50 protein-coding genes and 4 tRNA genes (2 of these 54 cut by a window edge) are annotated in these 56417 nt (G+C 67.4%); 36 read left to right on the forward strand and 18 right to left on the reverse strand.

All coding sequences use genetic code 11. From position 1 onward, the window contains the following. The 6 genes from B5F85_RS01650 to B5F85_RS01675 form a co-directional block, all read left to right on the forward strand. Window positions 1-155 carry the end of an L-ribulose-5-phosphate 4-epimerase gene (locus B5F85_RS01650; protein ID WP_087313768.1) on the forward strand. Its footprint begins 556 nt before the window's first position, so the window shows 155 of its 711 coding nt (coding positions 557-711); its start codon lies off the left edge, out of view; it ends in the stop codon at window positions 153-155. Between the two features lie 69 nt (window positions 156-224). Further along, a complete protein-coding gene (locus B5F85_RS01655; protein ID WP_087313770.1) occupies window positions 225-908 on the forward strand; it encodes a transaldolase family protein in 684 nt (227 codons plus the stop codon). 71 nt (window positions 909-979) lie between these two features. Continuing rightward, entirely contained in the window at window positions 980-1810 is an 831-nt protein-coding gene (locus B5F85_RS01660) for a transketolase (protein WP_087313773.1), read from the forward strand. After that, the gene (locus B5F85_RS01665) at window positions 1810-2751 is read left to right on the forward strand and encodes a transketolase C-terminal domain-containing protein (protein WP_087313775.1); all 942 of its coding nucleotides are present in this window, start codon (window positions 1810-1812) and stop codon (window positions 2749-2751) included. Before B5F85_RS01660 ends, B5F85_RS01665 begins: the two co-directional genes overlap by 1 nt. Before the next feature lie 64 nt (window positions 2752-2815). Beyond that, window positions 2816-3277 (forward strand): ribose 5-phosphate isomerase B, encoded by a 462-nt coding sequence (gene rpiB / locus B5F85_RS01670; RefSeq protein WP_087313777.1) that lies wholly within the window; start codon window positions 2816-2818, stop codon window positions 3275-3277. A 359-nt stretch (window positions 3278-3636) separates the two neighbouring features. Continuing rightward, window positions 3637-4866, forward strand: coding sequence for an argininosuccinate synthase (locus B5F85_RS01675; protein ID WP_143786110.1), 1230 nt, complete (start codon window positions 3637-3639; stop codon window positions 4864-4866). 235 nt (window positions 4867-5101) lie between these two features. On the opposite strand, the gene B5F85_RS01680 is transcribed toward B5F85_RS01675, so the two are convergent. Then, window positions 5102-5965: a hypothetical protein gene (locus B5F85_RS01680; RefSeq protein ID WP_087313779.1), complete on the reverse strand. Its 864-nt coding sequence runs from the start codon at window positions 5963-5965 to the stop codon at window positions 5102-5104. 402 nt (window positions 5966-6367) lie between these two features. Between B5F85_RS01680 and argH the strand changes: the two genes are divergently transcribed. From argH to B5F85_RS01725, 9 genes are all read left to right on the forward strand, one after another. After that, window positions 6368-7759: an argininosuccinate lyase gene (argH, locus tag B5F85_RS01685; RefSeq protein WP_087313781.1), complete on the forward strand. Its 1392-nt coding sequence runs from the start codon at window positions 6368-6370 to the stop codon at window positions 7757-7759. Window positions 7760-7808: 49 nt separating this feature from the next. Next, window positions 7809-9155, forward strand: coding sequence for an adenylosuccinate lyase (gene purB, locus B5F85_RS01690; RefSeq protein WP_087313783.1), 1347 nt, complete (start codon window positions 7809-7811; stop codon window positions 9153-9155). 59 nt (window positions 9156-9214) lie between these two features. Beyond that, window positions 9215-9481 carry a TIGR03905 family TSCPD domain-containing protein gene (locus B5F85_RS01695; protein WP_087313785.1) on the forward strand — a complete coding sequence of 89 codons (267 nt, stop codon included), beginning with the start codon at window positions 9215-9217 and terminating at the stop codon, window positions 9479-9481. A gap of 2 nt (window positions 9482-9483) precedes the next feature. Beyond that, entirely contained in the window at window positions 9484-10686 is a 1203-nt protein-coding gene (locus tag B5F85_RS01700) for a Tat pathway signal protein (RefSeq protein ID WP_239386575.1), read from the forward strand. Between the two features lie 85 nt (window positions 10687-10771). Next, entirely contained in the window at window positions 10772-11494 is a 723-nt protein-coding gene (locus tag B5F85_RS01705; RefSeq protein ID WP_087313787.1) for a response regulator transcription factor, read from the forward strand. A gap of 9 nt (window positions 11495-11503) precedes the next feature. Then, the gene (locus B5F85_RS01710; RefSeq protein ID WP_087313789.1) at window positions 11504-13021 is read left to right on the forward strand and encodes a HAMP domain-containing sensor histidine kinase; all 1518 of its coding nucleotides are present in this window, start codon (window positions 11504-11506) and stop codon (window positions 13019-13021) included. 271 nt (window positions 13022-13292) lie between these two features. After that, the gene (locus B5F85_RS01715; protein WP_204204594.1) at window positions 13293-14174 is read left to right on the forward strand and encodes a phosphoribosylaminoimidazolesuccinocarboxamide synthase; all 882 of its coding nucleotides are present in this window, start codon (window positions 13293-13295) and stop codon (window positions 14172-14174) included. Window positions 14175-14182: 8 nt separating this feature from the next. After that, complete coding sequence (locus B5F85_RS01720) at window positions 14183-14797, forward strand: hypothetical protein (protein WP_087313791.1); 615 nt, start codon at window positions 14183-14185, stop codon at window positions 14795-14797. A gap of 37 nt (window positions 14798-14834) precedes the next feature. After that, window positions 14835-14910, forward strand: a tRNA-Arg gene (locus B5F85_RS01725). 272 nt (window positions 14911-15182) lie between these two features. Here the strand turns inward: B5F85_RS01725 and pknB are convergent. The 6 genes from pknB to B5F85_RS01755 all read right to left on the reverse strand — a co-directional run bounded on the left by pknB (window position 15183) and on the right by B5F85_RS01755 (window position 24810). Then, window positions 15183-17210: a Stk1 family PASTA domain-containing Ser/Thr kinase gene (pknB, locus tag B5F85_RS01730; RefSeq protein WP_087313793.1), complete on the reverse strand. Its 2028-nt coding sequence runs from the start codon at window positions 17208-17210 to the stop codon at window positions 15183-15185. 116 nt (window positions 17211-17326) lie between these two features. Then, window positions 17327-20224, reverse strand: coding sequence for an FtsW/RodA/SpoVE family cell cycle protein (locus tag B5F85_RS01735; RefSeq protein WP_087313953.1), 2898 nt, complete (start codon window positions 20222-20224; stop codon window positions 17327-17329). A 52-nt stretch (window positions 20225-20276) separates the two neighbouring features. Then, window positions 20277-21539, reverse strand: a complete 1263-nt coding sequence (locus B5F85_RS01740) for a Stp1/IreP family PP2C-type Ser/Thr phosphatase (RefSeq protein WP_239386577.1) — start codon at window positions 21537-21539, stop codon at window positions 20277-20279. Further along, window positions 21536-21949 carry an FHA domain-containing protein gene (locus B5F85_RS01745; protein ID WP_087313795.1) on the reverse strand — a complete coding sequence of 138 codons (414 nt, stop codon included), beginning with the start codon at window positions 21947-21949 and terminating at the stop codon, window positions 21536-21538. Before B5F85_RS01745 ends, B5F85_RS01740 begins: the two co-directional genes overlap by 4 nt. Next, window positions 21946-23061: a DUF3662 and FHA domain-containing protein gene (locus B5F85_RS01750; protein ID WP_087313797.1), complete on the reverse strand. Its 1116-nt coding sequence runs from the start codon at window positions 23059-23061 to the stop codon at window positions 21946-21948. The genes B5F85_RS01745 and B5F85_RS01750 overlap by 4 nt, the downstream gene beginning before the upstream one ends. Window positions 23062-23064: 3 nt before the next feature. Continuing rightward, window positions 23065-24810, reverse strand: a complete 1746-nt coding sequence (locus tag B5F85_RS01755) for a serine/threonine-protein kinase (RefSeq protein ID WP_087313799.1) — start codon at window positions 24808-24810, stop codon at window positions 23065-23067. 101 nt (window positions 24811-24911) lie between these two features. Here B5F85_RS01755 and B5F85_RS01760 point away from each other — a divergent pair. After that, window positions 24912-24998 (forward strand) — tRNA-Leu (locus B5F85_RS01760). 92 nt (window positions 24999-25090) lie between these two features. On the opposite strand, the gene B5F85_RS01765 is transcribed toward B5F85_RS01760, so the two are convergent. Next, the gene (locus B5F85_RS01765; protein ID WP_087313801.1) at window positions 25091-25279 is read right to left on the reverse strand and encodes a DUF6724 family protein; all 189 of its coding nucleotides are present in this window, start codon (window positions 25277-25279) and stop codon (window positions 25091-25093) included. 105 nt (window positions 25280-25384) lie between these two features. Here B5F85_RS01765 and serS point away from each other — a divergent pair, with 105 nt between their 5' ends. Next, entirely contained in the window at window positions 25385-26671 is a 1287-nt protein-coding gene (serS, locus tag B5F85_RS01770) for a serine--tRNA ligase (protein WP_087313803.1), read from the forward strand. Between the two features lie 132 nt (window positions 26672-26803). Next, window positions 26804-27157, forward strand: coding sequence for a hypothetical protein (locus B5F85_RS01775; RefSeq protein WP_143786111.1), 354 nt, complete (start codon window positions 26804-26806; stop codon window positions 27155-27157). Here the strand turns inward: B5F85_RS01775 and B5F85_RS01780 are convergent. Next, window positions 27154-27861, reverse strand: a complete 708-nt coding sequence (locus B5F85_RS01780; RefSeq protein ID WP_087313808.1) for a GntR family transcriptional regulator — start codon at window positions 27859-27861, stop codon at window positions 27154-27156. The two genes, B5F85_RS01775 and B5F85_RS01780, sit on opposite strands and share 4 nt — an antisense overlap. A 111-nt stretch (window positions 27862-27972) precedes the next feature. Between B5F85_RS01780 and deoC the strand changes: the two genes are divergently transcribed. Genes deoC through B5F85_RS01795 form a run of 3 tightly spaced genes read left to right on the forward strand, consistent with a single transcriptional unit; the run spans window position 27973 to window position 30519 of the window. Next, the gene (gene deoC, locus B5F85_RS01785; protein ID WP_087313810.1) at window positions 27973-28683 is read left to right on the forward strand and encodes a deoxyribose-phosphate aldolase; all 711 of its coding nucleotides are present in this window, start codon (window positions 27973-27975) and stop codon (window positions 28681-28683) included. Between the two features lie 8 nt (window positions 28684-28691). Continuing rightward, a complete protein-coding gene (locus B5F85_RS01790) occupies window positions 28692-29642 on the forward strand; it encodes a class I mannose-6-phosphate isomerase (RefSeq protein ID WP_087313812.1) in 951 nt (316 codons plus the stop codon). A gap of 10 nt (window positions 29643-29652) precedes the next feature. After that, on the forward strand, window positions 29653-30519 hold the full coding sequence (locus B5F85_RS01795; protein ID WP_087313814.1) for a sugar nucleotide-binding protein: 867 nt from the start codon (window positions 29653-29655) through the stop codon (window positions 30517-30519). A gap of 228 nt (window positions 30520-30747) precedes the next feature. Here the strand turns inward: B5F85_RS01795 and B5F85_RS01800 are convergent. The 5 genes from B5F85_RS01800 to B5F85_RS01820 all read right to left on the reverse strand — a co-directional run bounded on the left by B5F85_RS01800 (window position 30748) and on the right by B5F85_RS01820 (window position 34163). Then, window positions 30748-30824: transfer RNA gene (locus tag B5F85_RS01800), tRNA-Arg, on the reverse strand. A gap of 129 nt (window positions 30825-30953) precedes the next feature. Continuing rightward, a tRNA-Ser gene (locus tag B5F85_RS01805) sits at window positions 30954-31045 on the reverse strand. Between the two features lie 48 nt (window positions 31046-31093). Beyond that, window positions 31094-32083 carry a tRNA glutamyl-Q(34) synthetase GluQRS gene (gluQRS, locus tag B5F85_RS01810; RefSeq protein WP_255373637.1) on the reverse strand — a complete coding sequence of 330 codons (990 nt, stop codon included), beginning with the start codon at window positions 32081-32083 and terminating at the stop codon, window positions 31094-31096. A gap of 2 nt (window positions 32084-32085) precedes the next feature. After that, complete coding sequence (locus B5F85_RS01815) at window positions 32086-33384, reverse strand: DUF4143 domain-containing protein (RefSeq protein WP_087313817.1); 1299 nt, start codon at window positions 33382-33384, stop codon at window positions 32086-32088. A 128-nt stretch (window positions 33385-33512) separates the two neighbouring features. Continuing rightward, the gene (locus B5F85_RS01820) at window positions 33513-34163 is read right to left on the reverse strand and encodes a GNAT family N-acetyltransferase (protein WP_087313819.1); all 651 of its coding nucleotides are present in this window, start codon (window positions 34161-34163) and stop codon (window positions 33513-33515) included. A gap of 70 nt (window positions 34164-34233) precedes the next feature. On the opposite strand from B5F85_RS01820, the gene purH reads away from it, so the two are divergent. Together purH and B5F85_RS01830 are read left to right on the forward strand one after the other, a co-directional pair. Further along, the gene (gene purH / locus B5F85_RS01825; RefSeq protein ID WP_087313821.1) at window positions 34234-35865 is read left to right on the forward strand and encodes a bifunctional phosphoribosylaminoimidazolecarboxamide formyltransferase/IMP cyclohydrolase; all 1632 of its coding nucleotides are present in this window, start codon (window positions 34234-34236) and stop codon (window positions 35863-35865) included. 77 nt (window positions 35866-35942) lie between these two features. Continuing rightward, window positions 35943-36593: a hypothetical protein gene (locus B5F85_RS01830; RefSeq protein WP_239386579.1), complete on the forward strand. Its 651-nt coding sequence runs from the start codon at window positions 35943-35945 to the stop codon at window positions 36591-36593. Between the two features lie 9 nt (window positions 36594-36602). On the opposite strand, the gene B5F85_RS01835 is transcribed toward B5F85_RS01830, so the two are convergent. Continuing rightward, window positions 36603-37283, reverse strand: a complete 681-nt coding sequence (locus tag B5F85_RS01835) for a C39 family peptidase (protein ID WP_087313825.1) — start codon at window positions 37281-37283, stop codon at window positions 36603-36605. 316 nt (window positions 37284-37599) lie between these two features. Here B5F85_RS01835 and nifJ point away from each other — a divergent pair, with 316 nt between their 5' ends. Beyond that, a complete protein-coding gene (gene nifJ / locus B5F85_RS01840; RefSeq protein ID WP_087313827.1) occupies window positions 37600-41136 on the forward strand; it encodes a pyruvate:ferredoxin (flavodoxin) oxidoreductase in 3537 nt (1178 codons plus the stop codon). Between the two features lie 264 nt (window positions 41137-41400). Here nifJ and B5F85_RS01845 read toward each other — a convergent pair whose 3' ends face one another. After that, window positions 41401-43548 (reverse strand): MurT ligase domain-containing protein, encoded by a 2148-nt coding sequence (locus B5F85_RS01845; protein WP_158094540.1) that lies wholly within the window; start codon window positions 43546-43548, stop codon window positions 41401-41403. A 225-nt stretch (window positions 43549-43773) separates the two neighbouring features. Between B5F85_RS01845 and B5F85_RS01850 the strand changes: the two genes are divergently transcribed. From B5F85_RS01850 to B5F85_RS01870, 5 genes are all read left to right on the forward strand, one after another. Next, window positions 43774-44400: a QueT transporter family protein gene (locus B5F85_RS01850; protein ID WP_239386581.1), complete on the forward strand. Its 627-nt coding sequence runs from the start codon at window positions 43774-43776 to the stop codon at window positions 44398-44400. Next, window positions 44397-45887: a hypothetical protein gene (locus B5F85_RS01855; protein ID WP_204204596.1), complete on the forward strand. Its 1491-nt coding sequence runs from the start codon at window positions 44397-44399 to the stop codon at window positions 45885-45887. Before B5F85_RS01850 ends, B5F85_RS01855 begins: the two co-directional genes overlap by 4 nt. Further along, on the forward strand, window positions 45884-47248 hold the full coding sequence (locus B5F85_RS01860) for a histidine kinase (protein ID WP_087313830.1): 1365 nt from the start codon (window positions 45884-45886) through the stop codon (window positions 47246-47248). The genes B5F85_RS01855 and B5F85_RS01860 overlap by 4 nt, the downstream gene beginning before the upstream one ends. A gap of 70 nt (window positions 47249-47318) precedes the next feature. Continuing rightward, window positions 47319-48035 (forward strand): response regulator, encoded by a 717-nt coding sequence (locus B5F85_RS01865; RefSeq protein ID WP_087313832.1) that lies wholly within the window; start codon window positions 47319-47321, stop codon window positions 48033-48035. Window positions 48036-48047: 12 nt separating this feature from the next. After that, complete coding sequence (locus B5F85_RS01870) at window positions 48048-48506, forward strand: YfcE family phosphodiesterase (protein ID WP_087313833.1); 459 nt, start codon at window positions 48048-48050, stop codon at window positions 48504-48506. A gap of 57 nt (window positions 48507-48563) precedes the next feature. Here the strand turns inward: B5F85_RS01870 and B5F85_RS01875 are convergent, their stop codons facing one another. Then, window positions 48564-49274, reverse strand: coding sequence for a phosphatase PAP2 family protein (locus B5F85_RS01875; RefSeq protein WP_239386583.1), 711 nt, complete (start codon window positions 49272-49274; stop codon window positions 48564-48566). A 1-nt stretch (window position 49275) separates the two neighbouring features. After that, window positions 49276-49593 carry a thioredoxin gene (gene trxA, locus B5F85_RS01880; protein ID WP_087313835.1) on the reverse strand — a complete coding sequence of 106 codons (318 nt, stop codon included), beginning with the start codon at window positions 49591-49593 and terminating at the stop codon, window positions 49276-49278. A gap of 154 nt (window positions 49594-49747) precedes the next feature. Between trxA and B5F85_RS01885 the strand changes: the two genes are divergently transcribed. From B5F85_RS01885 to B5F85_RS01915, 7 genes are all read left to right on the forward strand, one after another. Next, on the forward strand, window positions 49748-50308 hold the full coding sequence (locus tag B5F85_RS01885) for a hypothetical protein (protein ID WP_087313837.1): 561 nt from the start codon (window positions 49748-49750) through the stop codon (window positions 50306-50308). An 82-nt stretch (window positions 50309-50390) separates the two neighbouring features. Next, on the forward strand, window positions 50391-52085 hold the full coding sequence (gene pgi / locus B5F85_RS01890) for a glucose-6-phosphate isomerase (protein ID WP_087313839.1): 1695 nt from the start codon (window positions 50391-50393) through the stop codon (window positions 52083-52085). Between the two features lie 186 nt (window positions 52086-52271). Beyond that, on the forward strand, window positions 52272-53237 hold the full coding sequence (metA, locus tag B5F85_RS01895) for a homoserine O-succinyltransferase (RefSeq protein ID WP_087313841.1): 966 nt from the start codon (window positions 52272-52274) through the stop codon (window positions 53235-53237). A gap of 11 nt (window positions 53238-53248) precedes the next feature. Then, window positions 53249-53692, forward strand: a complete 444-nt coding sequence (locus B5F85_RS01900) for a helix-turn-helix transcriptional regulator (protein ID WP_087313843.1) — start codon at window positions 53249-53251, stop codon at window positions 53690-53692. 113 nt (window positions 53693-53805) lie between these two features. Further along, window positions 53806-55449, forward strand: a complete 1644-nt coding sequence (locus B5F85_RS01905; RefSeq protein WP_143786112.1) for a serine/threonine-protein kinase — start codon at window positions 53806-53808, stop codon at window positions 55447-55449. Between the two features lie 137 nt (window positions 55450-55586). Further along, the gene (locus tag B5F85_RS01910) at window positions 55587-56132 is read left to right on the forward strand and encodes a hypothetical protein (RefSeq protein ID WP_087313847.1); all 546 of its coding nucleotides are present in this window, start codon (window positions 55587-55589) and stop codon (window positions 56130-56132) included. Window positions 56133-56148: 16 nt separating this feature from the next. Next, window positions 56149-56417 carry the 5' portion of a DUF6591 domain-containing protein gene (locus B5F85_RS01915; protein ID WP_087313849.1) on the forward strand. Its footprint extends 184 nt past the window's final position, so the window shows 269 of its 453 coding nt (coding positions 1-269); its start codon is at window positions 56149-56151; the stop codon falls past the right edge of the window.

Consider the following 56417-nt stretch of genomic DNA (forward strand, 5'->3'; position numbering starts at 1 on the left):
ATCACGCCGTCGTGGTGGAGGAGGTCGCGCGCATGGCGATCGACACCGAGGCGCTTGCACCACATTGTGGCCCCGTGCCCCAGTATCTTCTGGACAAGCATTACATGCGCAAGCACGGCCCGAACGCTTACTATGGACAGGGAGGGGCGCACTAGCGCGTTCTTCTCGGCTTTGTTTGGATTGAGGGCGCAGACGCGCCAAGACATGAAAGAGAGGGGTTTGCCATGAAGTTCTTCATCGACACCGCCGATCTCGACGAGATCAAGGAAGCTCTCTCCTGGGGCTGCCTCGCCGGCGTCACCACCAATCCGAGCCTGTACGCCCGCACCGGCGGCAAGCTCGCCGACTTCGAGGACCACATGGTCAAGATCGCTGAGCTCTGCGACGGCCTGCCCGTCTCCGCCGAGTCCCAGGCCAAGACCACCGAGGGCATGATCGAGGACGGCCGGCGCCTCTCCGCGCTCGCCCCCAACATCGTGGTCAAGCTGCCGATCTGCGCCGAGGCCCTGGCCGCCACGCACCAGCTCGCCTCCGAGGGCGTCCGCATCAACATGACGCTGGTCTTCTCGGCCACCCAGGCGCTTCTCGCCGCCAACGCCGGCGCGCGCTACATCTCGCCGTTCGTCGGTCGCTTCGACGACATCGCCGAGGACGGCATCTCCCAGCTCGCCGACGTCGTGGCCTGCATCGGCAACTACGACTGGACCGGCAAGAACGTCGACAACCAGGTCGAGATCATCACCGCCTCCGTCCGCACGCCCAACCACGTGACCCAGGCGGCCCTGCTCGGCGCCGACATCGCCACCGTGCCCTTCGGCGCGCTCAAGAAGTGCCTCAAGCACCCGCTGACCGACCAGGGCATGGCCGCATTCGACGCCGACTGGGCGAAAGTAGTGGCCGCCCAGTAGGCGACGGCTCGCCGACGCTTGTTCCACCTATGATTCGCTTGACAAACCGTGAGAAACGAGAAGGAGGCAGAATGACTGACACCGAGCTGAGGCGCGTTGCCAACGAGATCCGCAAGGGCATTCTCGTGGGCACGCACGCCGCCAAGTCGGGCCACCCCGGCGGGTCGCTGTCCGCCGCGGACCTCTTTGCGTACCTGTACTTCGAGGAGCTGAACGTCGACCCGGCCGACCCGAGGAAGGCCGATCGCGACCGCTTCGTCCTCTCCAAGGGCCACACGGCCCCCGGCCTCTACGCGGCGCTCGCCGAGCGCGGGTTCTTCCCCAAGGAGGACCTCGAGACCCTGCGCCACATCGGCAGCCACCTGCAGGGCCACCCCAACATGAACGACACCCCGGGCGTGGACATGTCCACAGGCTCGCTCGGCCAGGGCATCTCCGTCGCCGTGGGCATGGCGCTCGCGGCCAAGCACTGGGGCGACAGCTATCGCGTCTACACGCTGCTCGGCGACGGCGAGATCGAGGAGGGCCAGGTCTGGGAGGCGGCGATGTTCGCCGGCAACAACGGCCTAGACAACCTCGTCGTGATCGTGGACCACAACGGCCTGCAGATCGACGGCACCATCGAGGAGGTCAACTCCGCGATGCCCATCGCCGACAAGTTCCGCGCCTTCAAGTTCCACGTGATTGAACTCGCTGACGGCAACGACATGGCGCAGATCCGCGCCGCCTTCGCCGAGGCGCGCGAGGTCAAGGGACAGCCCGTGTGCATCGTCGCCGAGACGGTGAAGGGCAAGGGCGTCTCGTTCATGGAGAACCAGGTGGGCTGGCACGGCAAGGCCCCCGACGACGAGCAGTTCGAGCAGGGCATGGCCGAGCTCGAGGCCGCTGGGAAGGAGCTCTAATGGCTGACGTCAAGAAGGTCGCCACGCGCCAGAGCTACGGCGAGGCCCTCGTGGAGCTCGGCGCCGAGCACGACGACTTCGTCGTCTTTGACGCTGACCTCGCGGCCGCCACGCAGACCGGCAAGTTCAAGGCCGCCTACCCCGACCGCTTCTTCGACGCGGGCATCGCCGAGTCCAACATGATGGGCCTGGCAGCCGGCGTCGCCACCACCGGCCGCGTGGCCTTTGCGAGCACCTTTGCGATGTTCGCCGCGGGCCGCGCCTTCGAGCAGGTGCGCAACTCCATCGGCTACCCGCACCTCAACGTGAAGATCGGCGCCACGCACGCCGGCATCTCCGTGGGCGAGGACGGCGCCACGCACCAGTGCAACGAGGATATCGCCCTCATGCGCACCATCCCGGGCATGACGGTCGTCGTTCCGGCCGACGACGTCGAGGCCAAGGCCGCCGTGCGGGCCGCCTACGAGACCGACGGCCCCGTCTACATGCGCTTCGGCCGCCTGGCCGTGCCGGTGTTCAACGACCCGGAGACCTACGAGTTCCAGCTGGGCAAGGGCGTCGTCCTGCGCGAGGGCACCGACGTCACCGTCGTTGCCTGCGGCCTCATGGTCGCCGAGGCCCTGGCCGCCGCCGACGAGCTCGCCGCCAAGGGCGTCTCCGCCGAGGTGATCAACATCCACACCATCAAGCCGCTCGACGAGGAGCTCGTCCGCGCGAGCGCCGCCAAGACCGGGCATGTGGTCACCGCCGAGGAGCACTCCGTGATCGGCGGCCTGGGCGACGCGGTGCTCGCGGCTCTGGCCGAGAGCCCCGTGCCCGTGCGCAAGCTCGGCGTGAACGACGTCTTCGGCGAGTCCGGCCCCGCCGTCGACCTGCTCCACAAGTACCACCTCGACGCCGCTGGCATCGTCGCTGCCGTCGAGGGCCTTCTCGCCAAGTAGCGCCATCGACGGGCGCGCCGGGGACGGCTTCCCCGACGCGCCCTCTTTTGCCAGGGGGAACAACATGAAGCTTGCCATCGGAAACGACCACACCGCGCTCGCCATCAAGGCCGAGGTCGTCGAGCACCTGCGCGACCGCGGCGTCGAGCTCGTGGACGTGGGCACCAACAGTCCGGAGAGCTTCGACTACGCCATCAGCGGCTACCGCGTCGGCCGCCTCGTCGCCGACGGCGAGGTCGACGGCGGCGTGCTCATCTGCGGCACGGGCGTGGGCATCAGCCTCGCGGCCAACAAGGTCGACGGCGTGCGCGCCTGCGTGTGCTCCGAGCCGTACTCCGCCGAGCTCTCGAAGCGCCACAACAACAGCAACGTCATCTGCTTCGGCGCGCGCGTGATCGGTCCGGAGATGGCCAAGTGCATCGTGGACGCGTGGATGGACGCCGAGTTCGAGGGCGGCCGCCACGCCCGCCGCGTGGGCCAGATCATGGAGATCCAGGACACGCAGCGCCTTGCTGCCGCGGAGTAGTAGCGACCGAGGCCCTGGGGCTGCCCGGGGCCTCGAATTGTTTCGAGACGGAGTCTCTTCTCGCCGCCCCTGCGCGGCTGGCCTACACTCAGCCACGTCAGACAGCCGCGGGCCAATAGCCCGCGCCCGCTCAACTACTGAGGAGGCCAACGTTGATGAACGTTCACAGCGCGCACGCATGTGCCGCCCTCCTCACTGCCCGACGCCAGATGCGACGAATCTCGCCCGCGATGTCGCGCGCGACGCTCTAGCTTGACGGTTCTTCTCGACAGACCGAGCTCCTGCGCCCCGCGACGTCGGGGCATTTCTGTGTAGACGCATCCAACCTAGCACCCAACCCAAAGCGAAAGGGAAACAACATGGCAGAGAAGGAAAAGGTCGTCCTTGCGTACTCCGGCGGACTGGACACGTCCGTCATCGTCAAGTGGCTGCAGATCGAGAAGAACCTCGACGTCATCGCCATCTGCGGCAACGTGGGCCAGGACGAGAAGGACCTCTCCTGGATCAAGCAGAAGGCCCTCGACATGGGCGCCATCGCCTCCGAGGCCATCGACATGCGCGCCGAGTACGCCGAGAAGATCCTCTCCAAGGCGATCTGGGCCAACGGCAAGTACGAGGGCGTCTACCCGCTGCTCTCCGCGCTGTCCCGCCCGCTGATCTCCAAGCACCTCGTGGACATCGCGCACCAGTACGGCGCCAAGTACATCGCCCACGGCTGCACCGGCAAGGGCAACGACCAGGTGCGCTTTGAGACCTGCATCCGCGCGCTCGACCCCGAGCTCGAGATCATCGCGCCCGTGCGCGAGTGGGACCTCACCACGCGCGACTCCGAGATGGAGTGGGCCGAGGCCAACGGCGTGCCCGTGCCCACCACCAAGAAGAAGCCCTACTCCATCGACGACAACCTCTGGGGTCGCGCGATCGAGTGCGGCGTGCTCGAGGACACCTGGAACAAGCCGCCCGCGGACATCTGGACGATGACGGCCAACCTGGAGGACTGCCCGAACGAGCCCGAGGAGGTCGTGATCACCTTCGAGCAGGGCATCCCGACCGCCATCAACGGCGAGAAGATGGACCTGCTCAGCCTCATTATCAAGGCCAACGAGATCGCCGGCCGCAACGGCTACGGCCGCATCGACATGATCGAGGACCGTGTCGTGGGCATCAAGAGCCGCGAGTGCTACGAGTGCCCGGCCGCCCTGCTGCTCATCCAGGCTCACCAGACCCTCGAGCAGCTCTGCCTCGATGCCGAGACGCTCAAGCAGAAGGCCAAGATGGATGTCGAGTGGGCATCGACCGTCTACCGCGGCCTGTGGTTCTCCCAGAACCGCAACGCCATCGACGCGTACAACGCCTACACGCAGAAGTTCGTGAGCGGCGACGTCCGCATCATCCTGTGCAAGGGCGGCCTGTTCGTTGACGGCGTGCGCTCCGACTACAGTCTCTACGACTACAACCTCGCCACCTACGACGAGGGCGACACCTTCGACCACAGCGCCGCCGAGGGCTTCATCGTCCTGCATGGCCTGCAGTCCAAGACTTGGTCCAAGGTCCAGGGCCCCGGCTCCGGCCTCCAGCCGGTCCACTAGTCTGTTAATTGGGGACAGTCCCCAACGTGCAGAAAAGCCGAATCGGCCGGCGGAAGGTTCCCTTCCGCCGGCCGTTTTTGCCGTCGCGCATCGGTCTACTCGGCCGCCCCCAAAATTAACGGGCACAAAGACGGCAATTGTGAGCGAAGGACCAGCAAAACACCAGTTGGCGTTTACGAGATAAGTCGTTCGTGCCCGTTAATTTTGGGGGCGGCCGAGTAGACCCCCATTCCGCCTAGTAGTTTCCGAGCGATATGCCGCCCGCCCACGGATAGAGCGACCAGATGAGCCGCTGCCTGCGCGCAGCATGGGGTTGCTCGAGGGCTCGTCGTGTCGCCGCCCCCGTCTCGCCGCTCGCGCCGGCGAGCTGTTCGGCGGCAATGACCGCCTCAAGCACCACGGAGTCGAGACCTCCTAACTCCATGAGGTCTTCGGCGACGATGGGGAGCACAATTCTTCCGCTTGCAAGAAGCTCTCTGTTGCGGCGCAGGTCATCGACGTATTTTTCCCGGACGCGAGCAAGTGCGGCCTTGAGCTCGTCCTTTTCGAGCCTCTCCACGTCAATCGAGCTGAGGTCTAGGTGCCCGTAGCCGTCGTAGTTGAGCCCAACGGGAAGATCTCCCAGCGAGATATCAGGCACCCTGGCCTTGTTCGTCACCCAGGGCCTGAGCTCCCGACCAATCAGCTCCCGCGCATTAAGCTCGATGTTTCGAATGCCAAACCCGTCGTCCTCGAGCGGACGGACGAGCACTAGTGCCACGAGCGCCTCCATTGCGGACCACGCATTGTCGCGGACGTTCTCGAGTGCTGCCAACGCGCGCTCCCTGCCCTTGACTCGACGGCAGGAGCGTACGTAACCCTTGATCTTCGCAACGTTGGTGAGTGGCGCCACTTCATGGACGACCCCGCCCGTCCGTGGGTTGGTCGCGTCGCGCACGAAAGTGCCGCACAGCTCATATCCCAGCAGCTCCAGGGCCGCGCGATCCATCACGCTGGCGAGCTCGAGGAAGAGGAGCTCGGGGCACGGGACGGTAAAGGTCTCGGATACGCGCGCAAATGATCCGCGCGGAATGCCCTCGCCGTAAACCGTGGTCGACATGAAGCGGGCCTTTGGCCGCGAACGGGCGTCTGGCGAGACGACGTAGATTGGGCGACTTTCGCTCGGGGGATTCAAAAGCCCAACAAGCTGGTAAGGGATGAGGCGTGAGGTCCACCGCCGCTGTGGCCAGGGGTCGGGAGCGGGGATGCCGCACGATTCCTTTGGCATGCTAAGCCCCTCGGCCCGAAGACTCCGGACGAGCGCGAGAGCGGTCAGGCTGTTAACGCACAGATGCATGCTAATTCCAAACATTAATAGACTACTACTATTAAAATAATAGTAGTAAATCAGCTATGTATACCTAACAATTTGAATATGAAATTAACAGGATTTGACGGAGTTCGGCGCAAGGTGCCGCCTTTGATAAGCTAGACGCGGCAAAAACACGAGGAAGGAGCAACCATGGCGCTTTGGGGAGGCAGGTTCGAGAAGGGCGTGGACCAGTTCACGCAGGAGTTCGGAGCAAGCCTCGAGGTCGACAAGAACATGGCGGCCCACGACATCGCCGGCAGCCGCGCGCACGCCCGGATGCTCGCCGAGCAGGGCATCATCTCCGGCGAGGACCAGGCCGCTATCGACGCGGGCCTCGCCGAGATCGCCGCGCAGATCGCGGACGGCACCTTCCCCTGGGACGTCAACGACGAGGACGTCCACATGGCCGTGGAAAGCGCGCTCACCCGCGCGATCGGGGCCCCGGGCGGGCGTCTGCACACCGGCCGCTCCCGCAACGACCAGGTCGCCACCGACATCCGCCTGCTCGCCAAGGAGCTCTGCGACCAGCTGCTCTCCGGCAACGCGGCCCTGCGCCGCGCCCTTCTGGAAGCCGCCGAGAAGAACCTCGACGTCGTGATGCCCGGCTACACGCACCTCCAGCACGCCCAGCCCGTGCTGCTCTCCCACCACCTGCTCGCGTATTTCTGGATGTTCACGCGCGACTTCACGCGCCTCACCGCCGCGCGTACGGCCGCGGACGCCAACCCGCTCGGCGCCGCGGCGCTCGCCGGCACCACCTACCCGCTCGACCGCGCGCGTACCACGGAGCTGCTGGGCTTCTCGGCCACGATCCCCAACTCGCTCGACGCCGTCTCCGACCGTGACTACCTGCTCGACCTTGAGTACGCCTGCGCCGTGAGCATGATGCACCTCTCGCGCCTGTGCGAGGAGATCGTGCTGTGGAGCTCTACGGAGTTTGGCTTCATCACGCTCTCGGACAGCTACTCCACCGGCTCCTCGATCATGCCGCAGAAAAAGAACCCCGACTTCGCCGAGCTCACGCGCGGAAAGTGCGGCCGCGTCTACGGCGACCTGATGGCGCTGCTCACCACCATGAAGTCGCTGCCGCTGGCCTACAACAAGGACCTCCAGGAGTGCAAGGAGGGCCCGCTCGACGCCGCGCGCACGCTCTCGGACTGCATGGAGATCGCCGCGGGCATGATCGAGACCATGACGGTGAACGCCGACGTCATGCTCGCCCAGGCGGGCACGGGCTTCTCTGCCGCCACGGACGTGGCCGACTACCTCGCCAAGAAGGGCATGCCGTTCCGCGAGGCGCACCGCGTGGTGGGCGAGCTCGTCCTCTATTGCGAGAAGAACCACAAGGGCCTCGAGGACCTCACGCCCGAGGAGTTTGCCGCGGCGAGCCCGCTCTTCGAGGCGGACATCGCACAGGACCTGGATCCCGCCGGCATCGCAAACGCCCGCGTGACCTATGGCGGCACCGGTCACGATGCGGTTGTCGTGCAGCTTGGCGAGGCGCGCGCGTCGCTTGGGGAGGACGAGGCCGCCCTGCGGTAGAATCAGATCGGAACACGCGCACGCGAGCAAAGACGCCGAGGAGGCCTCCATGATCGACCGCTACACCCGTCCCGAGATGGGCCACATCTTCTCCCTCGAGAACAAGTACCGCATCTGGCAGGAGATCGAGGTCCTGGCCTGCGAGGCGCACGCCGAGATGGGCAAGATCGGCATCACCCGCGAGGAGGCCGCCTGGATCCGCGAGCACGCGGACTTCAACAAGGACGAGGTCGACGCCATCGAGGCCGTGACCAACCACGACGTCATCGCGTTTCTCACCAACATGGGCGAGTACATCGACCGCGACGTGCCGGAGGGCGAGCCCAAGCCGTCCCGCTGGGTCCACTTTGGCATGACCTCCTCCGACCTCGGCGACACCGCCCTCTGCTACCAGCTCGTCCAGGCTACCGACATCCTCATCGAGGACTGCAAGAAGCTCGGCGAGATCTGCCGCCGCCGCGCCTTCGAGGAGCGCGATACCCTCTGCGTGGGCCGCACGCACGGCATCCACGCCGAGCCCATGACCTTTGGCATGAAGTTCGGCAGCTGGGCCTGGGAGCTCAAGCGCGACTACGACCGCCTCAAGGACGCCCGCGCCAACGTGGCCTTTGGCGCGATCTCCGGCGCGGTGGGCACCTACTCCTCCATCGACCCCTTCGTCGAGGAGTACGTCTGCGAGCACCTGGGCCTCGTGCACGATCCGCTGTCCACGCAGGTCATCTCCCGCGACCACCACGCCTATCTCGCCGGCGTCCTGGCCACCACGGCGGCCACCTGCGAGCGCATCGCCACCGAGATCCGCAACCTCCAGAAGACCGACACCCTCGAGGCTGAGGAGCCGTTCCGCAAGGGCCAGAAGGGCAGCTCGGCCATGCCGCACAAGCGCAATCCCATCACTGTCGAGAAGGTCTGTGGCCTCTCCCGCGTGGTCAAGGCCAACGCGCAGGTCGCCTTTGACAACGTGGCGCTCTGGCACGAGCGCGACATCAGCCACTCCTCCGCGGAGCGCGTGGCCCAGGCGGACAGCTTCATCGCGCTCGACCACATGTTCCAGTGCCTCACGCGCATCGTGGACGGCCTCATCCTCTACCCGGCGCAGATGCTCGCCAACCTCAACAAGACGCGCGGGCTGATCTTCTCGTCCAAGGTGCTTCTCGCTCTGGTTGAGACCGGCATCACCCGCGAGGAGGCCTACGCCATCGTGCAGGAGAACGCCATGGCCACGTGGCGCGAGGTCCAGCAGTGCGCCGGCGGCACCACGTTCCGCGAGAAGCTCGAGGCCGACCCGCGCTGCACCGTGCCCGCCGCCGAGCTCGACGCGATCTTCGACCCGCGCGCCTTCCTCATCCGCGCCGGCGTGGTTTTTGACCGCCTTGAGCAGCTGAGCTTCGAGTAACCGACAAGAACCGGACGCGGGAGGGGCGTCCCCTTTCCGCATCTGAGAGGAGAAGAACCATGCACTTTGACTACACCCCGCGCGGCGTCTGCTCGCGCGCCATCCACATCGACCTCACCGACGACGGCAAGACCATCGAGGCAGTCTCCTTCGAGGGCGGCTGCAACGGCAACCTCAAGGCCGTGAGCAAGCTCGTCGCCGGCCACCAGGTCGACGAGATCGTGGGGATCCTCTCGGGCAACACCTGCGGCCCCCGCAACACCTCGTGCGCCGACCAGCTTTCCCGTGCGCTGACGGAGGCCTCGGCCGCGGCCCAGCAGGCCTGAGCGTGCGCGCGGCAAAGCTGACAAGACGCTCCTTCTTCAAGACCGCTGCCGCTGGCGGGGTCATTGCCGCCGCGGTGGGGGTCCTGCCCGGCTGCACGCACGGTCCCGACGAGATCGACGCGGACCCCACGGTCGTGGGCGAGGACTCCGCAGAGAGCGTGCTCGAGTCGTTCACCCAGGCGGACTCCCCGCTCGCCGAGGAGCACAGCTGGACGCTGCCGCTCGGCAACGTCCTGCGTCCCGCCGAGGGCGCCTGGGCGCCTGTGATCACGGCGGGCTCGTCCGCCACGCCCATGGTCAAGGCCTCGGCCCTCTCGCTCTCGTCGGGAACGCTCGTGGAGGTCGTTCCCGCGCCGCTCGGCACCGCCGCGACGACCGTCATCTATGACGTCCGCTGCTCGGACTCCGCCTACGCCTGGGTCGAGCTCGACCTCGTGACGCGCGCCTGGGCGCTCTACGCCTCCGCCTTCTCTGACGGCCAGCTCTCGGGCGACACCAAGATGCTCTGGGAGGGCGCGGCCGACTACGACCCGGCCCCCTTCGCCGTCTCGGGCTCGAGCGTGATCTGGCAGGTCCAGCCCTCGACCAGTGGCTCCAAGACCACCGAGCACTCGCTGTGCTACCTCTGGCACCTCGGCGACTCCGACGCCCAGTCGGTGGTCGAGTCCCCGGGGCGCTTCGCGACGGCGCCCACGGTCAGCGCCGGGACGGTGGTCCTGGCGCCGCGCGTCCACGATGACGAAGGCGTCTTCTATGGCGTCACGGCCTACGCGCTCTCGGATGACCTCAAGACCAAGGTCGACCAGCTCGTCATGCCCGCGAGCGTGCGGCCGTTTCGTGCCGCCCGCGTGGGCGAGCGGTTTCTCGTATCGGTTGAGGCCAGCTACAGCTCGGGTGGCCTGCTCAGCAAGATGGGCACCTACATGGGCACCTCCTCGGCGGGCTTCGTCAAGCTCGACCGCGAGCCATCGGAGTGCGGCTGCGGCAAGGACGACCTCTTCGTCATCAAGAGCAACTCGTCCTACCTCGTCATTAACCTGGCCGACAAGACCTACTCGTCGCTTGCCTCCGTCGACCGCGCGGTCGACTACGGCGAGTTCCCGGCGCGCGCGGGCGAGTGCGACCAGTTCGTGACCTTCTCGACCGTCAAAGACCCCGACACCGGCTACCCCGCTTCCGTCACGGTGCGCACCTTCCGCCTGTAAGAGGGAATCTTCGGCCGTCGGCTGGGGTACACTAAAGGTGCTTACGGCCGAACCCCGGCGACGACAAGGCAACAGGGAGGCCAACATGGCTTCAGACGAGAAGAAGATCCTGCTGGTTGAGGACGAGAAGGCCATCCGCGACGCCGTCGCGGCCTACCTCGAGCGCGAGAACTACATCGTGCGCGGGGTCGGTGACGGCCAGAGCGCGGTCGAGGAGTTCGAGAAGCACACCTTCGACCTCGTCATCTTGGACCTCATGCTGCCCAAGCTCTCGGGCGAGCGCGTCTGCCGCGCCATCCGCGAGACCTCCAACGTGCCCATCATCATGCTCACCGCAAAGGGCGAGGTCGAGGACCGCATCATCGGCCTGGAGCTCGGCGCGGACGACTACCTCATCAAGCCCTTCTCGCCGCGCGAGCTCGTCGCCCGCGTGCGCGCGCTGCTGCGCCGCGCCCACACCGAGTCCGAGCCCCAGCTCGAGGTCCTGGACTTCGGCGACCTGGTGATCGACATCTCCGGCCACAAGGTGCTCGTCGAGGGGCGCGAGGTCGACCTCACCGCCTCTGAGTTCAAGCTGCTTACCACCCTCGCGCGCTACCCCGGTCGCGTCTACACGCGCATGGAGCTCGTCGAGAAGGTCCTGGGCTACGACTTCGAGGGCTACGAGCGCACGATCGACTCCCACGTGAAGAACCTGCGCGCCAAGCTCGGCGACGACCCGCGCAACCCGCGCTGGCTCTACACGGTCCACGGCGTCGGCTACCGCTTCGAGGCGCCCGAGAAGGCCGCCGACAAGAGCGGCCGCTAGGGGGCGGACATGTCGGCGCGCTTCGAGACGGGCGGTGCCGAGACCCCCGAGGAGGACGCCCCCAAGAAGCGCTCCTCCCGCAGCTCGTGGAACACCATCAAGCCCTCGCCCAAGCGCGGGCGCCCGTATGCGACGAGCCTCACCATCGCCTTTGCCCTCACGGCCGTCATGACGGCCGTGGTCTTGGCCGTGGTCCTGGCGGTGGTGTGGGAGCGGCAGTTCACGGCGTACACCCGCCAGAACATGCAGGCCATCGCCGACTCCACCTCGGCGACCATCTCCGAGTCCTACCAGCGAACGGGCGTGATTGACGACGCCGTCGCCGCCGAGGCGGCCGCCGCGGCCTCGAGCCTCTCGCCCGACATCGTGGTCCAGATAACCGACGTCAACAACCGGGTCCTCTACGACGACACGTGGGCCGGGTCGCGCGCCTCGTCCGGCCGCCCCAAGGCGCCCTCGGTGGTGCCCACGACGCAGGGCGCGCTCGTCACCTCCTCGATCGTGGACGCCAACGGCAAGACGGTGGGCACCGTCCGGCTCTGGGCGCTCGGCTCCGATGCGCTGCTCACCAAAAGCGATGCCTCCTTCCGTGCCAACTCCTACGGCGCCATCGTCACGGCTGCTGCGATCGCCGCGATCATCGCCTGCGTGATCGGCTACTTCGTCTCGCGCGGCATGGCTCGCCCCATCCAGCGCATCACCTCAACTGCCAAGCAGATCAGAAACGGAGACCTCACGGCTCGCACGGGGGTGACCGGCCCCGACGAGATCGGCCAGCTCGGAGAGACCTTCGATGACATGGCGAGCACCATCGAGCGCGACATCAAGCTCGAGCACCGCCTCACCGGCGACGTGGCTCACGAGCTGCGCACCCCGCTCATGGCCATGCAGGCCACGGTCGAGGCCATGCAGGACGGCGTGCTGCCCGCCGACGACGAGCACTTCGAGGTCGTGGCCTCCGAGGTCCGTCGCCTCTCGCGCCTCATCGACGCCATGCTCAAGCTCTCGCGCCTCGAGAACGGCTCGACGGAGTTCAACTGCGAGCGAACCGACGTCGCCTACCTCGTCAAGGGCCTCGTCTCCTCCCAGCACCAGCTCTTCCACGAGAAGGGCCTCCACTTGCGCTACGTCGACGAGACGCCGCACGGCGAGCTCTACGCCGACGTCGACCCCGACCTCCTGCGCGAGGCGATCGTCAACCTCATGAGCAACGCCATGCGCTACACCAACCCCGACGGCTGGGTGAAGGTGTCGCTTCGTCAGGACCGCTCCGACATCCTCATCTCGGTGCAGGACACGGGCATCGGCATCGCCAAGGAGGACATCCCGCAGACCTTCGCGCGCTTCTGGCGCTCGGACGTGAGTCGCGAGCGCGCCTCGGGCGGACTGGGCGTGGGCCTGGCCATCACCAAGGAGATCGTCGACCGTCACAACGGCACGATCCTCGTCGAGTCCGAGGTCGGCAAGGGCACCACATTTACACTTCGCATCCCCCAGCGCCGGTCCCGCAAGCCGCAGGACAAGTAGCCCTCTCTGCCCGCCGGCCCGAGGTTCTTCTCCCCGCTCAGACAGCTTCGCTGCGCAAAGAACTCGCGGATGAGAAGAACCTCGGGCCGGCGGGTCCCGTGCTGCCACTGTCCTGCGGCGGCACGTCCGCTGGGTTCGATACTTATAACCATTTTTCGGGCCCGCCGGGTCCTTCTCCGTGCGAAGAGGACTGTTTGAGCACGGAGAAGGACCCGGCGGGCAGGGAACGGTATACTAATGGGTTGTTGCAAGACGTCGAAAGGATGCCGAGATGGCTGAGATGGAGCTTCGTCCGGATTCGCACGGTAAGGTGCGGGACATCTACGACTGCGGGGACAGCCTGCTCATGGTCGCGTCCGACCGCATTAGCGCCTACGACTTCATTCTTCCCGACGAGATCCCCCACAAGGGCGAGATTCTCACGCGCATCTCGGCGTTTTGGTTCGAGCGCTTCCAGGACCTCATCCCCAACCACATGATCTCCTGCGACGTGGCGGACCTGCCCGAGGAGTTCAAGCCCTACGCCGACTACCTCGCAGGGCGCTCCATGCTCGTGAAGAAGGCCCAGACCGTGCCCATCGAGTGCATCGTCCGCGGTTACCTCACCGGCTCCGGCAAGAAGACCTACGACGAGGACGGCACCGTCTGCGGCATCAAGCTGCCCGACGGCCTGACCGAGGCCTCCAAGCTTCCCGAGCCCATCTTCACGCCCTCGACCAAGGCTGAGCTCGGCGACCACGACGAGAACATCTCCTTCGAGCGCTGCTGCGAGATCGTGGGCACCGAGGTTGCCGAGCAGCTGCGCGACGCCTCGCTCTCCATCTACAAGGCGGCCGCCGACTATGCCGCCGAGCAGGGCATCATCATCGCCGACACCAAGTTCGAGTTTGGTTTCATCGACGGCAAGCTCACCCTCATCGACGAGTGCCTCACGCCCGACTCCAGCCGCTTCTGGCCCGCCGAGGGCTACGAGGAGGGCAAGGTCCAGCCCAGCTACGACAAGCAGTACGTGCGTGACTGGCTGCGCGCCAACTGGGACATGACCGGCGAGCCGCCGCGCATTCCCGCTGAGGTCATCGAGGGCACTTCTCGCCGCTATCAGGAGGCCTTCCAGATCATCACCGGCACCGAGTTCGTGCCGGCGCACGCGTAAGGAGATCAATGTCACTGCGAGACACCATCGACGGCGCCCGTCGCGAGGCGGAGGGCAACGCCGTCGGGCGCCCCAAGAAGGAAGCCGAGAACATCGGTGCCGGCGAGGAGGAGAAGAAGGGCTTCTCGCGCAGCTCCGCCGCAAAGGCGCGCCCGTCCCGCGAGGCCGCCTCGTCCGTCCGCATGGCGTCCAAGCCCAAGAGCAGCGCCGTCCCCGGAACGGAGAGCAAGGAGGAGAAGCGCGAGCGCAAGCGTCGCGAGCGCGAGGAGCAGGACTTCCGTAACCGCGCCTACGACCTGCTGCTTCGCAGCAACCCAGACTACAAGCGCACCGAGCGCGTGTTCTGGATCATCCTGGGCATCGGCCTGGCGCTGGCGGTCATCTCGCTCGTCTGTGTCTACCTCTTTGGCCAGGACCCGGACATGGGCTCGTGGGAGGGCATCCTCTCCGTGGGCTCGCTCGTCGCGGCCTACGGCTTCATGATCGCGAGCTTCTTCTACGACTGGGCCAAGCGCCGTCCCTATCGCAAGGAGACCGAGGGCCGCGTCCGTGGCCTCTCCGACAAGAAGCTCCTCGAGCTGCTCGAGAAGGCGCGCGCCGAGGAGGACGCCAAGAAGAAGTAGGCGCTCCGCGCGTCTGGGTGCTAGAATAGCGTTCCACGCCTTCGTAGCTCAGGGGATAGAGCACCGCTCTCCTAAAGCGGGTGTCGGCCGTTCGAATCGGCCCGGGGGCACCAGAGAGATCGCAGGCCGGGGTTGGCAAGCTGCCCCGGCCTGCTATTTTGTCGCGGGCTCTTCTCGGCTCCGTCCCGTTCTCCGCGAAGAAACCGCAGTTGGATACGCTAACATCGCCCCTGGACCGCGATTTTTTCGCGGAGAACCAGAGGAGTGTCGCCGGGCGAGAAGAACGACGGAGCCAACGAGAAGCGCCCGCGCCCCGAAGCAAGGGGCGCGGGCGCTCGCGCGTCGCGTGGGGGAGCCTAGAAGAACAGGCCGGCGCCGTTGCCGATCAGGTCTCGTTTGCGTTGGTCTCACCGGAGTCGGTGTCCGTCCCCGTGTTGGGGTCGGTCTGGCCGCCGTTGCCGTAGTCGCCGGTCTCGGAGCCTCCACCGTTGCCCCCGCCGGTGGTCTCGGACTGCGTGGTGAGCGTGATCGTGGCGCCGTAGGTGGCCGAGTTGTAGACGGACTGGTCGATGACGGTGCCGTTGGCGCTGCTGCCCACCGCGAGCTGGACCACGAAGCCCTGGCTCGAGAGCATCGAGCTGGCGGTGCTGTAGCTGTAGCCAATGACGTAGGGGACGGTCACGGTCTCCACGGGCTCGGGCCCGAGCGAGATATAGATGGTCACCTCGCGGCCCTCCTCCACGGAGGTGCCGGCGGCGGGGTCGGTTCGGATGACGGTGCCCTCGGCGTCGCCGTCGCTGTGGGCGTAGTCGCGCTTGACCACGAGCCCGAGCTTGGCGAGGTCGCTCTCGGCGGAGTCGGCGTCGTGGCCCGTGACGTCAGGGACGTCGACCGTGCCTGCGCCGGAGGACAGGTGGAAGGTGATGGTGCTGCCGCGCGCGATCATCTCGCCCGGCTCGGTGTCCTGGGCGCAGACCTTGCCGGCCTCGATGTTGCCGTCCTCCTGGTCCTCGCCCTTACGACCCAGCAGGCCGTACTCCTCGCAGCGGTCCATCGCCTCCTCCTCGGTGAGGTTCTTGAGGTCGGGCACGGCGACCTTGTCGACGGGGCTCTCGCCGCTCGAGACGCGGATGTTGATCTTGGAGCCCTCCTCGGCCGTCTGCGTGGAGGTCGGGCTCTGTTCGACGACCTTGCCCTCCTCGTACTCGGCCGAGTAGGTGGTCTTGACGTCGCCGACCTCGAAGCCGCTCTCGCGAATCTTGTCGATGGCCTCCTCCTGGTCCATGCCAATGAGGTTGGGCACCGGGCGCATCGCGGCTCCGGTCTGCAGCGCCGAAATGACGACAAACGCGGCCACGGCGACGGCGACGAGCGCGCCGATGACGCCGAGCACCACGTTACGGCGGTGCTTGCGCTGCCGGGCGGCCTCCTCCTCCGCCGCCTGCTCGGTCGCGCTCTGGGCGCGGTAGCGGTTGGTGCGCTCGACGCGCGGCATCGAGGCGGTCCCGCTCGTCACGGGCTGCACGCCCGCGCCGCGGTCGATCTTGTTGGTGGCCTGCGCCGCGAGCATGGCGGTGGCGCTGTTGACGGCCTGCATGCGCCCGGCGAGGTAGTCGCGCAGGGTGTGATAGAGCTCGTCGGCCGTCTGGAAGCGCGCGGCGGGGTTCTTCTGCATGCACTTGAGGATGATCGACTCGAGGGACGGGTCGACGGCGGGGTTGAGCTGGCTGGGCGGCTTGGGCTGCTCGTTGACTTGCTTGAGCGCCACGGAGATGGCGTCGTCGCCCTGGAAGGGGACCTGGCCGGTAGCCGCCTCGTACATCACGATGCCGAGGGAGTAGATGTCGGTCGTGGGGCCGAGCTCCTTGCCCTGGGTCTGCTCGGGCGAGACGTAGTGGGCGGTACCGAGCACCGAGTTGTCCTGGGTGAGGTGGCTGTTCTTGGCGCGCGCGATGCCGAAGTCCATCACCTTGATGTTGCCGTCCGGCTGCACCATGATGTTCTGCGGCTTGATGTCGCGGTGGATGATGTCGTGCTTGTGCGCCACCGAGAGCGCCTGGGCGATCTGGGAGCCAATCTGCGCGACCTTCTTGCAGTCGAGGGCCCCGTGCTTGCGGATGCCGCTCTTGAGGTCGGTGCCGCGCAGGTACTCCATGACGATGTAGTAGGTGTCGGCGTCCTTGCCCCAGTCGTAGACCGAGACGATGTAGGGGCTCTGCAGCGCGGCGGCCGCCTGGGCCTCCTGCTTGAAGCGAGCGGCGAAGGAGGGGTCGCTGGCGTACTGGGGCAGCATCGTCTTGATGGCGACGGTGCGGCCGAGGACCTCGTCAAGCCCTCGGTAGACCGTGGCCATGCCGCCCGTGCCGATCTTGTCCTGTACCTGGTAGCGTCCGCCGAGAATCGTCCCTGGCATGCCGTCTCTCCCATCCCGCTCGCGGCCCCGTTGCCGCGCTTAGTCTCACCTGCGATTGTCTGTACTGCGTCTGCGTTTCGTCTGCTCGCGTTGTCTGGTCTTCTCGCTCAGCCCCTTCACGTGCCGGAGCCGGTCGACTGGACCTCGAGCGCCCGCGCGAGGACCTTGCCCGCCAGCCTGGCGGCAAACCCCTCGACGTCCACTCCCTGCCCCTCGACGCAGACCGAGATGGCCAGCGTCGGGTTGTCGTACGGCGCGAAGCCGATGAAGAACGAGTTGATGTTGCCGTCCTCGACCTGGGCGGTGCCGGTCTTGCCGGCCACCTGGACCCCGTAGACCTGGGCGCCCGTGCCCGTGCCGTGGTCCACGACGCCGAGCATGGCCTCCTTGAGCTGGTCGGCGGCCTGGGCCGAGATGGCCTGGCCGAGGGAGCGCGGCGAGGTCGTCGAGGTCACCACCCCCTCGGGGGAGAGGACGTGGTCGACCACGTAGGGGTCCATGGCGACGCCGCCGTTGGCGATGGTCTGCGCCACGACCGCGTTCTGCATGACCGAGACCTGCGGCCCGGCGGGGCTCTCGTGCTGGCCGACGGGCTGCCCGCATGCCGCCCAGGCGGTCTCCCACTCCGTCATCTCCGAGGGGACGGGCATGAGGGAGGGGAGCGTGGTGAAGTCCTGGCCGAGGTTGCGGCCGTAGCCAAAGGCGTTGGCGTAGCTCACGAGCAGGTCTGACCCCACCTCGACGCCGAGCTGGGCGAAGGCGGTGTTGGACGAGAGGGCAAAGGCCTCGCGCAGCGTGGGCTCGCCGTAGTCGTTCTCGCCGTAATTGGTGACCTCGCCGCCGCCGATCTCGATCGAGGGGCCGGCGTAGTAGACGTCGTCGAGCGTCGCGGTGCCGGAGTCGAGCGCCGCCGCCAGCGTGACGGTCTTGAACGACGAGCCGGGCGAGTAGAGCGCCTGGGTGGTGCGGTCGAGCAGCTCGCCGCCCGTGCCCTCGGCGATGACGGTGTCGAGCTCGTCGATCGTGTAGGTGGGGCTCGAGGCCTTGGCGAGCACGGCGCCGGTCTTGGGGTTGAGGACCACGATGGCGCCCGTGTAGCCGGAGAGCGCCTCCTCGGCGGCCTGCTGGATCTGCGAGTTGATGGTGAGCGCGACGGTGGAGCCGGACTGCTGGACGCCGGCGAGCGAGTAGAGGGCGCTGCGCCAGTCGGAGTAGTCGGCGTGTCCCGTGAGGGTCTCGTTCATCGTCGCCTCGACGCCCGAGCTGCCGTACTGGGTCGAGACGTAGCCCACCGTGTGGCGCGCGAGCGAGCCCTGCGGATAGTTGCGCAGGTAGCTGCCATCGTCTTGCTGAACGCTCTCGGCGAGCGTCACGCCGTCGGAGGTGATGATGGCGCCGCGCTGGACGTAGGCGCTTCGGGCGATGGTGTGGTTGTTGGTGGGGAGGTCCTGCACGCGCTGGGCGTCGACCACCTGCACGTAGGTGAGGTTGGCGATGAGCGCGGCAAAGAGCACCGAGAAGACGGTGACCAGCCACGTGAGGCGCTTGCCGAGCGCCACGCGCCCGAGCACGCCGGACTCCTCGGTCTGCAGGCTAAAGCTCGCGCGCGCGTGGGCCCCGTGGACCACTGCGTCGGGCGCGGGGGTTGCGGCGCCGGAGAGGGAGAGCAGCTCGTCCATCTCGGAGCGCTCACCCGTGAGCCCGCTCTCCATCTGCGACTCGCGCCCGGTGCCCTCGTCGCCGGCGCGCAGCAGCAGGCCGACGATGATGAAGCAGGCGAGAAGCGAGGTGCCGCCCTGGCTCGCGAAGGGCAGGGTGACGCCGGTGAGCGGCAGCAGCTTGGTGACGCCTCCCACGATGAGAAACGCCTGGAAGACGATGGCGCTCGTGAGGCCCACGGCGGCAAAGGCCGAGGTGTCGGTCTTGGCGCGCGCCGCCGTCGCGAAGCCGCGGACGCCGAGCAGCAGGTAGAGCATCAGCAGGCCCGCGCCGCCGAGAAGCCCCGTCTCCTCTGCGATGGCGGAGAAGATGAAGTCGCTCGAGACCACGGGGATGAGGGTCGCCATGCCCTTGCCGATGCCGGTGCCCGTGAGCCCGCCGTCGGCGAGCGAGTAGAGGGACTGCACGATCTGGTAGCTGCCGCCCGAGGTGTCGGACCACGGGTCGATCCACATGTCGACGCGCGTCCTGACGTGGCCAAAGAGCTGGTAGCAGGCAATTCCGGCCACGGCGAGCAGAAGCACGCTCACCACGACGTAGCTCGCGCGGCCCGTGGCGACGTAGAGCATGATCACAAAGAACGTGAAGAAGAGCAGGGCGCTGCCGAGATCGGTCTCAAAGACCACGACGAGCAGGCTGATGCCCCACATGACCACGATCGGCAGCAGCATGCGCGGCTGCGGGAGCTTGAAGGGGCCCACCCCGCGCATGGACACCGAGAGCGCCTCGCGGTTGGCGGCCAGGTAAAACGCCAGGAAGAGAACAAGCGCGATCTTGGCGAACTCGCCGGGCTGGAAGCCAAAGCCGCCGATGAAGACCCAGAGCTTCGAGCCGTAGCGCTCCGTGCCCACGAGCATGGGCAGGACGAGAAGGACGATTCCCGCGATGCCGAGCGTGTACTTATAGCTCGCGAGCCGGTCGAGGCTGCGGATCACCGCGAGGACCGCGACCATCGCGCCCACGGAGAGGTAGAGCCACACCACCTGGCTCACCGCGGCGTCGGGCGCGAGCCGCGTGAGGAAGGTGATGCCGATGCCCGAGAGGGCAAAGACGATGGGCAGGATGGCCGGGTCGGCGCCCGGCGCGAGGAAGCGGATCGCGACGTGGGCCGCGGCGAAGGCGCCGAGAAGCCCCAGCGGCACGCCGAGGGTCTCGATGCTGAGCGGCAGGTTGGAGGTGACGACGTACATCGCGTAGAGCAAGATGACGGGCACGGCCGCGAGCAGGAGCAAGAAGAGCTCGGTGTTCCTGCGCGAGAGGCCCCGCTCGCCGCGTGCGGGGGCGGCAGCGGCCATCGCCTCGGCGCGGCTCTGCGCGCCGCGATATCGTTCCTTGCGTCCGAACACGCTACTCACCCCCGTCCGTCTGGGAGGGGTCCTCCGAGGTCTCCTGGCCCGGGGCCGGGGCGGCCCCCTCCGAGCTGACCTCCTGGGCGATCTGCGCTGCCTTCTGCTGCTCCTCGTTGATCTGGTCGTGATAGGAGTCGATGGTCGCGAGCGCGGTCTCCTCGTTCTGCACGCGGATTCCGGCCTCGAGCTGGTCTTGGACGGAGGCGGGCAGGTCGGTGACGGAGACGGCGCTCGTTCCCACGAGCTCATTCAGTGGGATGCCAAAGACGTCGCCCTTGATGCCGCGATAGATGGCCACGGAGCCGTTGTCGATGCCCAGGTACCACTCGCCGCGGATGAAGGCGACGCTGATGAGCAGGACGGCGGCCACCACGGCGGCGATGACGCCGGTGACGCTGGCGGCACGGCGCAGCAGGCGTCGGCGCGCGGCGTCGGCGAGGCCGTCGTTGGTCACGTCGACCACGACGACGGTCACGTTGTCGGCGCCGCCGGCGGTGAGGGCGGCGGCGACGAGGTTGTCGGCGGCCTGCTGGGGGGTCGCGCTGGAGACGGCGACGGCCTCGATCTCGCTGTCGGAGATCATGCTGGAGAGGCCGTCGGAGCACAGGATGATGCGGTCGCCGTCGTTCACCTCGAGCGAGAAGTGGTCGGCGTACATCTCGGGGTCGGATCCCAGGGCGCGGGTGATGATGGAGCGCGACGGGTGCGTGCGTGCCTCGTCCGCGGTGATCTGGCCGCAGTCCACGAGCTCCTCGACGTAGGAGTGGTCGTGGGTGATGCGCACGAGGGTGCCGTGATGGAGCACGTAGACGCGCGAGTCGCCCACGTGCGCCACGGCCATGCGGTTCTTCTCGATAAGAACGGCGGTGGCGGTGCAGCCCATGCCGGGCTTGCCGATGCCGTCCTCGGCCCCCTTGATGACCGCGAGGTTGGCGGCCTCCACCGCGGCGCCGAGAAGGACGTCGTCGGCGGTGCCGGGGGCGCGGTCGCCGATGGTCTCGACCGCGATCGAGCTTGCGACCTCGCCGGCCGCGTGCCCGCCCATGCCGTCCGAGACCACGAACAGCGGCGTGCGCAGCAGGAAGGAGTCCTCGTTGTGCCCGCGCACGAGGCCCACGTCGCTTCTCGCCCCCCACGAGATGAACTCGTTGGAGCCCGAGACCGCGTCGGCGCCGGTGCGGCCCTCGACGGGCATCTCGGCGCGTCCGGGCGCGTTGGTCGGCTCGGGCGCGGCGGTGGTCTGAAGGTCCTCGGCCGTCATCCGCGCGTCACCCGCATGATGGTGTCGCCCACCTGGACTTCGTCATCCTCCCTCAGCGTGACGGGCTGGTCGATGACGTGACCGTTGACGAGGGTCCCGTTGGTGGACCCCAGGTCCTCGAGGACGAGGGCGGGCCCCTGGAGGGTGAAGCGGGCGTGCGTTGCCGAGACGTAGGGCTCGTCGATCACGATGTCGGAGGACGGCGAGCGGCCCACGACCACGGGCCCGAGGATGTCCACGTGCAGACCGCGCAGGGTCTTCTTGCCCTTCTCGACGTCGACGGCCCAGATCGCGGAGTCGCGGCGCTGGCCGCGCACGAGGCCGACGCCCGTCCGCATGACCGCGAACAGGAACACGTACAAGACGACGACGAGAAGGATGCGTCCGGCAAACAGCACGAGGTCGATCATCGGCGGATCTCCCTGAACTCGAGGTTCACGAGCCCGACGGTGATGAGGTCACCGTCCTGAAGGGGGCAGGAGGTAACGTCGACGTCGTTGACGAGCGTGCCGTTGGTGGAGTTGAGGTCGGTGATGCGCCAGCCGGTGCCGTCGTGGGTCAGCTCGGCGTGGCTTCTCGAGACGTTGGGGTCGCGCAGGACGATGCTGGCCTGCGAGCGCTCACGCCCGATGACGGCGGAGGGGGCCTGCGCGGTGAAGGTGCGGCCGGTCTGCCTGTCGATGAGCAGGCAGGAGGCGGCGTCGGGGCTCTGCGGCGCGGCGGCGTAGGCGGAGCGCGCCGAGGCCTCGGACACCGCCCCGGCGGGGCTTGCCTCGCTCATGACCTGGCGCATGTCCACGAGCGGGACGCTGCGGCGCTGGGTCTGGGGCACGGGGATGCCGCCCGGCTGCGGCGCGGCGGCGACGAGGCCGGCGTCGGCGAGCGGGACGGGCATGGGCGTCGACTCCGAGGCGGACGCGACGGGGGCGGGCTCGGAGAGCTCGAAGTCAGGGGGCATCACGTCGAGGCCGGCGTCGATGGAGGGGATGGCGGCCTCGCGGCGCGGCGCGGGCGCGGCAAAGGCGTCGTGCGCCTCCTCGCGGGGGTGCGGGGTTGCCGCGGGCTTGCGGCGCGCGACCTGCGCGGCAGCGCCGCCGGCGCTCGAGCTGCCGGCCAGGAAGGCGCGCTCCTCCTCGCGCAGGCGATTGAGCGTCGACGCATCGATGTTCTCGGCAAAGACCGCGAACTTGCCGGGCTTGAGCGAGGGGTCGACCATAAAGCGCACGAGCGGGTTGCCCACGAAGGCGTAGCCCTTCTTCTGGGCTTGGGCGGTCACAAACGACGCCGTCTCGAGAGTGATCTGCTCGTAGAGCGGGCGCATGAGGGAGTCGTCGGTCGCCGAGACGAGCACGGTGTAGAGCGCCGGCGCCGTGTCGACGCCGTCGATCTCATAGGTCTCGTTCTCCATCTCGCGCGCCGCGCGCTTGGCGAGCTTCTTGAAGGAGAAGGGCTCGGTGTAGCCCTGAGGTGCGGCCCCGAACACGGAGCTGATACGTCCCTCGAAATCACTGAGGAAGCTCATACGTTATTCATCGCCTTCCCGGTCCTCGAAGAGCGGGCCTCTCAGGACAGTCGCAGTGCACAGAAGCACGAATAAGAGTACCGCAACTACCACGGGCTCCCCATCGGGAGTGCCCCATATACCGCCATTCTCCATCCCCGCCGCCGTGACCTGCGAGACCACGAGCAGGGCGAGGCCAAGCGCCTGGCCGGCGATCCCGGCGCCGACCGACCCGCGCATCGCGACCGCAGACGCCACGAGCGCGCAGCTCACCGAGCCCGCCGCCAGGACCCAGAAAGAGGGCTGGGACCACTCCTGCCCGAGCTCCCAGATGATGGCGGGCGCCGAGAAGCCCTGCGCGACGGCGACGTGAAAGAGGCCTCCCATCAGGTGGCCCGCGAGGCCCGTGAGCGCCGCGGGGAGCGGGTCGAGCGCATATCCCGCGAGCGCGGCCCCCGCGGAGGGCGACGGCAGGCAGCAGGGGAGGAGCAGGGCGGCGCTGCCGAGGCGGTCGGTCCGCCCGGCGAGCGCCCACCACGCGACGAGCGCGACGGCGCATGCCGCGGAGAGGGGAAAGGACTGGGGCGTGGGCGCCGCCGTCGCCAGCGCGGCCACCAGGGCGCCTCCCGCCAGGACCGACCCGAGGGGCGGCCAGAGCGCCGAGGCGCCGGCGCACACGAGCGAGGCGACGGCGATGAGCTGGTCGTCCGCGCCCGGCAGCGAGGGGATCACGAGCCGCAGCGCCGCAAAGGCGAGAAGCGCCGTGACGGCGCGCGCGATCGCGCCCGGCAGCCAGGGGTGGCTCAGGCCGAGCGCGATCCGCGCGGTGGCGGTGGGCTCGCCGGCCTCGTCGCTCTCGGCCTGGTTGACCAGCTCGGCGAGGGAGGTCGCGCCCTCGCGCGGGCTCCCGAGGCAGGGGAGGAGCTCGTCGGAGAGCTCGAGCGCGTCGGGGGTTCTTCTCGCCGGCTGCGGGTCGAGCGCCGCGAGCAGGGCCTGCGCTGCGTCCGCGTCGAGCTCGGGGCAGGAGCGGACGACCTGGCGCGCGGCCCCGCGCTCGATCTTGTCGAGGGAGGCGGCCGCCGTCGGCGCGGCGAAGGGGCTCGCCCCCGTGAGGGCCTGGAGCGTCACGACGGCGAGGGAGAAGACATCGGTCCGCTCGTCGACGAGCATGCCCTCGATCTGCTCGGGCGGCATGTAGCCGACGGTCCCGCCGCGCGCGTCGCCGTAGCCGGCGGCGGAGGAGAGCGTCGCCATGCCAAAGTCGGCGAGCTTCACGACGCCGCGGCGGTCGATGAGGATGTTGGTGGGCTTGATGTCGAGGTGCAGCACGCGGTTCTCGTGCGCGAAGGCCAGGGCGCGCGCCACGGAGTCGACCACGTGGGCGCACTCGGCGGGCGTGAGACGGCCCCCCTCCACGCGGGCGAGCAGCTCGGCGAGGTTGAGCCCGTCGACGTACTCCATCACGAGATAGGCAAACGAGCCGTCCGACTCAAAGTCGAGCATCGTGACGATGTTTGGGTGGCTGAGCATGCAGGCGGTGCGGGCCTCGGCGAGCGCCTCGGCCGCCGTGGTGCCCGTCTCGGCGAGCAGCGGCATGCGCTTGATCGCCACGCGCCGCTGCAGGCGCAGGTCCCAGCAGGTGCAGACGGTCCCAAAGCCGCCCGTTCCGCAGCGCGCGAGCACGCGGTATCGGCCGAGAAGGACCTCGTCGGCAGGGCGCCCGCGCGCGCCACCGACGCCCGCGCCCGCTGTGCTTGGCGTGTCGCTCACGGCTCCTCCCTCGTTTTGGCTGCGTGTGGCCGTGTGGGGTCATTCTACCCCGAAAAAGCCCTTGGCAGGAGTCGGGGCATGCGCTAGAATGGCCCATGCACGCGGGCGTGGCGGAATTGGCAGACGCGTACGGTTCAGGTCCGTATGGGGGCAACTCCATGAAGGTTCAAGTCCTTTCGCCCGCACCATGAATGAGAGGGGCCTCGGCTTTCGCCGGGGCCCTTTTGCGTGCGCGTCTGCGCGATGGGCTGGCCGCGGGCCTTTTCGCCCGCGCCTGGGCCTACTCGGAGTCGTCCCCGAACAGGTCCCAGTCGCTCTCGCCCTTCTCGTGGTTGAAGTAGCGCCGCTTGGTCGTGCGCTCCATGATGATGGCGATGAGCAGGCACACCACGATTCCGCCGAGAATCAGGCAGATGACTCCGGTGCGGTCGTTGAAGAGCCAGGTGAGAAAGTCGCTGATCGCCTGCATTCGATGCCTCCCAAGTGCGTACGAAGATTTCCGCGCACAAGTATATACTTGGGAGGCCGCCGCCTCGCGCGGCGACGTGGCCATGGCTGAAGGCAAGGAGCTAGCATGCTTGACATCAAGTTCGTCCGTGAGAACCCCGACGTCGTCGACAAGTCGTGCGCGTCCCGTCAGAACGCCCACTGGGACCGCGAGAGGTTCTTCGAGCTCGACGAGGAGCGCCGCTCCGTCATCGCCGAGGTCGAGAAGCTCCAGGCCGAGCGCAACTCCGTCTCCAAGGAGATCGGCCAGCTCATGCGCGAGGGCAAGAAGGACGAGGCCGAGGCCGCCAAGGCGCGCGTCGCGGCCAACAAGGAGCGCATCTCCGAGCTTGACGCCCGCCGCACCGAGGTGGAGGACGCCCTGTTTGACCTGGTGTCCCGCATCCCCAACATCCCCCACGAGAGCGTCCCCTACGGCAAGGACGACTCCGACAACCCCGAGGTGCGCCGCTGGGGCACCCCGCGCGAGTTCGACTTCGAGCCCAAGGCGCACTGGGACCTGGGTCCCGCCACGGGCATGATCGACTTCGACCGCGGCGTCAAGGTCGCCGGCGCCCGCTTCTACGTGCTCGGCGGCATGGGTGCCCGCATGGAGCGCGCGCTGATCAGCTTCATGGTGGACATGCACGTCAAGGCCGGTTTCAAGGAGTGGTGGATGCCCGTCATCACCAACCGCGAGACCCTCTTTGGCACGGGCCAGCTGCCCAAGTTCGAGGACGACCTCTATCACGTCAACCCCGACCTCTACCTCATCCCCACGGCCGAGGTCATGCTCACCAACCTGCACCGCGGCGAGGTGCTCGACGGCTCTCAGCTGCCGCTGTGGTACACGGCCTTCACACCGTGCTTCCGCGAGGAGGCGGGCTCGGCCGGCCGCGACACCCGCGGCATCATCCGCGTGCACCAGTTCGACAAGGTCGAGATGGTCAAGTTCGCCAAGCCCGAGGACTCGATGAACCAGCTCGAGAGCATGGTCTCCGAGGCCGAAGCGGTGCTCCAGGCGCTCGAGCTTCCCTACCACGTGGTGACGCTGTGCACCGGCGACATCGGCTTCTCCGCCGCCAAGTGCTATGACCTCGAGGTCTGGCTGCCCAGCTACAACGCCTACAAGGAGATCTCCTCCTGCTCCAACTGCTGGGACTTCCAGGCGCGCCGCGCCAACATCCGCTACAAGGACCCGGCCGAGTTCAAGGGCACGCGCTACGTGCACACGCTCAACGGCTCCGGACTTGCCGTGGGCCGCACCATGGCGGCCATCATGGAGAACTATCAGAACGAGGACGGCTCCATCACGGTGCCCGAGGCGCTGCGGCCCTACATGGGCGGCGTCGAGGTCATCAGGCCCGAGGCGTAGCCTCGATTGGCCTCGTGAGGTCCAGGGCCGTCCGCTTGGGCGGCCCTTTTTCAAAAAGTCGAGAAGAACATCTGTTCGAGGAACATATGTTCTGATATGCTGAGGACACGTCGTCAGAGGGGAGTGGTCGAGGTGTTCGAGAACGAGGTCGCACGGTTTGAGAGTGCGGGGGACGTCCGCACGATGCACGTCTACGAGGAGGACGGCAGGATCGTGGTGAGGGAGGACCTCGAGGGGCCCTCCACGCTCATCGTCTACGGGGAGGATCGCCGCAGCCTGAGGGTGGCGTTTGGCCCCGAGGCGCTCGCCGCCCTGCTCGCCGCGATCGGCTTCGCCGGTTCGGCGGACTCTCTCTGGGGCTACGTGTCCCGCGAGGACCATGACATCGTGGACCTCATGGACCTCTGCGACCAGCGGGGGATACCCTACGAGTTCAGCTCCATCGGGTCGGGCGGAGACTGCCAGCTCAGGCCCGCCGCGTGCTAGGTGCGCCTCACGTCAAACTCAAAGCGGTTGCTCTCGCCGCGGTAGGTGGCTATCGAGTACTCAACGGGCGTTCCCTCTGCGTCTCGCGCGACCGTGTGGAAGAGCAGAAGAGGATCTCCCTGCTCGACGTCGAGAAGTGCGGCAGACGCGCTGTCCGCCTTGATTGCCTCAAGGCACCTATGGGCGCTCACGACGGGTCTGCCGCACTCCTCCATGGCAGCGTAGAGGCTCGTCGCGTTGAAGTCGTAGCTGCCGAGCTCAGGATAGGGGTCGCAGGGGACGTAGCTCTCCACAAAGACGTTGGGGACGTCATCGGCGTAGCGCAGGCGCACGAGGCGGTACACCTGCTCGCCCTCCTTGAGGGCTAGGGCGCGCGCGACCCCCTCGTTTGCCCCCTCGCTTCTAAAGACGAGCACAGCGGTCTTGGGCATGCGTCCGACGAGCCGCATCGCGTCCTCGAAGCTGCTGATGGTCATCGTGAACGACTGGTCCACCTTGGGCTGCGTCACGACGGTGCCGCGCCGCCGGCGCTTCTCAAGGTAGCCCTCCTCGGCGAGCAGCTTGAGCGCCTGGCGCACGGTGGGCCTGCTTACGCCATACATCTGGGCGAGTTCGAGCTCGGAGGGTATGACCTGTCCCTCGGGGTAGGTCCCGTCCAATATCTTGGAGAGGAGGTCTTTTCGGATGGTCTCATAGAGAGTCATTGCCTACCTCGCATGCAGAAGCTGTGAACTTACATATATGTGACATATTGCGTGCCCCTGACTGTTATGTTAGCAACATATTGATCTCAAAGGAAGCAGGAGGACGCGGACATGAAGCGCTACACGCTCGATGACCTTGCTCGTCTCGTCGATCACACCAACCTGCACGCGGATGCTACGAGAGCGGACATGGAGAGGCTCTGCGGCGAGGCGAGGCGCTATCACTTTAGGATGGTCGCCATCAACTCGGTGCAGTCGAGGCTCTGCGCCGAGCTGCTCGCCGGGACGGACGTCCACGTCGGGGCCGCCATCGGCTTTCCCCTCGGGCAGACCTCGATCGCCGTGAAGGTGTTCGAGACGCGCGACGCCATCGCAAACGGCGCCAACGAGATCGACTACGTCGTCAACCTCACCGAGGTCAAGGCCGGAAACTGGGACTACGTTCGCGACGAGATGAGCCAGATCGTGGCGGTTTGTCGTGAGGTGGGCGTCCCTTCCAAGGTCATCTTCGAGAACTGCCTGCTCACGCGCGACGAGAAGATCGCTCTTTGTGAGGTTGCCAACGAGGTGCTCCCTACCTTCGTCAAGACCTCGACGGGCTTCTCGACCGGCGGCGCCACGGTCGAGGACGTGCGCCTCATGCGCGAGCACGTGGATGCGCGCGTGAAGGTCAAGGCCGCCGGCGGCATCCGCACCGCGGATGACTTCCTTGCGATGGTCGCCGCCGGCGCCGAGCGCATCGGCTGCAGCGCGGGCGTCCCCATCATGGAGGAGCTGAGGTCTCGTATGGAGGCCGCGGGCATCGACCACTACGAGCTCTAGGAGGCGAGATGGGACCTCTGCTGCTCAGGCCCAACTACATCTCGCCCGTCTGGTCCGGATCGCGCGTGAATGAGGCGCGCGGCATTGCGGGGGACGTGCTCTATGGCGAGTCGTTTGACGTCTCGGTGCACGAGGGGCTCGTCAACATCGTGGAGGGCGGGCCGCATGACGGCACGCCGCTCGACGAGCTCGTGCGCGAGCACGCCGCGCAGATCATGGGTGACCTCGCCGGAGAGGATGGCATCGTCCAGGTGCTCGTGATGGACGCGGCCCAGAACCTGTCCGTGCAGGTGCACCCCGACGAGGCCTATGCCCGTGCGCACGAGGGCGACCACGAGAAGACCGAGTCCTGGTACATCTTCGCGGCGGAGCCGGGTGCCTTCATCTATTGCGGCACCACGACCGACGACGTCGACGCCCTGCGCTCCGCCGCGGCGGACGACACAATTGGCGACCGCTATTGCCGCAAGGTCCCGGTGAGCGAGGGCGACTTCATCCTCATCCCCGCGGGCACGCTGCACGCCCTCGGGGCGGGCGTCTTTGCCCTCGAGGTGGGGAGCCTCGGCTTCAAGACCTACCGCATCTGCGACTGGGGCCGCGGACGGGAGCTCCACGTGAGGCAGGGCTTTGACGTGCTGCAGACCGGGTGCCGTCCCGAGCCCAACCACCTCGGGCCCTTTGACCCGTCCGTCCCGGCGGGCGTGCGCCGCGGCGTGACCCATCGACTGTTTGTCTCGGACGTCGTGGACGTGCGCGGATCGTGGGAGCGGCAGATGGACGGGCGCTACGAGGTGCTCTCCTGCGTCGCGGGCACGGCGCTCGTGCGCACCGCGGAGGGCTCGGTCGAGCTGCCCTACACGCGCTCGCTGCTCATGCCCGCGAGCGCGGGGTCATATGTCATCGAGGGAACGTGCCGGGTGCTTCGCAGCTACGCCACGCGCCCGGGCGAGGTCGCATAGGAGGAAGGGCATGAAACGAGTTCTGGTCACGGGCGCTCGCGGCTATCTGGCGAGCCTGGCGCAGCTCTACAACGCAGGCCGCTACGAGTTCGTGCGCGTCTCGCACGCGGACGTGGACTTCCGCGACCCGGCGGGGGTCGAGGAGTTCTTCCGCGCGGCGGACTTTGACGTCTGCCTGCACATGGCGGCGGATGCCACGACGGCCCACTGCGAGCAGGACCCCGAGGGCACGCACCGCGTGAACACGGAGTCGGCGATCGCCATCGCCCGCGTCTGTCACGAGCGGGGAAGGCGCGTCGTCTTTATCTCCACCGAGCAGTGCTTCAACGCCTCCCCGGGGGAGGCGCCCTTCTCGGAGGAGGACGAGCAGGCCTCGACCACGCGCTACGGTCAGCAGAAGATGGAGGCCGACGCCTGGATTCGCGAGAACGTGGACGACTACCTCATCCTCCGCTTTTCGTGGATGTTTGGCCTGGCACTCTCGGGCGTGCGCCCCTCGCCCAACATCCTCACCAACGTGATGTCCGTCCTGCGCCAGGGGAAGCCGGGCTCCTTCCGCGTGCACGAGCGCCGCAACATGACCTACGCCCAGCGATTTGCCGGCCAGCTGCCGCAGATTCTCGCGCTGCCGAGCGGGGCGTATCACTTTGCCAGCCAAAACGGCCGCACCACCTACGAGACCGCGCGCCTGGTCGCCGAGCGGCTGGGGTGTCCCGCGGCGGAGGTGGACCGTCTGATCTTGCCGGACGAGGAGACGTATGCGGAGCGCCCGCGCGACTTCCGCCTGGCGTCGGACAAGATTCAGGCCGCGGGCATCGAGCTCGGGACCTTCGAGGAGGACCTGGACGCCTGTCTCAAGGACTTTGGCCTGGCATAGGCCTTGGCGCCGTCGCGAGCGCGGCGGCGCGCCCTTCTCGCCTGATTCTGCGCGCCCGTCGAGTGCGGTCTGGCCCGCACTCGACGGGCGCACTTGAAGACGCCGCGCAAGAGGGCGCCCGCACTCGATGGGCGCTCTGCCCAAAACGGCCCGCACTTGTTGCCCGCACTCATGAGTGCGGGCGCCGTAAACGCAAAAGGGGCTCCCGAAGGAGCCCCTTAGATTGCGTGGTGCGGCGTATAGGATTCGAACCTATGACGCCCTGATTCGTAGTCAGGTCCTCTATCCAGCTGAGGTAACGCCGCGTGCAGTTGAGAATAATGCCACGTGCCCTCCCGCCCGTCAAGCGAGAATCCAAAAAATGTTGGAGATGTGGGCGGCTTTGCAACGAGAAGGGCCCGCTCCGCGCGCGGCGGGACGGGCCCTGAGCAATCTGGCGGAGAGCTGGGGATTCGAACCCCAGATAGGATTTGCATCCTATACTCGCTTAGCAGGCGAGCACCTTCGGCCTCTCGGTCAGCTCTCCGTGAGTGGTGCTAGAGCATGATACCCCACAACGCCGTAACTCACAACTTCAACCTCTGAGCCGGTCGAGAAAAACCTCGTCCACGACGATGTCGTCGCGATGCGCGGCGATCTTGTCCCATGAGAACGACCTCACGAGCTCCTCGGGCCGCGCCTCGCAGCCCTCCTCGACAAGGCCCGCGGCCGCGGCCAGGGCCCCGACGATGCGCTCTGCCGGCACGCCGCGCTCGCGCAGCGCACCGAGGTCGAGGTCGCGGTCGCGCTTGGCGAGGCGCCGTCCGTCCGGGGCCACGAGCAGCGGAACGTGTCCATAGCGCGGCGGGTCCCATCCGAGCAGGCGCGCCAGGTAGGTCTGGCGCGCGCACGAGGGCAGCAGGTCGTGGCCGCGCACCACCTGCGTCACGCCCATGAGCGCGTCGTCCACCACCACAGCGAGCTGGTAGGCAACCACGCCGTCGCTGCGCCGCACGAGAAAGTCGCCGCAATCGCGCGCGAGCACCTCGCGGTGCGGCCCGTAGGCCAGGTCGCAGAACTCGACGGTGCCCGCCGGGTCGTCCGCCTCGGGGACGCGCAGGCGCAGCGAGGGCGGCCGGTCGGCCGCGCGACGCGCCACCTCATCCGCCGAGAGCCCCCGGCAGGTGCCCGGGTACACGAGCGCGCCGTCCGAGGCGTGCGGCGCCGAGGCCGCGCGCAGGTCGGCGCGGGTGCAGAAGCAGGGGTAGAGTAGCCCCTGAGCTTCGAGCCGCGAGAGCGCCTCGGCGTAGACGCCCGCCCGCTCGCTCTGCCAGTGGGGCCCCTCGTCCCAGGTCATGCCGAGCCACTCGAGATCGCCGATCAGCGTCTGGGCGACCCCCGGGCGTTGGGCCCGCGGGTCAAGGTCCTCGATGCGCAGCACGATCGAGCCGCCCGCCGCCCGCGCGGAGAGCCAGGCCACGAGCGCCGAGAACACGTTTCCCAGGTGCATCCGCCCGGACGGCGTCGGCGCAAAACGCCCGCGCACGGGGCGCGCGCTCCTATCTTCGAGGCTCTTCTCGCTCACGGCTATGCCCCCAGGGCCCGAATGGGTATGACGTAGACGCCGTCCTGCCGACGGTAGGCCGCCTCGCCTGTGCCGAGGAGCACCGCGAGGAAGGAAGGCTTGGGGGTGCGCCCAAGGCTGTCTCGCATGAGCTTGTCTCGCAGGCGAATGAGATTGGCGGCCGCCTCGGGGACCTTCTGCTCGCTGAGCTTGATCTCAAAGGCCCCCCAGCTGCCGTCCGCTCGCTCGACGATCGCATCGACCTCAAGGTCGGAGTCGTCGTGGTAATACCTCAGCGGGTGGGCGGGGGAGTCGGGGAGGGCGCGCGCGTAGACGTCGAGGTCTCTCATGCAGAGATTCTCAAAGACCATGCCAAACGTCTGCCAGTCCTGAAGAAGGGACTCTGCAGACAGCCCTAGGAGAGCCACGGGCAAGGAGGGGTCTGCGAAATAGCGTCGGGGCCTGAGCCGCATGCGCTTGGGGGATCGCGATGCGGGGACCCATCCGGGTACCTCGTCGACGAGATAGGAGCGGACGAGCAGGTCGAGGTGGGAGGCGATCTCTCGAAGCTCCGTGTCGGACGGGCTGGAGTCATCGTGCGCATAGACGTCACGTGCGAGGGTCGCATTGGTGACAAGTTGCCCAAGGCTACGGGCCAGGGCGAGGCAAAGACGTCTGCTGACGAGCTCCTTGCCTCCGAGCTGCGGGATGCTCTGTCCGTGAAATGCGGCGAGGTAGTCGCGCGCAACGGTCTGTGCGTCCGCGGACGATCTCTCTATGGTGGCGGGCCAGCCGCCCCGGCATGCGATTTCCGCGAGCTGCGCAATGCCCGTTGGGCACTGGCAGGGAGAGAAGTTCCCGTCAAAGAGCCCTGCGAGGCTCACCCGCGCGTTTGACTCTTCCGACTCCGTCAACGTCATCGGATGCATTCTCACCCGGCCTATTCTTCCTGCTCCGCTGTGGGTGGTCTGGTCTTGGCGCGGGGTGGACGAACCGGTGAGGATCCAGCCGCCCGGCGCGTTGGCGGCCGCGTCGACGGCATGCCGGACGGCGTCCCAGATGGTCGGAACGCGCTGCCACTCGTCGACGACATGAGGCTTCTCGCCAACGAGGGGATAGGACGGGTCGGCCTGGGAGATGGACAGGTTGGCTCCACGGTCAATGTACGTGACGCTGTTTGCATGGGCGAGGGACGACCAGGTCTTTCCGCACCACTTTGCCCCGTATATCTCGATTGCCCCGAACAAGGTGAGGTAGCGCTCGATCTGTGTGTCGACGATGCGAGGCCGATAGGCTTCCGGACGCGTTGAGGCGACGTCCATGTGTGCTCCAAACAAGCCGTTGACGGTGAATCCTAAAATCCGAATCTAATTATACCTAAAATCCGAATTATTTGGATACAGGAGTCCGAACTCTGAGGAGGCAGAAATACGAATCAGCGCGCTTCCCCTCAGAGCTCCTGCTCGTACACATAGACGTGGAAGTCGTCCGTGGCGGGGTCGGCGCCCGGCCAGTACGCCCGCGAGCGCCGCCGCATCGCGCAGCTGAGCCCCTTGTGCTCGTAGAAGCCAACGTCGCAGGCGTCGTCGGTGAGCAGGTGATAGCCCGGCGCCCCGGTCTTGCGCACGCGCTCCACCGCGGCCGAGAAGAGCCTGCCGCCGATGCCCAGGCCCTTTGCGTCGGGCGAGACGATGAGCAGCTTGATGGTGGCGGCGGTGCCGGGCGCCCCCGTCGCCGCGTACTCGCGCTCGAGCTCGGCCTCCTCCTCGACGCCGCTCATCTCCACGCGGATGGCCTCCGCGAGCTCGGGGTCCTTCTCGGCCTCCGCCGCAAGGCGCTCCTCGAGTGCGAGCCACGCGCCCGGGATGGGCTCGCTGTCGCGCTCGACCAGCAGCACGGCGCCCAGCAGCTCGCCCTCGCGCTCCGCGAGCAGCGACCACGTGGCCTGCGCCAGGTAGTGCGAGAGCTCCACGCGCCCTGCCGCCCGCTGCGCCGCGACGGGGAAGTCGGCGAGCCACGTGCGTCCCACGAGCCCCGCCAGGGGCTCGAAGTCCTTCTCGTCAAAGGCTCTAAAGGTCAACTCGGCGTCTATTTGGGCCATCTTGTCCTCCAGCTGCGGTATCGTAGGAAACGACGGTACTACATGTCGTCGTCAAACCCAAGGAGGGCATATGGCAGACACTCCCATCAAGCGGGCGCTCGTCTCGGTCACGGACAAGACGGGCGTGGTCGACTTCGTCAAGGCGCTCGAGGACGAGTTCGGCGTCGAGGTCATCTCGACGGGCGGCACCGCGCGCGTGCTCGAGGAGGCCGGCGTTCACGTTGTGCCCATCGAGCAGTACACGGGCTTCCCCGAGATGATGGACGGCCGCGTCAAGACGCTTCACCCCAAGGTGCACGGTGGCCTGCTCGCCCGTCGCGACAACCCGGCCCACATGGCCGAGGCCGCTGAGCACGGCATCGGCATGATCGACCTGGTGTGCGTGAACCTCTATGAGTTCGAGAAGACCGTCGCCAACCCCGACGTCACCTTCGACGACGCCATCGAGCACATCGACATCGGCGGCCCCTCCATGCTGCGCTCCGCCGCCAAGAACGCCGACTCGGTGACCGTGGTCTCCGACCCGGCCGACTACGACGAGATTCTCGAGGAGATGCGCGTCAACGACGGCTGCACCTCGCTCGAGCTGCGCCGTTACCTGCAGCTGAAGGTCTACGAGACCACCGCCAACTATGACGCCGCCATCGCGATGTGGCTCGCCGACCGCTACGACGAGGACTTCGCCGACGACGAGTGCGACGACGAGCCGCCGCTTCCCGAGGAGCTCGGCTTCTACCTCGAGAAGGTCGATGACCTGCGCTACGGCGAGAACCCCCAGCAGTCCGCCGCCGTCTATCGCTTTGCCGACGAGGCGGCCGACGCCTTCTCCTCCGCGAACCCCCTCGTGGGTGCCGAGCAGGTCCAGGGCAAGCCGCTCTCCTACAACAACTACCTCGACGCCGACGCCGCCTGGAACCTCGTGCGCGAGTTCGACGGACCCGCCTGCGTGATTCTCAAGCACCAGAACCCCTGCGGATCGGCCGTGGCCGACGACATCACCTGCGCCTACGACCGAGCGTTTGCGTGCGACCCCAAGAGCGCCTTTGGCGGCATCATCGCCTGCAACCGCGAGGTGCCCTTCGAGCTGGTGGAGCACGCCTTTGACGAGAACGGCCAGTTCGTCGAGGTCATCATCGCGCCGAGCTACACGGCCGAGGCGATCGAGCGCATGGCCAAGCGCCCCAACCTGCGCGTGCTCGCGACGGGCGGCGCCGAGGGCCACGCCCGCTATGAGCTGCGCACCGTCGACGGCGGCGTGCTCGTCCAGAACGTCGACACCGTCGCCGAGGACCCGGCGGGCTTCACCTGCCCCACCGAGCGCAAGCCCACCGACGCCGAGATGGAAGAGCTCATGTTCGCCTGGCGCGTCTGCAAGGGCGTGAAGTCCAACGCGATCCTGGTCTCCAAGGACAAGGCCGGCATCGGCATGGGCCCCGGCCAGCCCAACCGCGTCGACTCCGCGCTTCTCGCCTGCCAGCGCGCCGACGAGGCCTGCGAGCGCATGGGCGTCGAGAAGGGCGGCTACGCCTGCGCCTCCGACGCGTTCTTCCCGTTCCGCGACAACGTGGACGTGCTCGCCGAGCACGGCGTGACCTGCATCATCCAGCCCGGCGGCTCCAAGCGCGACGACGAGTCCATCGAGGCCTGCAACGAGCACGGCATCGCGATGGTCTTCACCGGAAACCGCCACTTCCGCCACTAAGGCGAGACAGGCGGGCCTTGTTCACACGCGCCCCGGACGGCCCCGCGTCGTCCGGGGCGCACGCGGGAGGAGAGATGATGGAGGAGTTTGAGCTGGGAACGCCCGCGCTGGTGTGCCGATGGCGGCTCGCCGCGCGCACGCTGCCGCTTGAGAACCGCCACCTTCGGGCGCTCTCGCAGCGGCACGTTGCCGGAAAGGCCGTCTCGACGGGCCTTGTGGCCTGGGCGAAGCAGCACATCGAGTGGACGCTCGCCGAGGGCGCGGCGGACCAGCCCGACGGGGTCCTCATGCTCGTCATGGACGAGCGCGGCCGGGCCGCTATGACCGTCGGACCCTACGAGGAGCTTCCCGATCGCTCGCTCGCGGAGCTCGCCGACCGCGCCCTCGCGGCGCGGCGGGAGGCCGCCGTCACGGGGGTTTCCCCGGAGTCTTTGTGGGTCGTCCGCAACGGCGCTCTCGTGTGGGGCGCCGAGCCTGACGAGCTTGCGTCCGGCGCGGCGTCGCTTGTCGTCGACCTTGCCCATACGCTGGGGATCTCCGTGGAGCGAGCGCCGCGACTCGCCGATGCCGCCCGAGCCGGGGAGGTCGCGCTCGACGAGGCGCTGCTTGTCTCTGACGAGCACGGGCCCGTTGCTGCCGATGGCCTGGGCGGGCCCGTCGCAGAGCGTCTCGCCCGGGGCTACGCCACGCTGCTCGAGCGCGCGGCGCGCCGGCCCCTTGGCGCATAAGGGCGACGCTCAGCCCTCCGCCGCGGAGAGGCTCCACGCCGCGGCCGCCTCGGAGCAGATGAGCTCGAGGTCCCACGTGCGCATGCTGCGCCCGACGCTGTTCGAGTCGTGGACGACGGCCTTGCCGTCCGCCCCCAGCCGCTCGATGACGATGAAGTGCCCGATCTCGGTGAAGGTGCCCGGGTTCATCACGCAGACGACGGGGTTTCCCGCCTCGAGGGACTCGCGCATCGCGTCGGCGGTCGCATAGATCATGGAGCCCGAGAGCCCCAGCTCGGCGGCTCCCTCGCTCATGAGGGTCCAGGACGACCCCTCTCCGTCGGTCGCGTAGCCGCCCTCGGTGCTGAACTCCGCCATCTGCACGGGGTCGAGGTCGGTGTTGCCGGTGAGATAGACGTAGACCATCGAGAGCGCCGTCGGCCCGCAGCCGGTCTTGGCGAACTTGCCGCCCGCGTAGTCCGCGTCCGACCACTGCGGGTCGATCTGGTAGAGGTAGGGCATGACGCCCTTGCGCCACTCGTCGCGCGGCGTGCTCTCCACGGTGGGCTCGTCGGCGTGCGCGATCTCGACAGGGTCCGTGGCGACGGGCTCCTCCTGCTTGCCCTCGCACCCCAGAAGGGTCGTCGTGGCGAGAAGGGCCACGAGCAGCAGCGCCGGCCAGCGCCGCGTTCCCCTGCGGTCTCGTCTCACGCGCACCCCCTCTCGTCGCACTGCTCAGCGGCGATTCTACCACGGGGCGTGCGCCCGGGCGCCCCGTCCGAGGGCACGGAGCGTAATTCCTAGAAAAGAGTAGGTTTTATCAGCGCTTTGTTAGCCCGCGCCCTCCTTCCGAAAAAAGGCAACGCTCGGCGAAAAATGCTACGCGGATACCGTGCCAACCGCCCTGCGGGAGGGTACACTGTGACCATGCGTGGGCCCATGGCCCGACTCAGTCATGCGTCTTATGGGTGAGTTCACGCTGGGGGCCCGACGCCCCCGCCATCCGTCACACGACGAAGGAGAGGATATGGCGCGTAAGTTTAAGTCCATGGACGGCAACGAGGCCGCATCGTACGTCTCGTATGCGTTCACCGAGGTGGCGGGCATCTACCCGATCACCCCGTCCAGCCCCATGGCCGACCACGTCGACCAGTGGGCCGCTCAGGGCATGAAGAACGTCTTTGGCACCCCGGTCAAGGTCGTCGAGATGGAGTCCGAGGCGGGCGCCGCGGGCACCGTCCACGGCTCGCTCGGCGCCGGCGCCCTCACGACGACCTATACGGCGTCGCAGGGCCTGCTCCTCATGATCCCCAACATGTACAAGATCGCGGGCGAGGGCCTGCCGGGCGTCTTCCACGTGTCCGCCCGTACGGTCGCCTCCCACGCGCTCAACATCTTTGGCGATCACTCCGACGTCATGGCCTGCCGCCAGACCGGCTTTGCCATGCTCGCCGAGGGCAACGTCCAGGAGGTCATGGACCTCGCGCCGGTGGCCCACCTCGCGGCCATCGAGGGCAAGGTGCCGTTCCTGAACTTCTTCGACGGCTTCCGCACCTCCCACGAGATCCAGAAGGTTGCGGTCTGGGACTTCGACGACCTCAAGGACATGCTGGACATGGATGCCGTCCAGGCCTTCCGTGACCACGCCCTCAACCCGGAGCACCCGCACGCCCGCGGCTCCCACGAGAACGGCGACATCTTCTTCCAGCACCGCGAGGCCTGCAACAAGGCCTACGACGCGCTGCCCGCCGTCGTCCAGTCCTACATGGACAAGATCAACGAGAAGCTCGGCACGAGCTATCACCTCTTCGACTACTACGGCGCCGACGACGCCGACCGCGTGGTCGTCTGCATGGGCTCGTTCTGCGACACCCTCGAGGAGGTCATCGACTACCTCAACGCCCACGGCGAGAAGGTCGGCCTCGTGAAGGTTCGCCTGTACCGTCCGTGGTCCGTCGAGGACTTCGTGGCCGCGCTGCCCGCCACGGTCAAGAAGATTGCCGTCCTCGACCGCACCAAGGAGCCCGGCTCCATCGGCGAGCCCCTCTACCAGGACGTCATCACCGCCCTCTATGAGGCCGGCAAGGACGGCATCACCGTGGTCGGCGGCCGCTACGGCCTCGGCTCCAAGGACGAGCCGCCTGCGGCAGCATTCGCCGTCTACAAGGAGCTCGAGAAGGACGCTCCCGCCCGCGAGTTCACCATCGGCATCGTGGACGACGTCACCAACCTCAGCCTCCCCATGGACCCGGACGCCCCCAACACGGCCGATCCCTCCACGATCGAGTGCAAGTTCTGGGGCCTCGGCGGCGACGGCACCGTTGGCGCCAACAAGAACTCCATCAAGATCATCGGCGACCACACCGACAAGTACGTCCAGGCCTACTTCCAGTACGACTCCAAGAAGACCGGCGGCGTCACCATCTCGCACCTGCGCTTCGGTGACTCCCCGATCCGTTCGCCGTACTACATCAACAAGGCCAACTTCGTGGCCTGCCATAACCCGTCCTACATCGTCAAGGGCTTCCCGATGGTCCGTGACGTCAAGCCGGGCGGCACGTTCCTGGTGAACTGCCAGTGGACCGACGAGGAGTTCGCCTCCCACCTCGCCGCTGACGCCAAGCGCTACATCGCCAAGAACAACATCAACGTCTACCTGATCGACGCCATCGACCTCGCCGAGAAGGTCGGCATGGGCAAGCGCACCAACACCGTGCTGCAGTCCGCGTTCTTCTCGCTCGCTCAGGTCCTTCCCGCCGCTGACGCCATTCAGTACATGAAGGACGCCGCCGAGAAGTCTTACGCCAAGAAGGGCCAGAACATCGTCGAGGCCAACTGGAAGGCCATCGACGCCGGCGCCACCGCCTACCGCAAGTTCGAGGTGCCCGCCGACTGGGCCGACGCCACCGACGAGAAGGTCGAGCTCACGCTCGAGGGTCGCGAGGCCATCGTCAAGCAGGTCCGCGAGCTCATGGAGCCGATCAACCGCATGGACGGCGACTCGCTGCCCGTCTCCAAGTTCGTCGACGTCGCCGACGGCCAGTGGGAGCTCGGTGCCTCCGCGTACGAGAAGCGCGGCGTCGCTGTCATGGTCCCGCACTGGGACGAGTCCAAGTGCATCCAGTGCAACCAGTGCTCGTTCGTGTGCCCGCACGCCACGATTCGCCCGATCGTCATGAACGCCGACGAGCAGGCCGCCGCTCCCGAGGAGATGCGCCGCATCGACGTCATGGTTCCCAAGAACTCCGGCCTCACCTTCACCATGGCCGTCAGCCCGCTCGACTGCATGGGCTGCACCAACTGCGTCAAGGTCTGCCCGAAGGGCGCCCTCACGATGGTGCCGCAGGAGTCCGAGCTCGACCAGGCTCCGGTCTGGGATTACGCGGTCAACAAGGTCTCCGAGAAGAAGGAGCTCGTCGCCGCCAACGTCAAGGGCAGCCAGTTCGCCAAGCCCTACCTCGAGTTCTCCGGCTCCTGCGCCGGCTGCGCCGAGACCGCGTATGCGCGCCTCGTCACGCAGGTCTGCGGTGACCGCATGTTCATCTCCAACGCCACCGGCTGCTCCTCCATCTGGGGCAACCCCGCCGCCACCTCGCCCTTCACGGTCAACGAGTGCGGCCACGGCCCGGCGTGGAACAACTCCCTCTTCGAGGACAACGCCGAGCACGGTCTGGGCCTCGCCCTTGGCTACGACGCCGTCCAGGAGAAGATCGTCGCCGAGACCGAGAAGCTCCTCCAGTCCGACTGCGCCTCTGACGCCCTGAAGGAGGCCGCGACCGCTTGGCTCGAGGCCCGCAAGGACACCGAGGCCAGCAAGACCACCGCTGCCGCCTACGTGGCAGAGCTCGAGAAGGCCGAGTGCGACACCGCCAAGGCCATCCTCGTCGACAAGGCCTACCTCACCAAGAAGGCCTTCTGGATCTTCGGCGGCGACGGCTGGGCCTACGACATCGGCTTCGGCGGCCTCGACCACGTGCTTGCCTCCGGCAACAACGTGAACGTCTTCGTCTTCGACACCGAGGTCTACTCCAACACCGGCGGCCAGGCCTCCAAGGCCTCCAACATCGGCCAGGTGGCCCAGTTCGCGGCCTCCGGCAAGGTGACCAAGAAGAAGAGCCTCGCCGAGATTGCCATGTCCTACGGCTACGTCTACGTGGCGCAGGTCGCCATGGGCGCCAACATGCAGCAGACCCTCAAGGCCATCCACGAGGCCGTGAGCTACGATGGTCCGTCGCTGATCATCGGCTACAGCCCCTGCGAGATGCACTCCATCAAGGGTGGCGGCATGCAGAACTGCCAGGCCGAGATGAAGAAGGCCGTCGAGTGCGGCTACTGGAACCTCTTCCGCTTCAACCCGGCTGCCCCCACGGGCAAGAAGTTCACGCTCGACTCCAAGGAGCCGGCTGGCGGGTACCAGGACTTCCTGATGAACGAGGCTCGTTACACCTCGCTCACCCGCTCCTTCCCCGAGCGCGCCAAGGAGCTCTTCGCCCAGAACGAGGAGGCCGCCATGGCTCGCTACGCGCACCTGCTCAAGCTCAAGGACCTCTACGCCGAGGCGTAGCTTCCGGCGCGAGTTCCTCTCGCTGAGCTCATAGCGTGAGCAAGGGCCCCCGACGCTGTTCGGGGGCCCTTTTTGCGCGGCGCCGGGGCGTCTTCGCCGACGCTCGAGGCGAACTCCGGGATTTCTGTACACTGCGGCCGCCGGAGGAGGGGCAAGAAGAACCATCGAGCTCCTGAGCAGGCAAAACGCGGAACCCTCGTTCAAGGGCCCGCGCAGTGTACAGAAAACTCAGAGTTTGTTGGGCTTCTCGTTCGCGGCGGGGCGCTAGTGCGTGGCGATCTTCATCGCGACGTCGTGGGCGAGGCGCTCGATGTCGTCCGCCAGCGGCGTGAGCTCGACGTCGACCCCGCGGCGGCGCAGGGCGCGCGCGATCAGCCAGTCGGTGACGCCGGGGTTCTTGGGCAGGATCGGGCCGTGGAGGTAGGTGCCCACGACGCCGTCGTGCAGCACGCCCTCGCCGCCGTCCTCGCCGTTGTTCCCGGTCCCACGGACCAGGGCGCTTCCCAGGGGCTTCTCGCCCGCCCCCAGCACGGTGCGACCGGCATGGTTCTCAAAGCCCACGATGGGCTCGGGACAGACCTCGGAACGAATGGCAACGTTGCCAATGAGGCGCGTGTCTCCCGCCGTGGTCTCGATGTCCAGCACGTGCAGGCCCTCGACGCGCTCCTCGCCCATCATGTAGTAGTGGCCGAGCAGCTGGTAGCCGCCGCAGATGGCAAGGAGGACGCCACCGTCGGCGACGTAGGTCGCGAGCTTCTCGTGCTGCCCCTGGAGCTCGTGGCACACGGCCAGCTGATCGCGGTCCGCGCCGCCGCCCAGGAGCACCACGTCTGCGTCAGAGAGGTCGAGCTCCTGGCCCATGAGGACCTGGTCCACGCGGCAGGGGATGCCGCGCCAGGCGCAGCGCTTGGAGAGCGAGGCGATGTTGCCGCCGTCGCCGTAGAGGTTGAGCGCGTCGGGGTAGAGGTGCACGATGCGAAGCGGCCGGTCCAGGGCCACGTGCGCCGTCTCCTCGCGCTCGATCCAGGAGACCGCCTCCGCCGTGACCTGCAGGGCGGGGGCCTTCCAGGAGCTGGCAAGTCGTTCGAGCTCGGCAACCACGGGCGGGAAGGCGGTGTAGTTGGCGATCACATGGAGCTTCTCGCCTGCGTCGACGAAGCGCAGGGCGTCCTCGACGCCCTCGATGAGCTCGATTGGGCAGCCCAGCTCGGCGTACTTCACGCGCACGGCCATGTCCTCGCGACGCGTGCCGCCCACGCAGACGCAGCGCAGGTCGGAGAGGTCGCGCAGGCGCTCGAGGTCGATGTCCCAGATCCACGAGACGTCGTGGCCGTCCGCGTCGTTGTCGTTGAGAAAGAGGGCGAGGTAGCGGCCGTCGTCCGCGCGAACCTGCTGGATCATGCGGTTGAAGCCGGTGGGGTTCTTCGCGAGGTTGCTCACGACGGAGTAGCCGCCGTCGAGCGCATACGTCTTGCCGCGCCCGCTCGCGGGCTCGTAGGCATCGAGCACCGCTTGGAAGCCGTCCGCGCTCCCGCCGCCAAGGAGGCACGCCACGAGGGCGGCCATCACGTTGTAGACCATGTAGAGGCCGTTGTAGCGGGTGCGGACGTGGTGGCGGACGATCTTCTCGCCGCGGCGGTCCTCGACGTCGAACTCGTACCCGCCGCAGGCGAGCGTCACGTTGACAGCGGCAAACGCGAGCTCGGGGCGCTCCCAGCCGCACTCCGGGCAGCGGTACTTGCCCAGCTGGCCGTAGTGGACGTAGTCGTAATCGAGCGGCGCGTTGCACTTGGCACAGAAGCGGCTGTCGGAGATGCGGTCCGCCTCCAGGCCGGTGGGCTCGTCTATGCCAAAGGGCACGCCCGGGTTGTCCACGCGCGCCGCGATGGAGGCGCAGAGCGGGTCGTCGGCGTTGTAGGCGATCGCCGTCTCGGGCGCGCGGCGCAGCGCCTCGGCGATCACGTCCTGCGTGTGGTCGATCTCGCCGTAACGGTCGAGCTGATCGCGGAAGAGGTTGAGAAGAACGAGCGCGCGCGGCCGCAGGCGGGGAAGCACGCGCACGGTGTAGAGCTCGTCGCACTCGAAGCATCCCACGCGCGGGCGCTCCGCGCGCGTCTCGACGAGCGCGGAGGCGATGCCGGACTCCATGTTGTTGCCGGCGCGGTTGCACGCGACGCGCTCGCCGCGCGCGCCGAGCGCGTCGGCCGCGAGGCCCGTTGTCGTGGTCTTGCCGTTGGTGCCGGTCACCACCACCGAGCGCTCGAGCGCGTCTCCCAGAGAGCCGATGATCCCCGGCGCGATCTTGAGCGCCACGGCGCCCGGCGCGTTGCCGCCGCCCCGGTGAAGGAGGCGGGTCGTCCCCCAGCGCGCGGCGTCGGCCGCGAGGCAGGCGATTCTCACGCGAGGGTTCATCCGGGCTCCTTTCCGTGGGCTTTGCCGTCGCAGCAATACTAGCATGCGCGCCAGGTGCCGGCGTCAACTTGGCCGTCGTGCCTGCGACTCTGCTAGTATCTGTTCTGTCGTGCCTGCGGGGATGCTTCTTTTGGAGTGCTTTCCACCGGGATCCCGCTGGTCGCGGGCTCGACACGCCCCTCGCGGGCGTCCAGCAAAGCCCTCCGAAGGAAAGAGAGAACAACCATGGGCAACGCCACCGCAAACATCGCCGCCACGACCGAGGACCGCACGAGAAGAACGGTCCGCACGGGCATGATCGCCGCCGCATACGCGGCCCTCACGCTCGTGACGCTGCTGTTCCTCGGCGCGCTCGCATGGGGTCCCGTGCAGTTCAGGGTCTCCGAGGCGCTCTGCGCGCTCGCCCTGTTCACGGCGGATGCCGTCCCCGGCCTCGCCCTCGGCTGCGCGCTCGCCAACCTCGCCAACATCGTGCTCTCCGGCACGGGCATGCTCGGCATGCTCGACGTCGTCTTCGGCACGCTCGCCACGGCTCTCGGCGCCTGGTTCACGTGGCGCAACCGCAGGCGCCCGGCCCTCGCGCTGCTTGGTCCCGTGATCGCCAACGCCCTCATCGTTCCCGCGTACCTGCCGCTCATGCTGCAGGGCGTGGGCTACTACACCATCCCGTTCACCAACATCGCCATCGACGGCGCCTATCCCGCGATGTACGCCTTTGGCCTCGTGGCTACGGGCCTCGGCGAGGCGGTCGTCATGTACGTGCTCGGGCTCCCGCTTGCCCGCTCCCTCGCCAAGACACCACTGTTCCGGCAGCTTGCCGGGGGCGGCCATCCCGGCGGCGAGGTCGAGTGAGCCCCGTCGTCGTCATACCGTCCTACTGGGCGGAGGGGGACCAGCCCGGGGCCCTCGGGGAGCGCGGCGTCTATGACTACACGACGCCGATAGACAAGCCGCTCCCCGAGCTCGAGACCTGCCTCTCCTCCCTCGAGCGGGTGCGCGGCGTCATCCGCGTCATCGTGCTCGTCGTCTGCCCGCCGGAGTGCGAGGACTCCGCCCGCGCCCGCGTCGAGAGCATCTGCCGGGCGCACCCCTCGCTCAACCCGCTCATCGTGGGCGCTCGCGAGGCCGCTCACGTGGAACGCGCGGTGGGCCGGCTCGCCCATCACCTCACGGGCGAGACCGTCGCCCTGCGCGGCTACGGGGCGATCAAGAACATGGGCCTTGCCGTGGCGGCCGTCTTTGGCCACGACGTGGTGGTCTTTCTCGATGACGACGAGGTGGTGCTCGACGAGGACTTCCTCATCAACGCGGTCTACGGTCTGGGGTCGCTCACCAGGCAGAACCTGCGGGTTCTCATCAAGAGCGGCTTTTTCGTCGACGGCTTTGACAGCCCCTACGCCGAGCCCTCGGAGGAGTGGAGCGAGCGGTACTGGTCAAAGGCGGCCGAATTCAACCGCGTGATGGAGCGCGCCCAGACCTCCGCGACGCGCGTCACGCGCTCCAACCACCTCTGCGGCGGGTGCTGCGCCCTGCACGCCGAGGCGTGGTCGCGCGTCCCCTTTGACCCCTACATCACGCGCGGCGAGGACCTCGACTACGTCCTGAACGCCCGTGCGTTTGGGCTGGACGTGTGGTTTGACAACGCGTGGTTCGTGCACCTGCAGCCGCCCGAGGAGACCGCGCCCATGCCCTCGATCTTCATGCAGGACGTCCACCGCTGGCTCTACGAATACCGCAAGCTCGACGCCCTCAACGCCCGACGCGACCTGCGCACCATCACGCCGGAGTCCCTCAGGCCCTATCCGGGCAAGTGGCTCTCGCCGGACGTGCGCCGCCGCGTGTTCCAGACGGCGCTGCGCCGCCTCATCATGGGGCCGGATCGCCTTTCCTACCTGCGCATCATTACGCGCGGCAGGCTCGAGGCCGACCGCTTCGCCCAGGCGGCGAGCACGCGCTACCTGTCCTTTGCGATGATGTGGCCCTCCATCGTCGCCTCGCTCTGGGAGGACCCCCTGCTTCAGGGCGCCCTCCGTCAGACGGGCGAGGTCAGGCCGCTCGCGTTCGTCGCCGAGAAGGACGAGGCGGGGCTCGAGGGGGCCGGCGAGCCGGGCGACGTCGCGCCCGACGTGGACGCCGACACCGCCGACCTCGCCGCTGGCGCGCCTGCGGACCTCGCCGCCGACACCGCCGACCTCGCTGCTGGCGCGCCTGCGGACCTCGCCGCCGACACCGCCGACCTTGTCGCCGACGCCGCCGATCAGGACACCGCGCCCGACCTCGCCGTCGACCTCGGTGACACCGGCGCCATTCTTGTCGATCAGCCCGAGGAGGGCCAATGAGGGAGCATCCGGTCATTCCCCGCCGCGTGGTGGGGGTTCTTCTCGTCCTCTGCGCCATCGCGCTTGCCGTGCTGCTCACCTGGAGCATCGGCGACGGGCTGCTCGTGGGTGCCGCCCTTGCCGGCTGCGGTCTCGCCGCCATCATCGTATTGGGCGGCGCGCTGAGCGTGGCTCCGGTCGACTCGCGCTCCGAGGCAACGGAGCGCACCCTGCGCGTGGCCACCAATACGCTGAGCCACCTGCGCGGCGGCCTCACCGTCGAGAACGCCCGGGCCCTCTGCGCGCTGCTGTTGCCCGAGACCAACGCCGACGGCATCGCCATCACCGACCGCGCCAAGGTCCTCGCCTACGAGGGCTCGATCAAGACCCCCTTCGTCGCGGGGACCGCGAACGCCCGCCCCACGCTCGAGGTGCTCGAGAGCGGCCGCATGGAGACCTTTGTCTCGGTGGACGAGGACAGCCAGGACGTGCGGGGCTTCTCGATGGGAAGCCGTCAGGACGGGCACGCCTTCGGCATCATCGTGCCGCTGGCCGTGCAGGAGCGAACGGTTGGCGCCATCAAGTTCTACTACCGGCGCGACCTCGACATCGATCGCACGCAGCTGGCCATCGCCGAGGGGCTGGGCATGCTGCTCTCCACGCAGCTCTCCTCCTATGAGCTCGACAAGCAGGCCGAGCTCACGGCCCGTGCCGAGGTCAAGGCGCTTCAGGCGCAGATCAACCCGCACTTTCTCTTCAACACCCTCAACACCATCGCCTCGTTCACGCGCACCAACCCCACCAAGGCACGCGACCTGCTGCGCGAGTTCTCGACCTTCTACCGCCGGACGCTCGAGAGCTCCGAGAAGACCCTCATCCCGCTCTCACAGGAGCTCGAGCAGACTAGGCGCTACCTCAAGATCGAGAAGGCGCGCTTTGGCGAGGACCGCATCGTCGAGACCGAGCACGTCGAGGCCGGCTGCGGCGAGCTCGGCGTGCCGTCGTTTCTCATCCAGCCCATCGTCGAGAACGCCGTTCGCCACGCCATGCGCGACGAGGGTGCGCTTCACGTTGATGTTCAGGTTGCAAGCGACGGTGATGATATCCTTATTGCCGTTGCGGACGACGGCCTGGGCATGGACAAGGAGGCCGCCGACCGGCTGCTCGCCGGGGCGACGGAGCCCAGGCCCGAGCACGTCGACGGCAAGAGCTCCGGGACGGGCATGGCGCTCCGCAACGTCGCCGAGCGCGTGGAGCGCTTCTTTGGCGTGGGCTCGGGCGTCGAGATCGTGTCCAAGCCCGGCGAGGGCACGTGCGTGACGCTTCGTCTCGTGGGCGCCAGAAGAAGGCTGGCGCGTGCGGGACGGCGCGGAAAAGAATAGACTGTGTGACGGCGGCGGGCCGCGCAATCGTGAGACGGGGACTCCGCCGAGAACGTGAAAGGGACGCACCATGCGCGCGATGATCGTAGACGACGAGGCACCCGCCCGCTCCGAGCTCAAGTTCCTGCTCGAGGAGACCGGCAGGGTCGACGCCATCATGGAGGCGTCGAGCGCCCGCGAGGCCGTCGAGAAGCTGATGGAGGCAAAGGCCGACGTCATGTTCCTCGACATCCAGATGCCCAAGACCTCGGGCATGCAGCTCGCCGAGGCGCTTCATCGCCTGAAGAACCCGCCCGCGATCGTCTTTGTGACCGCCTACAGCGAGTATGCCCTCGAGGCCTTCGAGGTGGATGCCATCGACTACCTGATGAAGCCCGTGGACCCGGAGCGTCTCGCCCAGGCCCTCGACAAGGTGCAGGCCCGCTCCAAGCCCCAGCCCCAGAGCCACTCCTCCGTGGAGCGCATTCCGGTGGTCAAGAGCGGCCGCAAGGTTCTCGTGCCCATCGACCAGATCCGCTACATCGAGGCCAAGGACGACTACTCCTGCATCTACACGGCCGACGACCGTTTCCTCTCCACGATCTCGCTCGCCAAGCTCGAGCAGAAGCTCGCCCCGCACGGCTTCTTCCGCGTGCACCGCGGCTACATCGTGAACCTCGAGTTCGTCGAGGACGTCGAGGTCATCTCCTCCGGCATCCTCCAGCTCGGCATCAACGGGATCGAGGGCAAGAAGATCTCCGTCTCGCGCCGCCGCGTCGTCGCGCTCAAGCGCGCGCTCGGCCTCTAGCTTGGGGCTCGCGTGACGACGAGGTACGACATCATCTCAGATACGCACGGCTATCTCTCCCCGGAGCTGCTCGAGCAGCTGCAGGGGGCGGACGTGATCGTACACGCGGGCGACATCTGCTCGCCCTCCGACTATCGTACGCTGAGCGACATCGCGCCCGTGAAGCTGTGCCTGGGCAACAACGACTGGTCCTACGACTACGGTCCTGCGGTCAAGGACCGCACGATTTTCATGGGCAGCGGGCTGCGCTGGCAGGTCACGCACTATCGCAAGCGTCTCAACCTGCTGAAGAGCGACATCGCCATCTTTGGGCACACCCACACGCCCGTCCTGGAGCGCGACGAGTGGACGCACACGCTCGTGATGAACCCGGGCAGCCCCACCTATCCGCGTCGCTCGAGACCGTCGATGGGCCGCATCATCTGCGAGGAGGGCAAGATCATCGACGCCCAGCTCATCACGCTGGGGTAGGGCGACGCGCCCTTCTCGGCGCCGTGAAACTCCGGCGCGGGGCGCGGGCGGCAAAGCCTACGCGTCTGCCCGCACGTCGCCTGCCTGCCTGTCGGCCGCCACGAACAGCGGCGCTATCGCCTTGGTGTAGAACGCCAGCCACGCGAGCGACACGCAAAAGCCCGCGAGCACGTCCGAGGCGTAGTGGACGCCCAGGTAGATGCGGCTCAGGCCCACCGCCACGATGACGAGGCCAAAGAAGACGCACCACACCACGCGCATGGCGTCGCGCCGGTGGTAGCGCCAGATCATCCAGACGAGCAGGCCAAAGAAGGCCATCGCCACCATCGAGTGGCCCGAGGGGAAGCTGTACCCGCTCTCCGCGACGAGCCGAAACCCCTCCGGTCGCGGCCGCTGCACGATGGCCTTGAGCAGCGCGCCCAGCGCCACGACGCACGCGAGGTTGACCGTCACGCACCATCCGGGCGCCTTGCCCGGGGCGAGCGCCGCGATGACGGCGGCCATCACGGCGAGCACGACCACCGAGGCGAGCGAGGTCACCCCCTGCACGATCGGCGTGAGCGCGTCTGAGCGCAGCCGCTCGACAAAGAGCTCGTAGGCCATGACGTCGAGGCGCAGTATCTCCCCCTCGAGGACCTCCCCCAGCAGGGCGAGAAACACCACCGTGCAGACAAGCAGCACGAGCAGGCGCAGGTTGTCCCGAACAAGCGACAGGGCGCCGCGGAGAATCCCCCGGGCGCCCCGTGCCGAGTCGTCGCCGTGCATCATGCTAGAGGTTGGCCTCGAGCTCGGAGACGAGCGCGGGCTTGGGCATGTTGCCCACGATGGTGTGGACGGGCTGGCCGCCCTTGAAGAGGATGAGCGTGGGGATGGAGACGATGCGGAACCTCGTGGCGAGGTCGGCCTCGTCATCGACGTTGCACTTGTAGACGGTCAGACGGTCGGCCATCTCCTCCGAGATCTGGTCCACGACGGGGCCGAGCGCGCGGCACGGGCCGCACCACGAGGCCCAGAAGTCAACGAGGACGGGCTTGTCGGAGCCGGAAACGACGACGTCGAAATCGGCGGTAGTGATTGCCTTGGCCATGTGAGCCTCCTTCTCGCATTCTCTGCTTGTCAGAGCTTATGCCCGATTTACACTGGTTCAAACGGTCTAGGAAAAATTGCGACAAAATTGGTAGCAGTTATGTGGGACAGATGGACCGGAGGTTTCTGTCCCACTCCGGCGGCGAAGGGGTCTCATGGCATCGGAACGCGACGCGCGGCGGTGGGCGTACCTGGACAAGGCCGCGGCAGAGATTGACGCGCTGGCCGCGCGCGGGGCGCTCATGGGCGGCAACGCGTTCTCGTCGGTCCTTCTCGTCAAGGGCGAGCTCACAGATGCCGAGAAGGGCGGCGAGGCCCCGTTTTCCGGTGCAGATGGAACGGCCCTCAGGGCCTCCCTCGACCGCCTGGGCTACCCGCCCGAGGACTGGGCGTGGCTGCTCACGGTTGACGAGGCCGGCGAGCCGCTCGACGCCGTGCTCCTGCGCGAGGCCGTGTGCGCGCTCGACCCGGCCACGCTCGTCTGCTGCGACGAGGCGGCCGCCGCGCTCCTGCGCGAGGCCTACGCCGATGACCTCGCCGCGCTCGAGTCGCTGGACGAGGCGCTTCTTGCGCCGGGCGCCGTGGCGCGCGTCCTGGGCGTGCGCTTCCTCAACCTGGGAGGCTTTGCCGCCGCCCTCGCGTCGGGGGACGCGCACGAGAAGCAGGTCATGTGGGCGCGCCTCAAGAAGGTCCCGCCACTGGGTGAGCCGTTCTAAACGGCTGCCGTTCCTCGCCGGTCCCGGCGCCCGTCGCGCGGTATCCTTAACCTATCTGTTGCAGTTCGGGGAAGGAGCTTCCATGTCCGACTTCAAGGCACCCATCGACGCCACCGCAACGCCCGAGTGGGCCGCGCTCCAGGCGCACCACGACGAGCTCGTCGCGAGCGGCTTCCACCTCAAGGACGCCTTCGCGGGCGACCCCGAGCGCGTGAGCAAGCTGTCCTTTGACATGGACGACCTGCACTTCGACCTCTCCAAGAACCTCGTGACCGAGAAGACCCTCGGGCTTCTCTGCGACCTCGCCCGCGCCGTGGGCCTCGAGGAGCGCCGCGACGCCATGTACGCCGGCGAGCACATCAACACCACCGAGAACCGCGCCGTCCTGCACACCGCGCTGCGTCGCCCGGCCTCCGAGAAGGGCACCGTCTTCGACGGCGACCAGGACTGCGTCGCCGACGTCCGCGAGGTCCTCGACCGCATGTACGCCTTTGCCGAGCGCGTGCGCTCCGGCGAGTGGAAGGGCGTTACCGGCAAGAAGATCGAGCACGTCATGTCCATTGGCATCGGCGGCTCCGACCTCGGCCCCGTCATGGTCTACGAGGCGCTCAAGCCCATGGCCGACGCCGGCATCGACTGCCGCTACGTCTCCAACATCGACCCCAACGACATGGCCGAGAAGGTCAAGGGCCTCGACCCCGAGACCACGCTCGTGATCGTGGTCTCCAAGACCTTCACCACGCTCGAGACCCTCACCAACGCGCGCGAGGCCAAGGCCTGGCTGCTTTCGACCCTCAAGGCCCAGGGCGCCATCGACGGCTCCGCCGAGCAGGACGCCGAGGCCATCAAGAAGCACTTCGTCGCCGTTTCCACCGCCCTTGACCTCGTTGCGGACTTTGGCATCGACCCCGAGAACGCCTTTGGCTTCTGGAGCTGGGTCGGCGGCCGCTACTCCGTCGACTCCGCCGTGGGCCTGTCGCTGATCATCGCCTTTGGCCCCGAGCGCTTCGAGTGCTTCCTCAAGGGCTTCCACGACCTCGACACCTACTTCAAGGAGACCCCGCTCGAGAAGAACGTCGTCGCGCTCATGGGCCTGCTCAACGTCTGGTACGTCAACTTCTACGGCGCCGAGAGCCACGCCGTGCTGCCCTACAACCAGTACCTCCACCGCTTTGCCGCCTACCTCCAGCAGCTCACCATGGAGTCCAACGGCAAGAGCGTGCGCTGGGACGGCAGCCCCGTGACCTCCGCCACCGGCGAGATCTTCTGGGGCGAGCCGGGCACCAACGGCCAGCACGCCTTCTACCAGCTCATCCACCAGGGAACCCGCATGATCCCGGCGGACTTCATCGCCTTCGTGAACACGCCCAATCCCGTCAAGGACGGCGAGCAGGACGTCCACGAGCTGTTCTTGGGCAACTACCTCGCGCAGACCAAGGCCCTCGCCTTTGGCAAGACGGCCGACGAGGTCCGCGCCGAGGGCACGGCCGAGTGGATGGTGCCGGCGCGCGTCTTCGAGGGCAACCGTCCCACCACCTCGATCTTTGGCATCGACCTCACCCCGCACGCGCTCGGCGAGCTCATCGCGCTCTACGAGCACATCACCTTTGTCGAGGGCACGGTCTGGGGCCTGGACTCCTACGACCAGTGGGGCGTCGAGCTGGGCAAGCAGCTCGCCAAGCAGATCACCCCGGCCTTCCACGACGACGATGCCCTCGCCAAGCAGGACGCCTCCACGCAGGCCCTCATCAACTACTACCGCGCTCACCGCAAGTAGCGTGAATTGGATGTGAATTGGGGCCTGTCCCCAATTCACACACAGCTCTGATGTAAGGTCGGCCGCCGGGCTCCCCGCCCGGCGGCCCCTTTGCGCGGCGCGGCGGCAAGGGACCGGAGCTTGCGCCGCCGCTCTTCTCGCTTGCGCCGTATACTTGACGGGTTGACCCACAGAAACGGAGTCCGCATGCCCATCAACATCCCTGACGGCCTGCCCGCCAAGAAGATTCTGCAGCAGGAGCGCATCTTTGCCCTCGAGGAGGAGGTCGCGAGTCACCAGGAGATCCGTCCCCTGCGCGTGGCGATCTTGAACCTCATGCCCACCAAGATTGAGACCGAGACCCAGATCCTGCGCCTCATCTCCAAGTCCCCGCTGCAGGTGAGCTGCGACTTCATGCGCGTCTCCACCCACGAGTCCACGCACGTCTCGCAGGACCATCTCGTCAAGTTCTACGACACGTTCGACGCCTTCCGTGACAAGAACTACGACGGCCTCATCATCACGGGCGCTCCGGTGGAGCACCTCGAGTACGCGGACGTGGACTACTGGGACGAGTTCTGCGAGATCGTGGACTGGAGCCAGGAGCACGTGTTCTCGACGATGTACCTGTGCTGGGCGGCGCTCGGTGGCCTCTGGCACCTCTACGGCATCCCCAAGCGCCAGCTCGGCTCCAAGCTCTTCGGTGTGTTCAAGCAGCGCCTGTGCGACGAGTACAGCTTCCTCACCAACGGCTTCGACGAGGTCCACTACATGCCGCACTCTCGCCATGCCGCCATCGACACCGGCGAGCTGGCGCGCCACCCTGAGCTCTGCGTGCTCTCCGAGGGCTTCACGAGCGGGCCGTCCCTTCTCGCCACGCGCGACTTCCACGAGGTCTACGTGACTGGCCACTTTGAGTACGGTCGTGACACCCTGGCCGACGAGTTCTGGCGCGACTTCCACAAGGGGCTGCCCATCCGCGTGCCCGAGAACTACTTCCCGGACGACGATCCCGAGCAGCAGCCGCTGTTCACCTGGCGTGCCCACGCCAACCTGCTCTACCGCAACTGGCTCAACTGGGTCTACCAGATGACTCCGTACGATTTTGACGAGATTCCTGCCGCGATCGCGGATCTGCGCAGCCGCGCCACCGGCCACGTCGACAAGTTCTAGGCGAGAAGACCATGGCAGAGGAGCATCTGACAGAAGAGCTGCTTGAGCGCCTGCGCGCGTCCGCTCGTCCGGAGGCCTACCTCGACGAGGGCCTCACGATCGACCGCAAACTGTCCGACTACCTGTACGAGCTACGCATCGAGAAAGGCCTCAAGCGCTCCACGATCATCAAGGCCTGCGGCATCAACCAGACCCAGGGCTACGACATCTTTGGCGGCAAGAGCAGGCCCGGACGTGACAAGGCAATCATGCTGTCTCTTGGCATGGGCTGCACCCTACGTGAGACGCAGCGCATCATGCGCCTGGCTGGCGTGTCGGAGCTCTGGGCCAAGGTCCGCCGCGACGCGATCATCATCTGGTGCATAGAGCACGGCATGTCCTGCCAAGAGACCGACGACGAGCTCTTCCGTCTGGGCGAGGGCACCCTCTTCAAAAACACCGGCCCGCTCACCTAGGCCCGTCGGCATTTCAGCTGACAGCTGAGGACTCAGCTACCAACGGAACCTAAGCTCTATGGAGAGAGCCTAAAGTCGAGAAGAGCGGGCAGAGGGTGGACGACGAGCAAATCATGCATGCCATGGATCTTGACGATGCCTATCGCGTGGATCGCGTGCTCGCCCGTGGGACGGGCGGCGTGACCGAGATTGTGACGCTGGGGGAGTCGGGCCCGTTTGTCCGCAAGCGCATACCGTCCAAGCTGGCGCGCCGGGGCGTGTGGGGCACCCTAGCCGAGTGCGACTGCGCGCGCCTGCCCCACGTGATCGCCACCTACGAGATGCCGGACGAGTTCGTGGTGGTGTGCGACTTCGTTCCCGGTGAGAACCTGGAGCAGCTCCTGTCCGCGCGCGGGCGCCTTGCCGAGAAGGATGCCACGCGCCTGGTGCTCCAGCTCTGCGAGGCTGCCACCGCACTTCACACGCACGGCATTATCCACCGGGACATCTCGCCAACCAACGTGATAGTTGCAGCCGACGGAGCGCACCTCATTGACCTCGGGATCGCCCGCTTCCGGGCTGAGGGAGCGACGCACGACACCACGCAGCTGGGCACGCCCGGCTTTGCCTCTCCCGAGCAGTACGGCTTTGCCCAGACAGATGCCCGCTCGGACGTGTACTCGCTCGGTCGCGTGCTGGGCTACCTGCTCACCGGCACCCAGCCGGGGGTGCCCGACGCAGCGGATTACGAGCGCTCCCTCGAGGACGAGAAGGTCGTCTCGCCGCGGATGCGCGCCATTATCGAGCGCGCCTGTGCGCTCGAGCCGAGCGCGCGGTACCAGAGCGCGGAGGAGCTCGCCGGGGCGCTGGAGGGCAGGGAGCCGCCCGAGTCCGGAGGGGCGGCCGCGAGGCCCGAGGAGCCTCTCGCCCCGGGCTCGCCTGAGGAGCCGCCGCCGCGCCCGGCCGCGTCGGGCGGGAGGCGCGGGCCCTCGTTTGCCCAGGTGATCGTTGGCGCCCTGGCCGTGATCGCGCTTCTCGCAGCGATTGTTCTGATCATGCACGATGCCGGGGTGTTCCGGTCGGGTGCGGCCACCGGCGACGACTCCGCCTCGAGCGCCCAACCGCAGTCGTCCCGGCAAGACCAGGCTCTCAAGCCGGACGACTCTGCGGGAGCCCCCGTTGCCGCCCCGACAACGAGCGAAGAGAGCCCGCTCGAGGTCGTTGAGTCCGGATGGTCGGTGGACGACCAGGGGTTCGTCCACTACGGGATCGCGCTGCGCAACTCCGGTGACGCGGTCGTGGAGTACCCGGCCTACACCGTCACGGGTCGCGACGAGACGGGCGCCGTGCTCTTCTCGCAGGAGCAGGTCCTCTCATCCATTGGTGCCGGTGAGACAATCTGGTGGGGCGACCTTGCGGGCAACCCCGGCCAGCCTCCCGCCACGGTCGAGTTTTCCGCCAACGGCGTCGAGGACTACCAGGTGGGGTCGGGGGCCGAGCGCAGCGCGACGTTCGCCGTCTCGGGAGCGCGGCCCGTCTCGGACGGCCTGGGCGGGACCAACTTCGTGGGAGAGGTGACCTGCGAGCGCGATGACGGATCGGACGTCGGCAACAACGTGGCGCTCTCGGTGCTGCTGCGCGACGAGGACGGCAGCATCGTCTTTGGTGCCGTCGGCTTTGCCTCGCGCCCCGAGGTTGGGTCGACAACCACCTTCGAGGTGAGCTGTCACACCGTTCCCGACTACGCGAGCTACGAGGTCCACGCGCTGGCGTGGTAGGGCCGCGCGGCGACGTCACGGGTGACCCCCGTTTGCCCCATATGGTGTGCGCTCGCGTAATTCAGCTGCCAACTGAGGAAGTGGCACCCCCTCCTTCTCAAAATGAGCGTTAGCAATAACGTCTGGAAGGAGAGGGAATGAGCGAGGGAACCATGGGGGCGCCCGAGGGACGCTCCGCTGGGTGGATTGTTCCGAGGATTCTTATGGTCGTGGCGGCGCTGGGTTTTCTTGCCGCCTTCTTTCTTCCCTGGGCGTCCGCCAACGCCGAGTTTCGGGAGGCGGTGACGGCGGCACCGGACCTCGTGTTCTACGAGCCGACAGATATGACCGTTTCCGATGCCGTCGACATCTCACTCTTCGAGTATGCGCAGGTATATGGGTCCATGGGTTCCGGATGGCAAGTCTATATGGCAATCATGTACGCCGTGCTGGGGGCGTCTGCGCTGACGCTGCTGCTTGCCGCCTTCGGCAAGCCGATCGGGGCGGCGGTCGTAGGTGCGCTCGCGTTTGCGGGCTCGCGCCTGCTCGTGTGGGACTTTGGGGACAGGGGAGTCCTTCCCAGCAGCACTCACGACTGGGGCATGGCGGCAACGGTCTACATCCCCGCGTTCGTGGTGCTTCTTGTTGCGGCGGTGTGGCTGTTCGTTCTCAAGCGTCGGGCAAAGGCCGGCGCAAACGTATAGAGACGGGAGGCTCACGATGAGGAAGCTTGTGGGGATGGCGTGCGCGGCGGTCATGGCGCTGACGCTCGCGGCCTGCGGCGGCGGTTCGGCTGACGTGCCGGAGACGACCCAGCCGGAGGAGCAGCAGGAACAGCAGGTGCCACCTGAGGAAGCAACGACAGCAGAGGAGGAGCGGCCCGCCCCCGAGGCCGAAAGCGAGGCACCGGCCTCCTCCGCAGACTTCAGGGCAACGATGGACTCCTACGAGTCATTCATGAACGATTACTGCGACTTCATGGAGACGTA

The organism is Olsenella sp. An293, from assembly GCF_002159495.1.
GTDB lineage: Bacteria > Actinomycetota > Coriobacteriia > Coriobacteriales > Atopobiaceae > Thermophilibacter.

What these genes read in the sequence shown, in the direction of transcription:
- B5F85_RS01655 (WP_087313770.1), top strand. Translation starts at nt 225, where the DNA reads ATGAAGTTCTTCATCGACACCGCCGATCTCGACGAGATCAAGGAAGCT.
- B5F85_RS01660 (WP_087313773.1), top strand. Translation starts at nt 980, where the DNA reads ATGACTGACACCGAGCTGAGGCGCGTTGCCAACGAGATCCGCAAGGGC.
- B5F85_RS01665 (WP_087313775.1), top strand. Translation starts at nt 1,810, where the DNA reads ATGGCTGACGTCAAGAAGGTCGCCACGCGCCAGAGCTACGGCGAGGCC.
- rpiB (WP_087313777.1), top strand. Translation starts at nt 2,816, where the DNA reads ATGAAGCTTGCCATCGGAAACGACCACACCGCGCTCGCCATCAAGGCC.
- B5F85_RS01675 (WP_143786110.1), top strand. Translation starts at nt 3,637, where the DNA reads ATGGCAGAGAAGGAAAAGGTCGTCCTTGCGTACTCCGGCGGACTGGAC.
- B5F85_RS01680 (WP_087313779.1), bottom strand. Translation starts at nt 5,965, where the DNA reads ATGTCGACCACGGTTTACGGCGAGGGCATTCCGCGCGGATCATTTGCG.
- argH (WP_087313781.1), top strand. Translation starts at nt 6,368, where the DNA reads ATGGCGCTTTGGGGAGGCAGGTTCGAGAAGGGCGTGGACCAGTTCACG.
- purB (WP_087313783.1), top strand. Translation starts at nt 7,809, where the DNA reads ATGATCGACCGCTACACCCGTCCCGAGATGGGCCACATCTTCTCCCTC.
- B5F85_RS01695 (WP_087313785.1), top strand. Translation starts at nt 9,215, where the DNA reads ATGCACTTTGACTACACCCCGCGCGGCGTCTGCTCGCGCGCCATCCAC.
- B5F85_RS01705 (WP_087313787.1), top strand. Translation starts at nt 10,772, where the DNA reads ATGGCTTCAGACGAGAAGAAGATCCTGCTGGTTGAGGACGAGAAGGCC.
- B5F85_RS01710 (WP_087313789.1), top strand. Translation starts at nt 11,504, where the DNA reads ATGTCGGCGCGCTTCGAGACGGGCGGTGCCGAGACCCCCGAGGAGGAC.
- B5F85_RS01715 (WP_204204594.1), top strand. Translation starts at nt 13,293, where the DNA reads ATGGCTGAGATGGAGCTTCGTCCGGATTCGCACGGTAAGGTGCGGGAC.
- B5F85_RS01720 (WP_087313791.1), top strand. Translation starts at nt 14,183, where the DNA reads ATGTCACTGCGAGACACCATCGACGGCGCCCGTCGCGAGGCGGAGGGC.
- pknB (WP_087313793.1), bottom strand. Translation starts at nt 17,210, where the DNA reads ATGCCAGGGACGATTCTCGGCGGACGCTACCAGGTACAGGACAAGATC.
- B5F85_RS01735 (WP_087313953.1), bottom strand. Translation starts at nt 20,224, where the DNA reads ATGGCCGCTGCCGCCCCCGCACGCGGCGAGCGGGGCCTCTCGCGCAGG.
- B5F85_RS01740 (WP_239386577.1), bottom strand. Translation starts at nt 21,539, where the DNA reads ATGACGGCCGAGGACCTTCAGACCACCGCCGCGCCCGAGCCGACCAAC.
- B5F85_RS01745 (WP_087313795.1), bottom strand. Translation starts at nt 21,949, where the DNA reads ATGATCGACCTCGTGCTGTTTGCCGGACGCATCCTTCTCGTCGTCGTC.
- B5F85_RS01750 (WP_087313797.1), bottom strand. Translation starts at nt 23,061, where the DNA reads ATGAGCTTCCTCAGTGATTTCGAGGGACGTATCAGCTCCGTGTTCGGG.
- B5F85_RS01765 (WP_087313801.1), bottom strand. Translation starts at nt 25,279, where the DNA reads ATGCAGGCGATCAGCGACTTTCTCACCTGGCTCTTCAACGACCGCACC.
- serS (WP_087313803.1), top strand. Translation starts at nt 25,385, where the DNA reads ATGCTTGACATCAAGTTCGTCCGTGAGAACCCCGACGTCGTCGACAAG.
- B5F85_RS01780 (WP_087313808.1), bottom strand. Translation starts at nt 27,861, where the DNA reads ATGACTCTCTATGAGACCATCCGAAAAGACCTCCTCTCCAAGATATTG.
- deoC (WP_087313810.1), top strand. Translation starts at nt 27,973, where the DNA reads ATGAAGCGCTACACGCTCGATGACCTTGCTCGTCTCGTCGATCACACC.
- B5F85_RS01790 (WP_087313812.1), top strand. Translation starts at nt 28,692, where the DNA reads ATGGGACCTCTGCTGCTCAGGCCCAACTACATCTCGCCCGTCTGGTCC.
- B5F85_RS01795 (WP_087313814.1), top strand. Translation starts at nt 29,653, where the DNA reads ATGAAACGAGTTCTGGTCACGGGCGCTCGCGGCTATCTGGCGAGCCTG.
- B5F85_RS01815 (WP_087313817.1), bottom strand. Translation starts at nt 33,384, where the DNA reads ATGGACGTCGCCTCAACGCGTCCGGAAGCCTATCGGCCTCGCATCGTC.
- B5F85_RS01820 (WP_087313819.1), bottom strand. Translation starts at nt 34,163, where the DNA reads ATGGCCCAAATAGACGCCGAGTTGACCTTTAGAGCCTTTGACGAGAAG.
- purH (WP_087313821.1), top strand. Translation starts at nt 34,234, where the DNA reads ATGGCAGACACTCCCATCAAGCGGGCGCTCGTCTCGGTCACGGACAAG.
- B5F85_RS01830 (WP_239386579.1), top strand. Translation starts at nt 35,943, where the DNA reads ATGGAGGAGTTTGAGCTGGGAACGCCCGCGCTGGTGTGCCGATGGCGG.
- nifJ (WP_087313827.1), top strand. Translation starts at nt 37,600, where the DNA reads ATGGCGCGTAAGTTTAAGTCCATGGACGGCAACGAGGCCGCATCGTAC.
- B5F85_RS01845 (WP_158094540.1), bottom strand. Translation starts at nt 43,548, where the DNA reads ATGAACCCTCGCGTGAGAATCGCCTGCCTCGCGGCCGACGCCGCGCGC.
- B5F85_RS01850 (WP_239386581.1), top strand. Translation starts at nt 43,774, where the DNA reads ATGGGCAACGCCACCGCAAACATCGCCGCCACGACCGAGGACCGCACG.
- B5F85_RS01860 (WP_087313830.1), top strand. Translation starts at nt 45,884, where the DNA reads ATGAGGGAGCATCCGGTCATTCCCCGCCGCGTGGTGGGGGTTCTTCTC.
- B5F85_RS01865 (WP_087313832.1), top strand. Translation starts at nt 47,319, where the DNA reads ATGCGCGCGATGATCGTAGACGACGAGGCACCCGCCCGCTCCGAGCTC.
- B5F85_RS01875 (WP_239386583.1), bottom strand. Translation starts at nt 49,274, where the DNA reads ATGATGCACGGCGACGACTCGGCACGGGGCGCCCGGGGGATTCTCCGC.
- trxA (WP_087313835.1), bottom strand. Translation starts at nt 49,593, where the DNA reads ATGGCCAAGGCAATCACTACCGCCGATTTCGACGTCGTCGTTTCCGGC.
- B5F85_RS01885 (WP_087313837.1), top strand. Translation starts at nt 49,748, where the DNA reads ATGGCATCGGAACGCGACGCGCGGCGGTGGGCGTACCTGGACAAGGCC.
- pgi (WP_087313839.1), top strand. Translation starts at nt 50,391, where the DNA reads ATGTCCGACTTCAAGGCACCCATCGACGCCACCGCAACGCCCGAGTGG.
- metA (WP_087313841.1), top strand. Translation starts at nt 52,272, where the DNA reads ATGCCCATCAACATCCCTGACGGCCTGCCCGCCAAGAAGATTCTGCAG.
- B5F85_RS01900 (WP_087313843.1), top strand. Translation starts at nt 53,249, where the DNA reads ATGGCAGAGGAGCATCTGACAGAAGAGCTGCTTGAGCGCCTGCGCGCG.
- B5F85_RS01905 (WP_143786112.1), top strand. Translation starts at nt 53,806, where the DNA reads ATGCATGCCATGGATCTTGACGATGCCTATCGCGTGGATCGCGTGCTC.
- B5F85_RS01910 (WP_087313847.1), top strand. Translation starts at nt 55,587, where the DNA reads ATGAGCGAGGGAACCATGGGGGCGCCCGAGGGACGCTCCGCTGGGTGG.